Raw genomic sequence first — 55,602 nt, forward strand, 5'->3', positions numbered from 1 at the left:
GCCGATGGTAGTGTGGGGTTTCCCCATGTGAGAGTAGGTCATCGTCAAGATTAAATTCCAGAACCCCTGTTTGCTAACGCAGACAGGGGTTTTGTTTTGGGCGGTCGAAAAAACTAAAAAACCATCGCTCATGTCCTGAGTGCAAACGCCCTGCGTTTCTATGCAATGACCTTACGCATGGCTATTATGCGTGCCTCATTGTGAGGCGATATTTGCATGCTGATGTTGTTGAAACTACTGAAAGACGGTCGATTCCATTCTGGAGAAGCACTTGGCGCCGCCCTGGGCGTCAGTCGCAGCGCTGTGTGGAAGCAGCTTCAGCATCTTGAGGCAGAGTTAGGGCTGCCCATTCATAAGGTCCGAGGTCGTGGGTATCAATTGGCTGCGCCGTTGGTGTTCTTGAGTGCAGAGCAAATTTCCCTGAATGCGGCCTCTTTAACCTGGCCAGTTCATATTTTCGATTCCATCGACTCCACTAACGCCGAAGCTTTGCGTCTCGTTGACTCAGGGTGCGCAGCCCCCTTTGTCGTACTGTCGGAGCAGCAGACGGCTGGTAGGGGAAGGCGTGGTCGAAAATGGGTCAGTCCGTTTGCGCAAAATGTCTACTACAGCCTCGTGCTGCGCATTGAAGGTGGTCTGCGACAGTTGGAGGGGTTGAGTCTCGTAGTTGGCTTAGCCGTTATGCAGGCGTTGCGTGAGACCGGTGTACAGGGCGCGGCTTTGAAATGGCCAAACGACGTCTTGGTCGGGAGCAAGAAAATTTCTGGCATCTTGCTGGAGCTGGTGGGGGATCCTGCGGATATCTGTCACGTTGTCCTAGGGATAGGCATCAATGTGAATATGCAGAAAGCCGATGATGTGGATCAGCAATGGACTTCAATTCAGCTCGAGACCGGTTCTGCTATTGATCGCAACCAATTGGTGGCGCGTCTGGGGATGCAGTTGCAAGGCTATCTGGATCGACATAAGACTGCCGGTTTTGCCGGGCTGCAAGATGAGTGGGAGCGGCATCACTTGTGGCAGGGCAAGCCTGTGTCTCTCGTTGCTGGTGTTACCCAGATTGATGGGGTGGTGTTGGGCGTGGATCATCAGGGCGCGTTGCGCTTGAATGTCGATGGCGTCGAGAAAATATACAGCGGTGGTGAGTTAAGCCTGAGGTTGCGTGATGATTCTTGAGCTCGACTGTGGGAACAGCTTCATAAAGTGGCGCGTGCTTGAGGCGAGTGATGCAAGTGTCTCCGCCGAAGGCGTGGTGGGTTCGGATGATGCGTTGATTGAGAGCCTGATAGCGCTTCCTGGCCTTCTGCTCACGCGTTGTCGGTTAGTGAGTGTTCGAGCGCTTGAGGAAACCGACAAGCTGGTAGCGGCGTTGGTGAAGGCATTTGGCGTTACCGTTTCCTGTGCGGGTTCCGCGCGACAAATGGCCGGTGTGCACAATGGCTACGAAGAGTTCGAGCGGCTTGGGCTGGATCGTTGGTTGGCGATGCTGGGTGCATATAAGTTAGCGTCCGGCGCATGCGTAGTGCTCGATTTTGGTACGGCGGCGACCGCAGACTTTATTGATGTTGATGGTGAGCACTTGGGTGGGTTTATTTGCCCGGGCTTGCCACTTATGCGCAATCAGTTGCGAACCCATACGCGCAAGATACGTTATGACGATGCCGCGGCTGAGAGAGCTCTTGAGCGTCTCTCTCCTGGGCGGACGACCGTAGAGGCTGTCGAGCGCGGTTGTACGCTTATGCTAAGAGGGTTCGTGTTGACCCAGCTTGAATTGGCGAGAAGCTATTGGGGCGAGGATTTCACTGTCTTCCTGACGGGGGGGGATGCCGACCTGGTCAGGGATGCTGCACCTCAGGCTTGTTTGGTCCCGGACCTTGTGTTTGTTGGTTTGGCAATGGCGTGTCCTTTGTCTTGAGGTGATTATGCGCTGGCTGTTTTTGCTTTTACTTGTCCTCAATGTTTTCTACTACGTCTGGCATCAGCAAGAAGCTCCATTGCGTGCCAAGGACGTCACACCATTGAGTCTCTATCGTGGAACGCAGCAAGATATTCGGCTCCTGAGTGAGTCTGCCGACACGGTGGCGCGGCGTGATCGAGCAAGGGGGGCTGATGCACAAAGCACCTGTCTGTACATTGGTGGTTTCTCGGATCGTCACCAGGCGCTCTCTCTCGAGCAGCGGCTGACAAGCTTGGACATAAGGGTCAGGCTTCAATTGTTGAGCGCGCCTGAAGCCTCGGGTTACTGGTTGCGAGTAGCCCCTGAGAGTAGGCGCTTGGCTGACGATCTGCCCTTTGAAAGCCTTGCTAATGAATTCAATGAGTTAAAACATAAAATAATGCTGTGCGAAGGCATTGCAACTCTCGAATAGTTTGCATAGAATGGCGCCCGCTTCGCAGTGAAGACCTTTAAGGGCTTCAAGGTGAAACGAAGGTCAACGCAGCTAACCTCATATTTTTAATGAGAAAATGCTTGACAGAAGGCCGGCGTGATGTAGAATGCCGGCTCGCTTAGGAGGGGTTCCCGAGCGGCCAAAGGGATCAGACTGTAAATCTGACGTCTACGACTTCGAAGGTTCGAATCCTTCCCCCTCCACCATTTTTAGCGTGAGCTGCAAGCTCCGCGGGTATAGTTTAGTGGTAGAACCTCAGCCTTCCAAGCTGATGATGCGGGTTCGATTCCCGCTACCCGCTCCAAGTTTGCAGGTTGTGCAAGGTGTTTTGCTCTTGTAGCTCAGTTGGTAGAGCACACCCTTGGTAAGGGTGAGGTCAGCGGTTCAAATCCGCTCAAGAGCTCCATATAACAAGGCAGATATGAAAATATCTGCCTTTGTTTTAACGGCTGCCTCGGCTTGTATCGTGTTATGTCTGGCTGTGATTGTCAGGTGATTTCAAGTCTGTTGGGGTTGGTTGTTGTAAAGTCTTTTTCAGGCCTGCATAATGGTCGGCCTGATTTTGTTTTAGGTCAGTAGCTCAATTGGCAGAGCGACGGTCTCCAAAACCGTAGGTTGGGGGTTCGATTCCCTCCTGACCTGCCAGATTCACGTGGTGTGTCTGGCTTTCTTTTCACAGGATCTTCATAGATGACTCCTAAGGCTGAAGCTCAAAGCTCTCGTTTCGATCTGTTCAAGTGGCTCGCTGTAGTCGCCTTGGTGGTCGTAGGCGTTGTTGGCAATCAGTACTATTCTGCTTCGCCGATCCTGTACCGTGTCCTCGCATTGCTCGCCCTCGCTGCTGTAGCTGCCTTTGTAGGCCTGCAGACTGCTAAAGGCAAGTCTTTCGCGGTCCTGGTAAAGGAAGCTCGCACCGAAATTCGTAAAGTCGTTTGGCCGACTCGCCAAGAAACCACGCAGACCACATTGATTGTTGTGGCTGTTGTTCTGGTTATGGCGTTGCTGTTGTGGGGGCTCGATTCCCTGCTCGGCTGGCTTGTTTCCTTGATTGTTGGCTAAGGGTGTCCCGTGGCTAAGCGTTGGTACGTTGTGCATGCTTACTCGGGTTACGAGAAGCATGTTATGCGCTCTTTGCTGGAGCGCGTAAAGCTGGCAGGCATGGAAGATGGCTTCGGCGAAATTCTGGTTCCCACTGAAGAAGTGGTTGAAATGCGGAATGGCCAGAAGCGCAAGAGTGAGCGTAAGTTCTTCCCTGGCTACGTGCTGGTACAGATGGACATGAATGAAGGTACTTGGCACTTGGTCAAGGATACTCCTCGTGTCATGGGTTTCATTGGCGGTACTGCTGATAAGCCTGCTCCGATCACTGACAAGGAGGCAGAAGCAATTCTGCGTCGTGTTGCTGACGGTAGCGACAAGCCCAAGCCGAAGACATTGTTCGAGCCGGGTGAGGTTGTTCGTGTTACAGATGGTCCTTTCGCTGATTTCAATGGCACCGTCGAAGAAGTTAACTACGAAAAGAGCCGGATCCAAGTGGCAGTGCTCATTTTCGGTCGCTCTACTCCGGTAGAGTTGGAGTTCAGCCAGGTCGAGAAGGTCTAGCTGAAAAAGCATCCCAACCCCGCAGCCTTAGGCTGTGGGGTTTTGTCGTCACTGGGATAAACGCGCAAGTAGCCGGGGAGCCTTTCTAGGCGTTTGAACCCGTAATTGGAGTGCCTCATGGCCAAGAAGATTACCGCTTACATCAAGCTGCAAGTGAAGGCCGCTCAGGCCAACCCTAGCCCACCCGTCGGTCCAGCTCTGGGTCAGCACGGCGTGAACATCATGGAATTCTGCAAGGCCTTCAACGCCCGTACTCAGGGTCTTGAGCCAGGTCTGCCGACTCCAGTGATCATCACTGTATACAGCGACCGTAGCTTTACTTTCGAAACCAAGTCGACCCCGGCTTCGGTTTTGTTGAAGAAAGCTGCTGGTCTGACTAGCGGTTCCGCTCGTCCGAACACCGTTAAGGTTGGCACCGTAACTCGTGCTCAGCTGGAAGAAATCGCGAAAACCAAAAACGCGGATCTGACTGCAGCTGATATGGATGCAGCCGTGCGTACCATCGCCGGTTCTGCTCGTAGCATGGGCCTTAACGTGGAGGGTGTGTAATGGCTAAGCTGACCAAGCGCCAAAAGGCTATCGCCGGCAAAATCGAAGCAGGCAAGTCCTACAACTTCGTAGACGCTGCTGCTCTGCTGACCGAGCTGTCGACTGTCAAGTTCAGCGAGTCTGTTGACGTTGCTGTGAACCTGGGTGTTGACCCGCGTAAATCCGACCAGGTCGTTCGTAGCGCTACTGTGCTGCCACACGGTACTGGCAAGACTGTACGTGTTGCTGTCTTCACTCAGGGCCCGGCGGCTGAAGCTGCTCTGGCTGCCGGCGCTGATCGCGTTGGTATGGACGATCTGGCTGCCGAAATGAAAGGCGGCGATCTGAACTATGACGTCGTTATTGCTTCCCCGGATGCAATGCGCGTTGTAGGTCAGTTGGGTCAGATCCTGGGTCCACGTGGCCTGATGCCTAACCCTAAAGTCGGCACCGTAACGCCAGACGTAGCTACCGCGGTTAAAAACGCCAAGGCTGGTCAGGTTCGTTATCGCACCGACAAAAACGGCATCATTCACACCTCCGTTGGCAAGGTCGGCTTCGACGCCGTCAAGCTGAAGGAAAACGTTGAAGCCCTGATCGCTGATCTGAAGCGTATCAAGCCAGCTTCCTCGAAAGGCATCTACGTCAAGCGCGTTACCCTGAGCACCACTATGGGCCCAGGTCTGGTCATCGACCAAGGCTCGCTGGACGTATAAGACACAAATTGGCGCAAGCGATTGCGCCAATTGAAAGATTGGGGTCCCTGCCTGGCGGGGGCTATCCAAGACCGTAGGCGACGCAAGTCTTAAACCAACAAGCCTACGCAGATGGTGCTCCCGGTTCCTTACCGAATCAGACACCAAAACGACATCCGGCCTCGGCCAGATGAAACGGTAACAAGCAGGAGTTAAACCCGTGGCAATTAATCTCGAAGACAAGAAGGCCATCGTCGCTGAAGTCAACGAGGCTGCCAAAGCTGCTCTGTCCGCTGTCGTGGCTGATGCCCGTGGTGTGACAGTAGGCGCTATGACCGGACTCCGTAAAGAGGCTCGTGAAGCTGGCGTATACGTACGTGTTGTACGTAACACCCTGCTCAAGCGCGCTGTTGCTGACACTGAATACAGTGTTCTCAACGACGTGTTCACTGGCCCGACTCTGATCGCGTTCTCCAAGGACCATCCAGGCGCTGCTGCCCGTTTGTTCAAAGAGTTCGCCAAGAGTCAGGATAAGTTCGAGATCAAGGCAGCTGCGTTCGAGGGCAAGTTCCTCGCAGCTAACCAAATCGACGTACTGGCAACACTGCCGACCCGCGACGAAGCCATTTCGCAGCTGATGAGCGTGATTCAAGGCGCTACCAGCAAGCTGGCTCGTACTCTGGCTGCAGTTCGCGAGCAAAAAGAAGCTGCCGCAGCCTAAGGCTGAGCAACTTCTCTCGCGTATTTTTGTTTATTTCGATGGCCGCGTAGGCCGTCCCCCAATTCAGGAAATACAGCAATGTCTATCTCCCAAGACGATATCCTCAACGCCGTAGCTGAAATGTCGGTTCTGCAGGTTGTTGAGCTGATCAAAGCTTTCGAAGAAAAATTCGGCGTTTCCGCTGCCGCTGCTTCCGCTGGCCCAGCTGCTGCTGCTGCCGTTGTTGAAGAGCAAACCGAATTCAACGTCATGCTGACCGAAGCTGGCGAGAAGAAAGTAAACGTGATCAAGGCAGTACGTGAACTGACCGGTCTGGGCCTGAAAGAAGCCAAGGCTGTAGTTGACGGCGCTCCTGCCATGGTTCTGGAAGCTGTTGCCAAAGACGCAGCTGACAAAGCCAAAGCTACTCTGGAAGAAGCAGGCGCTAAAGTCGAGCTGAAGTAAGCATCGACCTTGCGTCTCCAGCCCAAGCGTTAAGCTGAAGGCTGATGGCTGGTGGCTCTTGCCACCGGCCTTTTTCCGTTCTTGGCTGTCGACTCGGTCGCCGCCATTAACGCGCTGTAGCCACCCGAAGCGGTGGTGCAAACCATGGGGTTTGCAAGATTTTCTGGCTGCTCCCGTCGGAGGGGCCAAACAAGCAGGTGACCAAGCTGGGGAACGCTGATGGCTTACTCATATACTGAGAAAAAACGTATCCGCAAGGACTTTAGCAAGTTGCCGGACGTCATGGATGTCCCGTACCTTCTGGCTATCCAGCTGGATTCGTATCGTGAATTCTTGCAGGCGGGAGCGACCAAAGATCAGTTCCGCGACGTGGGCCTGCATGCGGCCTTCAAATCCGTTTTCCCGATCATCAGCTACTCCGGCAATGCTGCGCTGGAGTACGTCGGTTATCGCCTGGGCGAACCGGCATTTGATGTCAAAGAATGCGTGTTGCGTGGCGTTACGTACGCCGTACCTTTGCGGGTAAAAGTCCGTCTGATCATTTTCGACAAAGAATCGTCGAACAAAGCGATCAAGGACATCAAAGAGCAAGAAGTCTACATGGGCGAAATCCCATTGATGACTGAAAACGGTACCTTCGTTATCAACGGTACCGAGCGTGTAATCGTTTCCCAGCTGCACCGTTCCCCGGGCGTGTTCTTCGACCACGACCGCGGCAAGACGCACAGCTCCGGCAAACTCCTGTACTCCGCGCGGATCATTCCGTACCGCGGTTCGTGGTTGGACTTCGAGTTCGACCCGAAAGACTGCGTGTTCGTGCGTATCGACCGTCGTCGCAAGCTGCCGGCCTCGGTACTGCTGCGCGCGCTCGGCTATACCACTGAGCAAGTGCTGGACGCTTTCTATACCACCAACGTATTCAGCCTGAAGGATGAAACCCTCAAGCTGGAGCTGATCGCTTCGCGTCTGCGTGGTGAAATTGCTGTCCTGGACATCCAGGATGAGAAAGGCAAGGTCATCGTTGAGGCTGGCCGTCGTATCACTGCGCGCCACATCAACCAGATCGAAAAGGCTGGTATCAAAGAGCTGGAAGTGCCTCTGGACTACGTTCTGGGTCGCACGACCGCCAAGGTCATCGTTCACCCGGCTACAGGCGAAATCCTGGCTGAGTGCAATACCGAGCTGAACACCGAGATCCTGGCGAAAATCGCCAAGGCCCAGGTTGTTCGCATCGAGACCCTGTACACCAACGACATCGACTGCGGTCCGTTCATCTCCGACACTCTGAAGATCGACTCCACCAGCAACCAATTGGAAGCGCTGGTCGAGATCTATCGCATGATGCGTCCTGGTGAGCCACCAACCAAAGACGCTGCCGAAACCCTGTTCAACAACCTGTTCTTCAGCCCTGAGCGCTATGACCTGTCTGCGGTCGGCCGGATGAAGTTCAACCGTCGTATCGGTCGTACCGAGATCGAAGGTTCGGGCGTGCTGTGCAAGGAAGACATCGTCGCGGTACTGAAGACGCTGGTCGACATCCGTAACGGCAAAGGCATCGTCGATGACATCGACCACCTGGGTAACCGTCGTGTTCGCTGCGTAGGCGAAATGGCCGAGAACCAGTTCCGCGTTGGCCTGGTGCGTGTTGAGCGTGCGGTCAAAGAGCGTCTGTCGATGGCTGAAAGCGAAGGCCTGATGCCGCAAGACCTGATCAACGCCAAGCCAGTGGCTGCGGCGGTGAAAGAGTTCTTCGGTTCCAGCCAGCTTTCCCAGTTCATGGACCAGAACAACCCGCTGTCCGAGATCACCCACAAGCGCCGTGTATCCGCACTGGGCCCGGGCGGTCTGACCCGTGAGCGTGCTGGCTTCGAAGTTCGTGACGTACACCCGACGCACTACGGTCGTGTTTGCCCGATCGAAACGCCGGAAGGTCCGAACATCGGTCTGATCAACTCCCTGGCCGCTTATGCGCGTACCAACCAGTATGGCTTCCTCGAGAGCCCGTACCGTGTGGTGAAAGACGCTCTGGTCACCGACGAGATCGTGTTCCTGTCCGCCATCGAAGAAGCTGATCACGTGATCGCTCAGGCTTCGGCCACGATGAACGACAAGAAAGTCCTGATCGACGAGCTGGTAGCTGTTCGTCACTTGAACGAGTTCACCGTCAAGGCGCCGGAAGACGTCACCTTGATGGACGTTTCTCCGAAGCAGGTAGTTTCGGTTGCAGCGTCGCTGATCCCGTTCCTGGAGCACGATGACGCCAACCGTGCATTGATGGGTTCCAACATGCAGCGTCAAGCTGTACCGACCCTGCGTGCTGACAAGCCGCTGGTAGGTACCGGCATGGAGCGTAACGTAGCCCGTGACTCCGGCGTTTGCGTCGTGGCTCGTCGTGGCGGCGTTATCGACTCTGTTGATGCCAGCCGTATCGTGGTTCGTGTTGCCGATGACGAAGTAGAAACTGGCGAAGCCGGTGTCGACATCTACAACCTGACCAAATACACCCGCTCGAACCAGAACACATGCATCAACCAGCGTCCGCTGGTGAGCAAGGGTGATCGCGTTCAGCGTAGCGACATCATGGCCGATGGCCCGTCCACCGATATGGGTGAACTGGCTCTGGGTCAGAACATGCGCATCGCGTTCATGGCATGGAACGGCTTCAACTTCGAAGACTCCATCTGCCTGTCCGAGCGTGTGGTTCAAGAAGACCGCTTCACCACGATCCACATTCAGGAACTGACCTGTGTGGCACGTGACACCAAGCTTGGGCCTGAGGAAATCACTGCAGACATCCCGAACGTGGGTGAAGCTGCACTGAACAAGCTGGACGAAGCCGGTATCGTTTACGTAGGTGCTGAAGTTGGCGCAGGCGACATCCTGGTGGGTAAGGTCACTCCGAAAGGCGAGACCCAACTGACTCCGGAAGAGAAGCTGCTGCGTGCCATCTTCGGTGAAAAAGCCAGCGACGTTAAAGACACCTCCCTGCGTGTACCTACCGGTACCAAAGGTACTGTCATCGACGTACAAGTCTTCACCCGTGATGGCGTTGAGCGTGATGCTCGTGCACTGTCCATCGAGAAGACCCAGCTCGACGAGATCCGTAAGGATCTGAACGAAGAGTTCCGTATCGTTGAAGGCGCGACCTTCGAACGTCTGCGCTCCGCTCTGGTAGGCCACAAGGCCGAAGGCGGCGCAGGTCTGAAGAAAGGTCAGGACATCACCGACGAAATTCTCGACGGTCTTGAGCACGGCCAGTGGTTCAAACTGCGCATGGCTGAAGACGCTCTGAACGAGCAGCTCGAGAAGGCCCAGGCCTACATCGTTGATCGCCGCCGTCTGCTGGACGACAAGTTCGAAGACAAGAAGCGCAAACTGCAGCAGGGCGATGACCTGGCTCCAGGCGTGCTGAAAATCGTCAAGGTTTACCTGGCAATCCGTCGCCGCATCCAGCCGGGCGACAAGATGGCCGGTCGTCACGGTAACAAAGGTGTGGTCTCCGTGATCATGCCGGTTGAAGACATGCCGCACGATGCCAATGGCACCCCGGTCGACGTCGTCCTCAACCCGTTGGGCGTACCTTCGCGTATGAACGTTGGTCAGATCCTTGAAACCCACCTGGGCCTCGCGGCCAAAGGTCTGGGCGAGAAGATCAACCGTATGATCGAAGAGCAGCGCAAGGTCGCAGACCTGCGCAAGTTCCTGCACGAGATCTACAACGAGATCGGCGGTCGCAACGAAGAGCTGGATACCTTCTCCGACCAGGAAATCCTGGATCTGGCGAAGAACCTGCGCGGCGGCGTTCCAATGGCTACCCCGGTGTTCGACGGTGCCAAGGAAAGCGAAATCAAGGCCATGCTGAAACTGGCAGACCTGCCGGAAAGCGGCCAGATGCAGCTGTTCGACGGTCGTACCGGCAACAAGTTCGAGCGCCCGGTTACTGTTGGCTACATGTACATGCTGAAGCTGAACCACTTGGTAGACGACAAGATGCACGCTCGTTCTACTGGTTCGTACAGCCTGGTTACCCAGCAGCCGCTGGGTGGTAAGGCTCAGTTCGGTGGTCAGCGTTTCGGGGAGATGGAGGTCTGGGCACTGGAAGCATACGGTGCTGCATACACTCTGCAAGAAATGCTCACAGTGAAGTCGGACGATGTGAACGGTCGTACCAAGATGTACAAAAACATCGTGGACGGCGATCACCGTATGGAGCCGGGCATGCCCGAGTCCTTCAACGTGTTGATCAAAGAAATTCGTTCCCTCGGCATCGATATCGATCTGGAAACCGAATAACACGTGACGCGAATCGAGAGCGTGGCCGTTTGGTCCGCTCTCTGCTCCGCCAGGAGGAAAGGCCTTGAAAGACCTACTGAATTTGCTGAAAAACCAGGGTCAAGTCGAAGAGTTCGACGCCATCCGTATTGGATTGGCATCGCCTGAGATGATCCGTTCGTGGTCGTTCGGTGAAGTTAAAAAGCCGGAAACCATCAACTACCGTACGTTCAAGCCTGAGCGTGACGGCCTGTTCTGCGCCAAGATCTTTGGCCCGGTAAAGGATTACGAGTGCCTGTGCGGTAAGTACAAGCGCTTGAAGCACCGTGGTGTGATCTGCGAGAAGTGCGGCGTTGAAGTCGCACTGGCCAAGGTTCGTCGTGAGCGTATGGCGCACATCGAACTGGCTTCGCCGGTTGCCCACATCTGGTTCCTGAAATCGCTGCCGTCCCGTATCGGCTTGCTGATGGACATGACTCTGCGTGATATCGAACGCGTTCTCTACTTCGAGAGCTATGTCGTTATCGATCCAGGCATGACCACCCTTGAAAAAGGTCAGCTGCTGAACGACGAGCAGTACTTCGAAGCGCTGGAAGAGTTCGGTGATGATTTCGATGCCCGTATGGGTGCCGAAGCTGTCCGCGAGCTGCTGCACGCTATCGACCTGGAGCACGAGATTGGCCGTCTGCGCGAAGAAATTCCGCAAACCAACTCCGAAACCAAGATCAAGAAGCTGTCCAAGCGTCTGAAGTTGATGGAAGCCTTCCAGGGTTCCGGCAACTTGCCAGAGTGGATGGTGCTGACCGTTCTGCCGGTTCTGCCGCCAGACCTGCGTCCGCTGGTACCGTTGGACGGTGGTCGTTTCGCGACGTCCGACCTCAACGACCTGTATCGCCGCGTGATCAACCGTAACAACCGCTTGAAGCGCCTGCTTGACCTGTCCGCTCCGGACATCATCGTGCGCAACGAAAAGCGTATGTTGCAGGAAGCTGTCGATGCCTTGCTCGACAACGGTCGTCGTGGCCGCGCTATCACCGGTTCCAACAAGCGTCCTCTGAAATCCTTGGCTGACATGATCAAGGGTAAGCAAGGTCGTTTCCGTCAGAACTTGCTCGGTAAGCGTGTTGACTACTCCGGTCGTTCGGTAATTACCGTAGGCCCGACCCTGCGTCTGCACCAGTGCGGTCTGCCCAAGAAGATGGCACTTGAGCTGTTCAAGCCATTCATCTTCGGCAAGCTGGAAATGCGCGGTCTCGCGACCACCATCAAAGCGGCCAAGAAAATGGTCGAGCGCGAACTGCCAGAGGTTTGGGACGTTCTCGCCGAGGTGATCCGCGAACACCCGGTTCTCCTCAACCGTGCACCGACCCTTCACCGTCTGGGTATCCAGGCGTTTGAACCAGTACTGATCGAAGGTAAGGCTATTCAGCTGCACCCTCTGGTCTGTGCCGCGTACAACGCCGACTTCGACGGCGACCAAATGGCCGTGCACGTACCGCTGACACTGGAAGCCCAGTTGGAGGCGCGCGCGTTGATGATGTCGACCAATAACATTCTGTCGCCAGCCAACGGTGAGCCAATCATCGTTCCGTCGCAGGACGTTGTATTGGGTCTGTACTACATGACCCGTGAAGCGATCAATGCCAAGGGCGAAGGTCGTGTGTTCGCTGACCTGCAGGAAGTTGACCGTGTGTTCCGTGCCGGCGAAGCCGCACTGCACGCCAAGGTCAAAGTGCGGATCAACGAAACCGTCAATGACCGTGACGGCGGCAGCGTGAGCAACACCCGTATCGTCGACACCACTGTCGGCCGTGCGCTGTTGTACCAGGTTGTGCCAAAAGGTCTGTCGTACGATGTCGTCAACCTGCCGATGAAGAAGAAGGCGATCTCCAAGCTGATCAACCAGTGCTACCGCGTGGTTGGTTTGAAAGAGACCGTTATCTTCGCTGACCAGTTGATGTACACAGGTTTCGCTTACTCCACTATCTCCGGCGTTTCCATCGGTGTTAACGACTTCGTTATCCCGGATGAAAAAGCTCGCATCATCAGTGCCGCCACTGACGAAGTGAAAGAGATCGAGAGCCAGTACGCCTCCGGCCTGGTAACCCAGGGCGAGAAGTACAACAAGGTGATCGACCTTTGGTCCAAGGCGAACGACGAAGTTTCCAAGGCGATGATGGCCAACCTCTCGAAAGAGAAAGTCATCGACCGTCACGGCGACGAAGTTGACCAGGAATCCTTCAACTCGATGTACATGATGGCCGACTCGGGCGCACGGGGTTCTGCTGCGCAGATCCGTCAGCTCGCCGGTATGCGTGGCCTGATGGCCAAGCCGGATGGCTCCATCATCGAAACGCCGATCACTGCGAACTTCCGTGAAGGTTTGAGCGTACTTCAGTACTTCATCTCCACTCACGGTGCTCGTAAGGGTCTTGCGGATACCGCGTTGAAAACCGCTAACTCCGGTTACCTGACTCGCCGTCTGGTAGACGTTGCACAAGATCTGGTTGTAACCGAGATCGATTGCGGCACCGAGCACGGCCTGCTGATGACTCCGCACATTGAAGGCGGTGACGTTGTAGAGCCGCTGGGTGAGCGCGTATTGGGTCGTGTAATTGCCCGTGACGTGTTCAAGCCAGGTACCGAGGAAGTTATCGTTCCTGCTGGCACCCTGGTTGACGAAAAGTGGGTCGAGTTCATCGAACTCAACAGCATCGACGAAGTGATCGTTCGCTCGCCGATCAGCTGCGAAACCCGCTATGGCATTTGCGCCAAGTGCTACGGCCGTGACTTGGCTCGTGGTCACCAGGTAAACATCGGTGAAGCGGTCGGCGTTATCGCTGCCCAGTCCATCGGTGAGCCGGGTACCCAGCTGACCATGCGTACGTTCCACATCGGTGGTGCGGCAAGCCGGACCTCCGCAGCCGACAGTGTTCAGGTGAAGAATGGCGGTACCGTCCGCCTGCACAACCTCAAGCACGTTGAGCGAGTGGATGGCCACCTGGTTGCTGTGTCCCGTTCCGGTGAGCTGGCAATCGCTGATGACTACGGTCGTGAGCGCGAGCGTTACAAGCTGCCGTACGGTGCTGTGATTTCGGTTAAAGAAGGTGACAAGGTCGACGCTGGCGCAATCGTGGCCAAGTGGGATCCGCACACTCACCCAATCGTTACCGAAATGAAAGGTACCGTGACCTACGTGGGCATGGAAGAAGGCATCACGATCAAGCGTCAGACTGACGAATTGACCGGTATGACCAACATTGAAGTACTCGACGCCAAAGATCGTCCAGCTGCCGGTAAAGACATCCGTCCTGCCGTGAAGATGGTTGATGACAACGGCAAGGATCTGTTGCTGCCAGGCACTGACGTAATCGCTCAGTACTTCCTGCCAGCCAACGCCCTGGTCGGTGTAGCGGATGGTGCGAAGATCGCGATCGGTGATGTTATCGCGCGTATCCCGCAAGAAACTTCGAAGACCCGTGACATCACCGGTGGTCTGCCGCGTGTTGCCGACTTGTTCGAAGCTCGTCGTCCGAAAGAAGCGTCGATTCTGGCTGAAGTCAGCGGCACCATCGCGTTCGGTAAAGAAACCAAAGGCAAGCGCCGTCTGGTCATTACTCCGAACGACGGTAGCGATCCGTATGAAGAGCTGATTCCGAAGTGGCGTCACCTGAACGTGTTCGAAGGCGAACAGGTAAACCGCGGCGAAGTTATCTCCGACGGCCCGAGCGATCCACACGACATCCTGCGTCTGCTGGGTGTGAGTGCTCTGGCCAAGTACATCGTTAACGAGATCCAGGACGTTTACCGTCTGCAAGGCGTGAAGATCAACGACAAGCACATCGAGACCATCCTGCGTCAGATGCTGCGTAAAGTTGAAATCGCTGAATCCGGCGATTCCAGTTTCATCAAGGGCGACCAGATGGAACTGACTCACGTACTGGTAGAAAACGAGCGCCTGGCGAACGAAGAGAAATTCGTTTCCAAGTTCACTCGCGTGCTGCTGGGTATCACCAAGGCGTCGTTGTCCACTGAGTCGTTCATCTCGGCGGCCTCCTTCCAGGAGACCACTCGCGTACTGACCGAAGCAGCGGTAACCGGCAAGCGCGATTACCTGCGCGGCCTGAAAGAAAACGTGGTCGTGGGTCGTCTGATCCCGGCGGGTACCGGTTTGGCTTACCACAGCGAGCGTAAGCGTCGCCGTGATGCTGACAAGCCGCTGCGCGTGAGCGCCAGTGAAGTGGAAGCTGCACTGACCGAAGCACTGAACTCAAGCGGTAACTGAGTTCTGCGATAGATGAGTCTGGGCCCTGACACTCCCGTTCGTCGGATCGAGGCATTTTTGCCCCGGTTCGGCGCGAGGGGAGGTCGGGGCCTTGCCTTGACTGGGGACAAGATCCTCTTTAGACTCTTGTACCCCTAAATTTGGCGGGAATTCGTTCCTGCCATTTTGCTTTTCTTGCAAGACAATAGCGTCGCAAGACAACAGTGGAGCTAGTAGATGGCAACTATCAACCAGCTGGTACGTCAGCCGCGTAAGCGTATCGTCGAGAAATCCGACGTACCTGCGCTGCAGAACTGCCCGCAACGTCGTGGCGTATGCACCCGTGTGTATACCACCACGCCGAAAAAACCTAACTCGGCACTGCGTAAAGTATGCCGTGTGCGTCTGACCAACGGTTTCGAGGTTTCCTCGTACATCGGCGGTGAAGGCCACAACCTGCAAGAGCACAGCGTGGTACTGATCCGCGGCGGTCGTGTAAAAGACTTGCCAGGTGTTCGTTATCACACCGTACGCGGCTCCTTGGATACTTCCGGCGTTAAAGGTCGTAACCAGGGTCGTTCGAAGTACGGTACCAAGAAGCCTAAGTAGTAGCGGCTTTTTGTAAACCTGAATCATCTTATTTTCTGAGTCGATAAGAGTAAGGTCGGAGGCGTCCCGAAAGGGCACCGATTCCGAGCGAACCTGAAGACCGTTTGAGGGCTTATCCATGCCAAGAAGACGCGTAGCAGCCAAGCGCGAAGTGCTTGACGATCCAAAATACGGAAGCCAAATTCTGGCCAAGTTCATGAACCACGTGATGGAAAGCGGCAAAAAAGCCGTTGCCGAGCGTATCGTTTATGGCGCGCTGGAAAAGGTTAAAGAACGCAAGAACAGCGACCCCCTGGAAATCTTCGAGAAAGCTCTCGACGCCATCGCTCCGCTGGTCGAAGTGAAGTCGCGCCGTGTAGGCGGTGCTACTTACCAGGTTCCGGTTGAAGTTCGCCCGTCCCGTCGTAACGCTCTGGCAATGCGCTGGTTGGTAGACTTCGCCCGTAAGCGCGGCGAGAAGTCTATGGCTCTGCGTTTGGCCGGCGAACTGTTGGACGCTGCTGAAGGTAAAGGTGCTGCTGTTAAGAAGCGTGAAGACGTGCACCGTATGGCTGAAGCTAACAAAGCTTTCTCGCACTACCGCTTCTAATTTTAGCTTCACTAATTTTGCGAGGGCTTTATGGCTCGTACTACTCCGATTAGCCGCTACCGTAACATCGGTATCGTCGCTCACGTGGATGCTGGTAAAACCACCACCACCGAGCGCGTACTGTTTTACACCGGCAAAAGTCACAAAATGGGCGAGGTGCATGACGGCGCCGCGACCACAGACTGGATGGTTCAGGAGCAGGAGCGTGGTATTACCATTACTTCTGCTGCTATTACCGCCTTCTGGAAAGGTTCCGAGAAGCAGTACAAAGACGAGCATCGCTTCAACGTAATCGATACCCCGGGCCACGTAGACTTCACTATTGAAGTTGAGCGTTCCCTGCGTGTACTCGACGGCGCTGTCGTTGTGTTCTGCGGCACCTCGGGTGTTGAGCCTCAGTCGGAAACCGTATGGCGTCAAGCCAACAAGTACGGTGTTCCACGTCTTGTTTATGTAAACAAGATGGACCGTGCTGGCGCCAACTTCCTGCGCGTGATCGGTCAGATCAAGCAGCGTCTGGGTCACACTCCGGTGCCTATCCAGTTGGCGATCGGTTCTGAAGATAACTTCCAGGGTCAGATTGATCTGATCAATATGGAAGCTGTCTACTGGAACGATTCCGATAAAGGTATGGTTCCTGTTCGCAAGCCTATCCCTGAAGAGCTTCAGGAACTGGCTGACGAGTGGCGCAACAACATGGTTGAGGCTGCGGCTGAAGCCAGCGAAGAGCTGATGAACAAGTACCTCGAAGGTGAAGAACTCACCAACGTGGAAATCAAGGCCGCTCTGCGTCAGCGTACTATCGCTGGTGAGATCGTCTTGGCTGTTTGCGGTTCTTCCTTCAAGAACAAGGGTGTTCCCCTGGTTCTCGACGCCGTTATCGACTACCTGCCTGCTCCAACCGACATTCCTGCTATCAAGGGTACCAACCCTGATAACGAGGAAGAAGAGATGGAGCGTCATGCTGACGACAACGAGCCGTTCTCGGCTCTGGCGTTCAAGATCGCTACAGACCCATTCGTGGGTACTTTGACCTTCGTTCGCGTTTACTCGGGCGTGTTGGCCTCCGGCGACGGCGTGATCAACTCGGTTAAAGGCAAGAAAGAGCGCGTGGGCCGTATGGTGCAAATGCACGCAAACGCTCGCGAAGAGATCAAGGAAGTACGCGCTGGTGACATCGCGGCCCTGATCGGCATGAAGGACGTCACCACTGGTGAGACTTTGTGCGACGCTGCCAAGCCAATCATCCTGGTTCGCATGGACTTCCCGGAGCCGGTTATCTCGGTTGCCGTAGAGCCTAAGACCAAGGATGACCAGGAAAAAATGGGTATCGCTCTGGGCAAGCTTGCTCAGGAAGATCCATCTTTCCGCGTCAAGACTGATGAAGAGACTGGTCAAACGATCATCTCTGGCATGGGCGAGCTGCACCTGGACATCCTGGTTGACCGGATGCGCCGTGAGTTCAACGTCGAAGCCAACATCGGTAAGCCTCAGGTTTCCTATCGTGAGCGCATCACGAAGAACTGTGAAATCGAAGGCAAGTTCGTTCGTCAATCCGGCGGTCGTGGTCAGTTCGGTCACTGCTGGATCCGTTTTGCTCCTGCTGACGAAGGTCAGGAAGGTCTGCAATTCGTGAACGAAGTAGTAGGTGGTGTGGTTCCTAAGGAATACATCCCTGCTATCCAGAAGGGTATCGAAGAGCAGATGAAGAACGGTGTTGTTGCCGGCTATCCGCTGATCGGCCTGAAAGCAACCGTTTTTGACGGTTCTTACCACGACGTCGACTCCAACGAGATGGCGTTTAAGGTGGCTGCTTCCATGGCAACCAAGCAACTGGCCCAGAAGGGCGGTGGTGAGTTGCTTGAGCCAATCATGGCGGTAGAAGTTGTTACACCTGAAGACTATATGGGTGATGTCATGGGCGACCTTAACCGTCGTCGCGGCATGATCTTGGGTATGGAAGACACGGTTTCCGGCAAAGTGATTCGCGCCGAGGTTCCGTTGGGTGAGATGTTCGGTTATGCGACCGACGTTCGCTCCATGTCCCAGGGTCGCGCAAGCTACTCTATGGAATTCAAAAAATACAACACAGCTCCGGCGCACATCGCTGAAACTGTATCCAAAAAACAAGGCTGATTCAGTCCTTTAGGCAAGGAGTTAATTGTCGTGGCTAAAGAAAAATTTGATCGTTCCCTACCGCACGTAAACGTTGGCACCATCGGCCACGTTGACCACGGTAAAACCACTCTGACCGCTGCTCTGACTCGCGTCTGCTCCGAAGTTTTCGGTTCGGCTCGTGTTGACTTCGACAAGATCGACAGCGCACCAGAAGAAAAAGCTCGTGGTATCACCATCAACACCGCGCACGTTGAGTACAACTCGACTATTCGTCACTACGCTCACGTTGACTGCCCAGGTCACGCTGACTATGTGAAGAACATGATCACTGGTGCTGCCCAGATGGACGGCGCGATCCTGGTTTGCTCGGCCGCTGATGGTCCGATGCCACAAACCCGTGAGCACATCCTGCTGTCCCGCCAGGTTGGCGTTCCGTACATCGTGGTTTTCCTGAACAAGGCTGACCTGGTAGACGACGCTGAGCTGCTGGAACTGGTTGAGATGGAAGTGCGCGATCTGCTGAGCACTTACGACTTCCCAGGTGACGACACTCCGATCATCATCGGTTCTGCTCGTATGGCTCTGGAAGGCAACGACGAAAACGAAATGGGCACCACTGCTGTTCGTAAACTGGTTGAAACTCTGGACAGCTACATCCCAGAACCAGTTCGTCTGACCGACAAGCCGTTCCTGATGCCAATCGAAGACGTATTCTCGATCTCCGGTCGCGGTACTGTTGTGACTGGTCGTATCGAGCGCGGTATCGTTCGCGTTCAGGATCCACTGGAAATCGTTGGTCTGCGTGACACTACCGTCACCACCTGCACCGGTGTTGAAATGTTCCGCAAGCTGCTCGACGAAGGTCGTGCTGGCGAGAACTGCGGCGTTCTGCTGCGTGGTACCAAGCGTGACGACGTTGAGCGTGGCCAGGTTCTGGTTAAGCCAGGTTCGGTCAAGCCGCACACCAAGTTCACCGCAGAAGTTTATGTTCTGAGCAAAGAAGAAGGCGGCCGTCATACTCCGTTCTTCAAAGGCTACCGTCCACAGTTCTACTTCCGTACTACTGACGTGACCGGTAACTGCGAATTGCCAGAAGGCGTTGAAATGGTAATGCCGGGTGACAACATTCAAATGACTGTTACCCTGATCAAAACCATCGCAATGGAAGACGGTCTGCGCTTCGCAATCCGTGAAGGCGGCCGTACCGTTGGTGCTGGCGTTGTAGCTAAAATCATCGAGTAATCTCTCTTTTGAGTGAGCTTTGATGTTTTGAGAAAGCCCCCGCTTAGCGGGGGCTTTTTTATTGGGTTGACACCTATCTAGGGCGTCTATAGAATTGCGCCTCCTTTTAACGGGCGTATTGCGCCCGGTGGGAATAGCAGCCGGAGTCTGAAATCCAATGCAAAATCAGCAAATCCGTATCAGGTTGAAGGCTTTTGACCATCGCCTGATCGACCAATCCACCCAGGAAATCGTGGAAACCGCGAAACGTACTGGTGCTCAAGTGCGTGGTCCAATTCCACTGCCTACCCGTAAAGAGCGGTTCACCGTTCTGGTCTCCCCGCACGTCAACAAAGACGCGCGTGACCAGTACGAGATCCGTACTCATAAGCGCGTACTGGACATCGTCCAGCCAACGGATAAAACCGTTGATGCACTTATGAAGCTCGATCTGGCGGCCGGTGTGGAAGTACAGATCAGCCTCGGCTAAGACTTGGGTCTTAGTCGTGTAACGCTCTGAAATGGGCGGCCATAGCGGGTGAAAGCCCCGTACACTCATGAGGTTTACAACATGACTATTGGTGTAGTCGGTCGTAAATGCGGTATGACCCGTATTTTCACCGAAGAAGGTGTCTCCATTCCGGTCACGGTCATTGAGATCGAACCGAATCGCGTCACCCAGTTCAAAACTGAAGAAACCGATGGCTATCGTGCAGTGCAAGTCACTGTCGGCGAGCGTCGTGCTTCGCGCGTGACTGCTGCTCAAGCAGGTCACTTCGCTAAAGCAAACGTTGCAGCTGGTCGTACTGTTATGGAGTTCCGTCTTGAAGACGGCGACTACCAGGCTGGCGATCTGATCAACGCTGAAATCTTCGCCGCTGGTCAACTGGTTGATGTAACCGGTCAGTCCAAAGGTAAAGGCTTCCAGGGTACGATCAAGCGTTGGAATTTCCGTGGTCAAGACAACACTCACGGTAACTCCGTTTCCCACCGCGTCCCGGGCTCTATTGGCCAGTGCCAGACTCCTGGTCGTGTATTCAAGGGCAAAAAAATGTCCGGTCATATGGGCGCTGAGCGCGTGACCGTGCAGTCCCTCGAAGTAGTGCGCGTCGACGCTGAACGCAATCTGTTGTTGGTCAAGGGTGCTGTTCCTGGCGCTACTGGCGGCAACCTGGTTGTACGTCCAGCGGCCAAGGCTCGCGGTTAAGGGGAAGCTGACATGCAATTAAATGTAAATGACGCTCAAGCGATCGAAGTTTCCGAACTGACATTTGGCGGCGAATTCAACGAGACGCTCGTTCACCAAGCAGTCGTGGCCTACATGGCCGGCGGCCGTCAAGGTAGCAAGCAGCAAAAGACCCGTTCCGACGTACGTGGTGGCGGTAAGCGCCCTTGGCGTCAGAAAGGCACTGGCCGTGCTCGTGCCGGTACTATCCGTAGCCCAATCTGGCGTGGCGGCGGTACCACTTTCGCAGCTCGTCCACAGGATCACTCTCAGAAGCTCAACAAGAAGATGTACCGCGCAGCTCTGCGCTCCATCCTTGCTGAACTCGTGCGTACTGATCGTCTGGTCGTGGTTCAGGACTTCGCTGTCGAAAGTCCAAAAACCAAAGATCTGCTGGGCAAACTGAACAACATGAGCCTGACCGACGTTTTGATCGTGTCCGAAGCTGTTGATCAGAACCTGTACCTGGCTGCTCGCAACCTGCCACACGTTGATGTACGTGACGTGCAAGGTTCCGATCCAGTTAGTCTGATCGCATACGACAAGGTGTTGATCACCGTGTCGGCCGTGAAGAAATTCGAGGAGCTGCTGGGATGAACCAGGAACGCGTATTTAAAGTTCTGCTTGGCCCGCACGTTTCCGAAAAGGCTACGGTTCTGGCTGACAAGAAAGGCCAGTTCGTTTTCAAGGTTGCAACTGACGCAACCAAGCTGGAAATCAAGAAGGCCGTCGAAAGCCTGTTCAGCGTGAAAGTAGAGCGTGTTACTACCCTGAATGTTCTGGGTAAGAGCAAGCGCACTGCTCGCGGTCTGGGCAAGCGTAATGACTGGAAGAAGGCAGTTATCTCCCTTCAGCCAGGCCAAGATCTCGATTTCAGCAGCAGTGCTGAGTAAGGAAGGGGTGCATCATGGCAATCGTTAAATGCAAACCGACTTCCCCTGGCCGCCGTTTTGTGGTCAAGGTGGTCAACCAGGAGCTGCATAAAGGCGCTCCTCACGCACCGCTGCTCGAGAAAAAATCGAAGTCTGGTGGTCGTAACAACAATGGTCGCATTACCACTCGTCACATCGGTGGTGGCCATAAGCAGCATTATCGTCTGGTCGATTTCCGTCGCAACGACAAAGATGGCATCGCTGCCACTGTCGAGCGTATTGAATACGATCCAAACCGTACTGCTCACATCGCTCTGCTGCTGTACGCAGATGGTGAGCGTCGCTACATCATCGCCCCTAAAGGCGTGAGTGCTGGTGACCAGCTGATCGCAGGTGCTCTGGCGCCGATCAAGCCGGGCAACGCTCTGCAACTGCGTAACATTCCAGTTGGTAGCACCGTACACGGCATCGAATTGAAGCCAGGTAAAGGCGCGCAAATCGCTCGTTCCGCTGGTGCTTCGGCTCAGCTGATCGCTCGTGAAGGTGTCTACGTGACCCTGCGTCTGCGTTCTGGTGAGATGCGTAAAGTACTGGCTGAATGCCGTGCGACCCTGGGCGAAGTCTCGAACTCCGAGCACAGCCTGCGTTCGTTGGGTAAAGCTGGTGCCAAACGCTGGCGTGGCGTTCGCCCAACCGTTCGTGGTGTTGCCATGAACCCGGTTGACCACCCACACGGTGGTGGTGAAGGTCGTACCTCTGGTGGTCGTCATCCGGTATCGCCATGGGGCTTCCCGACTAAGGGCGCGAAGACTCGTGGTAATAAGCGTACCGACAAAATGATCGTCCGTCGTCGCAAGTAAATAGAGGGATACGACAGTGCCACGTTCTCTGAAAAAAGGTCCTTTTATTGATCTTCACCTACTGAAGAAGATCGAAGTGGCGGCGGAAAAGAACGATCGCAAACCAGTTAAGACCTGGTCGCGTCGTTCGATGATCCTGCCACAAATGGTCGGTCTGACCATCGCAGTACACAACGGTCGTCAACACGTCCCAGTTCTCGTTAACGAAGACATGGTCGGCCACAAACTGGGCGAGTTTGCCGGTACCCGCACTTATCGTGGGCACGTGGCAGACAAGAAAGCCAAGCGTTAAGGGGTTAGGAAATGGAAGTAGCCGCTAAGTTGTCGGGCGCTCGAATCTCCGCCCAGAAAGCCCGCTTGGTCGCCGACCAGATCCGCGGGAAGAAGGTGGGCGAAGCGCTCAACCTGTTGGCTTTCAGCAGTAAGAAAGCCGCCGAGATCATGAAGAAAGTGCTGGAGTCGGCCGTAGCCAACGCCGAGCATAACGAAGGCGCAGACGTTGATGACCTGAAGGTCAGCACCGTTTTCGTCAACGAAGGGCGTTCGCTGAAGCGCATCATGCCACGTGCCAAAGGCCGTGCTGATCGCATCGTCAAGCGGTCTTGCCATATCACTGTCAAGGTTGCTGACAAGTAACGGAGTCGAAGAGATGGGTCAGAAAGTACATCCCATTGGCATTCGCCTGGGAATCGTCAAGGAGCACACCTCCGTCTGGTACGCAGACGGTCGGACTTATGCGGACTATTTGTTCGCTGATCTGAAGGTGCGTGAGTATCTCCAAGACAAACTAAAAAGCGCGTCCGTAAGCCGTATCGATATCCATCGTCCGGCCCAAACTGCACGTATCACCATCCACACCGCTCGTCCAGGTATCGTTATCGGGAAGAAAGGTGAAGATGTTGAGAAACTGCGTCAGGACCTGACCAAGCAAATGGGTGTGCCTGTGCACATCAATATCGAAGAGATCCGCAAGCCGGAGCTCGACGGTATGCTGGTTGCGCAGAGCGTAGCTCAGCAGCTGGAGCGTCGCGTAATGTTCCGTCGCGCTATGAAGCGCGCCGTACAGAACGCCATGCGCATTGGTGCCAAAGGCATCAAAATCCAAGTGAGCGGTCGTCTCGGCGGTGCTGAAATCGCACGTACTGAATGGTATCGCGAAGGTCGTGTGCCACTGCACACCCTGCGTGCCGACATCGACTATGCCAACTACGAAGCTCACACCACTTACGGTGTGATCGGTGTAAAGGTTTGGATCTTCAAAGGCGAAGTAATTGGTGGTCGCCAAGAAGAACTGAAACCACAAGCACCAGCGCCTCGTAAAAAAGCTGCTAAGTAAGGGGTACGCCAAATGTTGCAACCTAAGCGTACGAAGTTCCGCAAGCAGATGACAGGCCACAACCGTGGTCTGGCTCAGCGCGGTAGCAAAGTCAGCTTCGGCGAGTTCGCGCTGAAGTCTGTAGCTCGTGGTCGTCTCACCGCTCGTCAGATCGAGTCAGCGCGTCGTGCTCTGACCCGTCACGTAAAACGTGGCGGCAAGATCTGGATCCGTGTATTCCCGGACAAGCCGATCTCCAAAAAACCTCTCGAGGTTCGGATGGGTAAAGGTAAGGGTAACGTGGAATACTGGGTTGCCCAGATTCAGCCAGGCAAAGTCCTGTATGAAATCGAGGGTGTTTCTGAAGAGCTGGCGCGTGAGGCTTTCGCCCTGGCTGCTGCAAAGCTGCCGCTCGCCACCTCCTTTGTTAAACGGACGGTGATGTGATGAAAGCGAATGAACTTCGTGAAAAATCCGCACAGCAGCTGAACGAGCAACTGCTCGGCCTGCTGCGCGACCAGTTCAATCTGCGTATGCAGAAAGCAACTGGCCAGTTGGGGCAGTCTCATCTGCTCTCGCAAGTTAAGCGTGACATCGCTCGCGTGAAGACTGTGCTCAACCAGCAGGCAGGTAAGTGATCATGGCTGAAGCCGAAAAGACTGTCCGTACGCTGACTGGCCGTGTTGTCAGCGACAAGATGGACAAAACCATCACCGTTTTGATCGAGCGTCGCGTTAAGCACCCGATCTACGGTAAATATGTTAAGCGTTCGACTAAGCTGCACGCGCACGACGAAACCAATCAGTGCCACATCGGCGACAAAGTCACTATTCGTGAAACTCGTCCGCTGGCCAAGACCAAGTCTTGGGCACTGGTTGATGTTCTCGAACGCGCTGTGGAAGTCTAAGGACTAGGGGTCGGAGAAATTATATGATTCAGACTCAATCCATGCTCGATGTGGCCGATAACAGCGGCGCTCGCCGTGTTATGTGCATCAAGGTGCTGGGTGGCTCCCATCGTCGTTACGCTGGTATCGGTGACATCATCAAGGTTACCGTGAAGGAAGCAATTCCTCGCGGTAAAGTGAAAAAAGGCCAAGTGATGACTGCTGTTGTAGTCCGCACTCGTCACGGCGTACGTCGTGCTGATGGCTCCATTATCCGCTTTGATGGCAACGCTGCTGTTCTTCTGAACAACAAGCAAGAGCCGATCGGCACCCGTATCTTTGGGCCAGTGACCCGTGAACTTCGTACTGAGAAGTTCATGAAGATCGTCTCGCTCGCCCCAGAAGTGCTGTAAGGAGATCCGACATGCAAAAGATTCGTCGTGACGACGAGATCATCGTGATCGCCGGCAAAGACAAAGGTAAGCGCGGTAAGGTGCTTAAGGTTCTCGCTAATAACCGTCTGGTTATCGGTGGTCTGAACCTGGTCAAGCGTCATACCAAGCCTAACCCGATGTCGGGCGTGCAGGGCGGTATCGTCGAGAAAGAAGCTCCGCTGGACGCTTCTAACGTCGCCATCTTCAATGGCGAAACCAACAAGGCTGACCGCGTTGGTTTCAAAGTAGAAGACGGTAAGAAAATTCGTGTCTTCAAGTCGACCCAAAAAGCGGTTGATGCTTGAACACTGCTAGGTAGATTAGACCATGGCACGACTACAAGAGATTTACCGGAAGGAAATCGCCCCTAAGCTTAAGGAAGAACTTAAGCTCGGGAACGTGATGGAAGTTCCGCGCGTCACCAAAATCACCCTGAACATGGGTCTGGGCGAAGCGATCGGCGACAAAAAAGTCATCGAGCACGCTGTTGCCGACCTGGAAAAGATCACCGGTCAAAAAGTCGTTGTGACTTACGCTCGGAAATCCATCGCTGGCTTTAAAGTCCGTGAAGGTTGGCCGATCGGCGTCAAAGTGACTCTGCGCCGTGAGCGTATGTACGAATTCCTGGATCGTCTGCTGTCGATCTCCCTGCCTCGGGTCCGCGACTTCCGCGGCCTGAATGCCAAGTCCTTCGATGGTCGTGGTAACTACAGCATGGGCGTGAAAGAGCAGATCATCTTCCCGGAAATCGACTACGACAAGATCGATGCTCTCCGCGGTCTGGACATCACCCTGACCACCACTGCCAAGAACGATGATGAAGGTCGCGCCCTGTTGCGTGCTTTCAAATTCCCGTTCCGCAACTGATTGGAGTAGGACCATGGCCAAGATGAGCATGAAAAACCGCGAGCTGAAGCGTCAGCTCACGGTTGCCAAGTACGCCAAGAAGCGTGCAGCACTGAAAGCAATCATCGTTGATCTGAACGCAAGTCCAGAAGCGCGTTGGGAAGCTACAGTTGCTCTGCAGAAGCAGCCACGTGACGCAAGCGCTTCGCGCATGCGTAACCGCTGCCGCCTGACCGGTCGTCCACACGGCGTTTACCGCAAGTTCGGCCTCGGCCGTAACAAACTGCGTGAAGCGGCAATGCGTGGTGACGTACCAGGTCTGGTTAAAGCCAGCTGGTAAGTACTTTCAACGTCCAGGTGGTCGGAATCGCAAGATACTGACCGCCGGTGACCTTGAATCTGGATCAAGCCCCTTTTGGGGCTTGTTTCATTTCTGGAGTGTGTCTAAAATACGCGGCTCGCCTGAGCCCGTGTTTTTTGTGCTCGGAGATTCTCGGCGACATATGTAGCCGCAAGGCTAATTTTTTTGTATTAGGAGCGTCTAGCCCATGAGTATGCAGGACCCGTTAGCGGACATGCTAACTCGTATCCGTAATGCCCAGATGGCTGAAAAGTCCGTCGTAAGCATGCCATCTTCCAAGTTGAAGGTAGCTGTTGCCAAAGTCCTGAAAGACGAAGGCTACATTGCGGGTTATCAGATCAGCAGCGAAATCAAACCACTGCTGTCCATCGAGCTGAAGTACTTCGAAGGCCGTTCGGTCATCGAGGAAGTGAAGCGCGTTAGCCGTCCAGGCCTGCGTCAGTACAAGTCCGCTGAAGATCTGCCGAAAGTTCGTGGCGGTCTGGGCGTGTCTATCGTCTCCACCAACAAAGGTGTGATGACGGATCGTGCTGCGCGCGCTGCCGGTGTCGGCGGCGAAGTTCTTTGCACTGTGTTCTAAGGGGGGATAAGCATGTCTCGCGTCGCTAAGAACCCCGTTAAGCTGCCAGCCGGTGTCGAAGTCAAATTCGCAGGCCAACAGCTTTCGGTGAAGGGTGCCAAGGGTACTCTTGAACTGAACATCCATTCGTCCGTTGAGATCGTTGAAGAAGCTGGTGAGCTGCGTTTCGCTGCTCGCAATGGCGATCAACAAACTCGCGCAATGGCCGGTACCACGCGTGCGTTGGTAAACAACATGGTCCAAGGCGTAAGCCAAGGCTTCGAGCGCAAGCTCCAGCTGGTCGGTGTTGGTTACAAAGCGCAAGCAAAAGGCACGGTTTTGAACCTTGCCCTTGGCTTCTCGCACCCAGTGGATTACGAACTGCCAGCGGGCATCACTGCTGAGACTCCTAGCCAGACCGATATCCTGATCAAGGGCATCGACAAGCAGCTGGTAGGTCAAGTGGCCGCTGAGATCCGCGACTTCCGTCCACCAGAGCCGTACAAAGGCAAAGGTGTGCGCTACGCGGACGAAGTCGTCCGTCGTAAAGAAGCCAAGAAGAAGTAGGGCATAGCAAATGACCGACAAAAAAGTTACTCGACTGCGTCGCGCTCGCAAAGCACGCCTGAAAATGCACGAACTCGAAGTCGTGCGTCTCTGCGTGTTCCGCTCGTCGCAGCACATCTACGCCCAGGTCATCTCGGCCGACGGCAACAAAGTCCTGGCAAGCGCCTCGACTTTGGATAAAGAACTGCGTGATGGTGCCACTGGCAACATCGACGCGGCCACAAAGGTTGGCCAGCTGGTCGCTACGCGTGCTAAGGCCGCTGGCGTCTCGCAAGTGGCTTTCGACCGCTCTGGCTTCAAGTACCACGGTCGCGTGAAAGCGCTGGCTGATGCTGCTCGTGAAGCTGGGCTGGAGTTCTAAGTTATGTCAAATAACGACCAAAAGCGCGACGAAGGCTACATTGAGAAGCTGGTTCAAGTTAACCGCGTAGCCAAAACCGTTAAAGGCGGCCGTATCTTCACTTTCACCGCGTTGACCGTGGTGGGTGATGGTAAAGGGCGTGTTGGCTTCGGCCGTGGCAAGTCACGTGAAGTGCCTGCCGCGATCCAGAAGGCAATGGAAGCTGCTCGTCGCAACATGATCCAAGTTGATCTGAACGGCACCACTCTGCAGTACGCAATGAAGTCCGCTCACGGCGCTTCGAAGGTGTACATGCAGCCTGCTTCTGAAGGTACCGGTATCATCGCTGGCGGCGCTATGCGTGCTGTCCTCGAAGTTGCTGGCGTTCAGAACGTTCTGGCCAAGTGCTACGGCTCGACTAACCCGGTAAACGTGGTTCACGCCACTTTCAAGGGTCTGAAAGCTATGCAATCTCCTGAGTCCATCGCTGCCAAGCGTGGTCTGACTGTCAAGGAGATCTTCTGATCATGGCTACCGTTAAAGTAACGCTGATCAAAAGCATGACCGGCCGCATCCCTAACCACAAACTGTGTGTTAAAGGTTTGGGTCTGCGTCGCATCGGTCACACTGTAGAAGTCCAGGATACTCCCGAGAATCGCGGGATGATCAACAAGGCTTACTACATGCTGCGTGTAGAGGGTTAATCGATGAAACTCAATGATCTGAGTCCAGCGCCGGGTTCCCGTCGCGAAAAGCATCGTCCGGGCCGTGGTATCGGTAGCGGTTTGGGTAAGACTGGTGGCCGTGGCCACAAAGGTCAAACCTCCCGCTCCGGTGGCACCATCGCTCCAGGCTTTGAAGGCGGTCAACAGCCGCTGCATCGTCGCCTGCCTAAGTTCGGTTTCGTATCCCTGAAAGCCATGGACCGCGCAGAAGTGCGTCTGTCCGAGCTGGCTAAAGTGGAAGGCGACATCGTTACTGTGCAGACCCTGAAAGATGCCAACGTGATCAACGTCAACGTACAGCGTGTGAAAATCATGCTGTCCGGTGAAGTGACTCGCGCTGTCACTATCGGCAAGGGAATCGGCGCCACCAAAGGTGCGCGTTCGGCTATCGAAGCAGCTGGCGGCAAGTTCGAGGAATAAATGGCTAAGCAAGGTGCTCTCTCAGCGCTCGGCAAAGGCGGTATGTCTGAACTTTGGGCTCGTCTGCGTTTTCTGTTCCTGGCGATTATCGTCTACCGAATAGGCGCACACATCCCGGTTCCAGGTATCAACCCGGACCGACTCGCAGACCTGTTTCGACAGAATGAGGGGACCATTCTTAGCTTGTTCAACATGTTTTCCGGCGGTGCGCTGGAGCGGATGAGCATCTTTGCACTGGGGATCATGCCGTACATTTCGGCGTCGATCATCATGCAACTGATGACAGCCGTCAGCCCGCAGCTGGAGCAGTTGAAGAAGGAAGGTGAAGCTGGCCGTCGCAAGATTAGCCAGTACACCCGCTACGGCACTGTAGTCCTCGCCCTGGTTCAAGCTATCGGCATGTCCGTTGGCCTGGCAGGGCAGGGCGTTGCGTTCACTGGTGACTTTGGCTTCCATTTCGTCGCGGTATCCACGTTTGTGGCTGGTGCGATGTTCATGATGTGGCTGGGTGAGCAGATTACTGAGCGTGGTGTTGGTAACGGTATCTCGATGTTGATTTTCGCAGGTATCGTCGCCGGTCTTCCGAGAGCAATCGGGCAGTCTTTCGAGTCTGCGCGTCAGGGTGATATCAATATCTTCGCCCTGGTTGCTATCGGTTTGCTGGCAGTAGCGATTATCGGTTTTGTGGTGTTCATTGAGCGTGGCCAGCGTCGTATTGCTGTTCACTACGCCAAGCGTCAGCAGGGCCGCAAGGTTTTTGCTGCGCAGACCAGCCACTTGCCGCTGAAAGTGAATATGGCCGGTGTTATTCCGGCAATTTTCGCGAGCAGCATCTTGCTGTTTCCGGCTTCGTTGGGTACCTGGTTTGGTCAGTCTGAAAATATGGGCTGGCTGCAGGACCTCTCTCAGTCGATCGCTCCTGGTCAGCCGTTGAATATTCTGCTGTTTAGTGCAGGGATTATTTTCTTCTGCTTCTTCTATACGGCGTTGATGTTCAATCCGAAAGACGTAGCGGAAAACCTGAAGAAGTCCGGTGCCTTTATTCCGGGTATCCGTCCAGGTGAGCAGTCGGCACGCTACATTGATGGCGTTCTGACTCGTTTGACCCTGTTCGGTGCTCTATATATGACGGCCGTGTGTCTGTTGCCCCAGTTCCTGGTGGTTGCAGCAAACGTTCCGTTCTACCTTGGCGGGACCTCGTTGCTGATCGTGGTCGTGGTTGTGATGGACTTCATGTCCCAAGTACAATCGCACCTCGTTTCGCACCAGTACGAATCCCTGATGAAGAAAGCCAACCTGAAGGGCTACGGCAGCGGCATGTTGCGCTGAGTACCCCATAAGGTTCGAGGAGTTGGTGATGAAAGTTCGTGCATCGGTGAAAAAGCTGTGCCGTAACTGCAAGATTATTCGCCGCGAAGGTGTTGTTCGAGTAATTTGCAGCGCGGAACCGCGTCACAAACAGCGCCAAGGCTGAGTGTGATCCGCTTGAAGCCCGGCAGCTAGTGCGCTGCCGGGTTGATTATTTGTTATTACAGCGATATTATCTCGCGCCCTATTTCTTGGCTTCCGGGGCGTAGGTAGCTGTCAATTGGAGTCCCACTGAATGGCCCGTATTGCAGGCGTTAACATTCCAGATAACAAGCACACTGTTATCTCGCTGACCTACATCTATGGTGTTGGTCGCACTACTGCGCAGAAAATTTGCGCAGTTGCTGGGGTAAACCCAGCCGCTAAGATCAAGGATCTGAGCGACGAGCAGATTGAACAGCTGCGTGGCGAAGTGGCGAAGTTCACCACTGAAGGTGACCTGCGTCGCGAAATCAACATGAAAATCAAGCGTTTGATGGACCTCGGTTGCTATCGCGGTCTGCGTCATCGTCGTGGTCTTCCAGTACGCGGTCAGCGTACCAAGACTAACGCGCGTACCCGTAAAGGTCCGCGTAAGCCGATCCGCAAGTAATCGCCCCAGCGAATCGACAGGAAAATTATCATGGCAAAACCTGCTGCTCGTCCTCGTAAAAAAGTTAAAAAGACAGTGGTTGATGGCATCGCCCACATCCATGCATCTTTTAACAACACAATCGTGACCATCACCGACCGTCAAGGTAACGCGCTTTCTTGGGCTACCTCCGGTGGTTCGGGTTTCCGCGGTTCCCGCAAGTCCACCCCGTTTGCCGCTCAAGTAGCTGCTGAACGTGCTGGTCAAGCTGCGCTGGAATACGGCCTGAAAAACCTCGACGTTAACGTCAAAGGTCCAGGTCCAGGTCGTGAGTCTGCTGTCCGTGCTTTGAACGGCTGTGGCTATAAGATCGCCAGCATCACCGACGTGACGCCAATCCCGCACAACGGGTGCCGTCCGCCGAAGAAGCGCCGCGTGTAATCCAGGAGATTGTAAAGAATGGCTCGTTACATTGGTCCAAAATGCAAACTCGCTCGTCGCGAAGGCACCGATCTCTTCCTGAAGAGCGGCGTGCGCGCGATCGAATCGAAGTGCAACATTGAAGCAGCACCTGGTATCCACGGCCAACGCCGCGGTCGCCAGTCCGATTACGGCACCCAACTGCGTGAAAAGCAGAAGGTCCGTCGTATTTACGGCGTTCTCGAGCGTCAGTTCAGCGGCTACTACAAAGAAGCTGCTGGCAAGAAAGGTGCAACCGGTGAAAACCTGCTGCAACTGCTCGAATGCCGTCTGGACAACGTTGTATACCGTATGGGCTTTGGTTCGACTCGTGCCGAATCCCGTCAGCTGGTATCGCACAAGTCGATCAGCGTTAACGGTCAGACCGTAAACGTTCCGTCTTACCAGGTTCGTGCTGGTGACGTGGTCGCAGTTCGCGAGAAAGCTAAAAACCAACTTCGCATTGTCCAAGCTCTCGATCTGTGTGCCCAACGTGGCCGCGTAGAATGGGTAGAAGTAGACACTGAGAAGAAGTCGGGCGTTTTCAAGAACGTTCCTGCTCGCAGTGATCTGTCCGCCGACATCAACGAAAGCCTGATTGTCGAGCTCTACTCCAAGTAAGGGCTAGAAAATAGGTGCATCCATGCAGATTTCGGTAAATGAGTTCCTGACACCCCGCCACATTGATGTGCAGGTTGTCAGTCCAACCCGCGCCAAAATTACTCTCGAGCCTCTCGAGCGTGGTTTTGGCCACACCCTGGGCAACGCGCTGCGCCGCATCCTGTTGTCCTCAATGCCCGGCTGTGCAGTAGTCGAGGCCGAGATTGACGGTGTGCTCCACGAGTACAGCGCCATCGAAGGTGTACAGGAAGACGTAATTGAAATCCTGTTGAACCTTAAAGGTCTGGCTATCAAGCTGCACGGCCGTGACGAAGTTACGCTGACCTTGTCGAAGAAGGGTTCGGGGGTGGTTACCGCTGCCGATATTCAGCTGGATCATGATGTCGAGATCGTTAACCCCGATCACGTAATCGCTAACCTGGCGTCTAACGGCGCCCTGAACATGAAGCTCACTGTAGCTCGTGGTCGTGGTTATGAACCGGCCGACTCGCGTCAGAGCGATGAAGACGAAAGCCGCAGCATTGGTCGCTTGCAGCTTGACTCTTCGTTCAGCCCGGTTCGCCGTATCGCATACGTGGTGGAAAACGCCCGTGTCGAGCAGCGTACTAACCTGGACAAGCTGGTTATTGATCTGGAAACCAACGGTACCCTGGATCCTGAAGAGGCTATCCGCCGCGCTGCAACCATTCTGCAACAGCAGTTGGCTGCGTTCGTCGACCTCAAAGGTGACAGCGAACCAGTGGTAATCGAGCAGGAAGACGAGATCGATCCGATCCTGCTTCGCCCGGTTGACGATCTGGAACTGACTGTACGTTCGGCTAACTGCCTTAAGGCGGAAAACATTTACTACATCGGCGACCTGATTCAGCGTACCGAAGTAGAACTGTTGAAGACTCCGAACCTGGGCAAGAAATCCTTGACTGAAATCAAGGACGTTCTGGCCTCCCGCGGTCTGTCCCTCGGCATGCGCCTCGACAACTGGCCGCCTGCAAGTCTTAAGAAGGACGACAAGGCGACTGCCTGATCGTCGTAATCACCGAACGTGAGTTTGGTAAGGAATGAACCATGCGTCATCGTAAAAGTGGTCGTCACCTGAGCCGTACCAGCTCGCACCGCAAGGCCATGTTCCAAAACATGGCGGTGTCGCTGTTCGAGCACGAGCTGATCAAAACTACACTGCCGAAAGCTAAAGAACTGCGTCGCGTTGCTGAGCCGCTGATCACTTTGGCCAAGACAGACAGCCTGGCTAACCGCCGTCTGGCTTTCGACCGTACTCGTTCGAAAGCTATCGTTGGTAAGCTCTTCAACGACCTGGGCAAGCGTTACGCTACCCGTGAGGGTGGCTACCTGCGCATCCTCAAGTGCGGTTTCCGCGCTGGCGACAACGCGCCTATGGCGTACGTCGAGTTGGTTGATCGTGCTACTGCCGGCGAAGCTGTAAGCGCCGAGTAAGACGACAAGCTGCAACAAAAAACCGGGCCTCGCGCCCGGTTTTTTGTGCGCGTAACAAAAGCGCAACTTATACAAGCTTCCATAGACAGTGCGCTGCACTATAGCGAGCGGAGTCTTGTTAGTTATTTTCTATCGACGCATACGATTTAATGAATTTGTAGGCGTAGTGTTGATGATCAATACTCCCTCCAAGCCGCTTAGCCGGCAGTTCAAAGTCCGACCTGAGGAAGATTGCGCATGAGCCAGAATAAAGTCCTTACCACCGCCAGCGGGGCTCCTGTTGCGGATAACCAGAACTCCCGTTCCGCAGGCCCTCGTGGCCCGTTGTTGCTCGACGATTTCCATCTGATCGAGAAGCTCGCTCACTTCAACCGTGAAAACATTCCTGAGCGGCGCGTGCATGCCAAAGGATCGGGTGCCTACGGTACGTTCACCGTTACCCAAGACATCACCCAGTACACCAGTGCCAAGCTGTTCGAATCTGTTGGCAAGCAAACGCCTACATTCCTGCGATTCTCCACTGTGGGTGGTGAGCGCGGGTCTGCTGACACTGAGCGTGATCCACGTGGTTTTGCCCTGAAGTTCTATACCGAAGAGGGCAACTGGGACATCGTGGGCAACAACACCCCTGTGTTCTTCATCCGGGATCCGCTGAAATTCCCGGACTTTATCCACACCCAGAAACGCCTGCCGCAGAGCAACCTGAAAAGCGCGCAGATGATGTGGGACTTCTGGTCGCACTCTCCAGAGGCGCTGCATCAGGTCACCATTCTGTTTTCGGACCGTGGCATTCCAGACGGCTATCGCCACATGCACGGCTTCGGCAGTCACACGTACAGTCTGATCAACGCCAAGGGCGAACGCCACTGGGTGAAGTGGCACTACAAGACCAAGCAAGGCATCAAGAACCTGGCCCCGGCCGAGGCTGCACGCCTGGCGGGTACCGACCCTGACTATGCCCAGCGTGATCTGTTTGGTGCTATCGAGCGAGGTGATTTTCCGAAATGGCGCGTCTGCATCCAGATCATGACTGAGGCTCAAGCAAACGCTCATTATGAGAACCCGTTTGACGTGACCAAGACCTGGTCGCAAAAAGAGTTCCCGCTGATCGAAGTGGGCGAGCTTGAGCTCAACCGTAATCCGCAGAACTACTTCGCTGAAGTGGAGCAGGCTGCATTTGGTCCGAGCAACATGGTTCCAGGCGTTGGCCTGTCACCCGATCGTATGTTGCAAGGTCGAGTGTTTGCCTACGCAGATGCCCACCGCTACCGTGTCGGCACTAACCACCAGCAACTGCCCGTAAACGCGCCGCGCAACCCGGTTAACAGTTACCAGCGTGACGGTTCTATGGCCTTCGGCAGTAATGGCGGTGCGGCTCCCAACTACGAGCCAAACAGCTATGCCGATGCGCCCAAGCAAGCCCCGCAGTACGCAGAGCCGGCACTGGCCCTGAGCGGCGCTGCTGATCGTTACGATCACCGCGAAGATACGGACTACTACAGCCATGCGGGCGCGCTGTTCCGCTTGATGAATGATGAGCAGAAAGCCCTGCTGACCAATAACATTGCCGGTGCGATGGCTAGCGTTTCCAGCGATGTGGTCCAGCGTCAATTGCAGCACTTCTACAAGGCCGACCCGGCTTATGGAGAAGCAATCGCAAAGGCACTGGGTGTATCGCTTAACTGACTCTAAACGATAAGCAGAACCGCCCTCATTTGGGCGGTTTTTGCGTTATTTCAGCTACTTTTCTACGGAAATCTTCACTTTTCTGCCGTTGATCCCGTGACCTTCAAGTCATCATGGTTCAAACTACAGTCTTTCAAGCAGGGAGATGTAGGGCGATGCAAGGTCACCCCGACGTAATCGATTACCTCAACACGTTGCTGACGGGCGAACTGGCAGCTCGTGACCAATATTTCATCCATTCGCGCATGTACGAAGACTGGGGCTTTACCGAGCTCTACGAGCGTATCAACCACGAGATGGAAGAAGAGGCACAGCACGCCGACGCACTGATGCGCCGTATCCTGATGCTCGAAGGCACGCCGCGTATGCGTCCTGATGATCTCGATGTGGGGACCACGGTACCGGACATGCTCGCTGCCGACCTTCGCCTCGAGTACAAAGTTCGTGCTGCGCTCTGCAAGGGCATCGAACTTTGCGAGCTGCACAACGACTACGTCACCCGGGAAATTCTGCGCGTGCAGTTGGCCGACACCGAAGAAGATCACACCTATTGGTTGGAAAAACAGTTGGGCCTGATCAAGTTGATTGGCCTGGAGAATTACCTGCAATCGCAGTTCTGATTCCCAGCTGTAAAAAAGCCCCCGTCACCGCAAAGTGACAGGGGCTTTTTATTGGGCTAGAAAAAGTCAGGCCCGGTCGCGCGCCAGCAACGGTTTCAAGTAGTAACCGGTGTGCGACTGTGGCATTTCGCAAACTTGCTCCGGCGTACCCACTGCGATGATCTGGCCACCCTTGGAACCACCTTCCGGCCCAAGGTCCACCAGCCAGTCAGCGGTCTTGATCACATCAAGGTTGTGCTCGATTACCACCACGGTATTGCCGTGGTCTCGCAGGCGGTGCAGCACGTCCAGCAATTGCTGGATATCCGCGAAGTGCAGACCGGTGGTCGGTTCATCGAGGATGTACAAGGTTTTGCCGGTATCGCGCTTGGACAGCTCGCGAGACAGCTTGACCCGTTGTGCCTCGCCACCTGACAGCGTAGTCGCCGATTGCCCCAGCTTGATGTACGACAAGCCCACATCCATCAGCGTTTGCAGCTTGCGCGCCAACGCCGGCACCGCGTCGAAGAACTCGCGAGCTTCCTCGATGGTCATCTCCAGGGTTTCATGGATGCTCTTGCCCTTGTACTTGATCTCAAGGGTTTCGCGGTTGTAGCGCTTGCTTTTGCACACGTCGCACGGCACGTAGATGTCCGGCAGAAAATGCATCTCCACCTTGATCAAGCCATCGCCCTGGCAGGCCTCACAGCGCCCGCCCTTGACGTTGAACGAGAACCGCCCAGGTCCATAGCCGCGCGAGCGGGACTCGGGTACACCCGCGAACAGCTCGCGGATCGGCGTAAACAGCCCAGTGTAGGTGGCCGGGTTGGAGCGTGGGGTACGCCCAATCGGGCTTTGGTCGATATCGACCACCTTGTCCAGGTGCTCCAGGCCCTTGATGCTGTCGTGCGCCGCCGCTTCCAGGGTGGTCGCGCCGTTCAGCGCGGTGGCACTGAGTGGGAACAGCGTGTTGTTGATCAGCGTCGACTTGCCCGAACCGGAAACACCGGTCACACAGGTCAGCAGGCCCAGCGGAATCTCCAGGTCGACATTGCGCAGGTTGTTGCCGCGCGCGCCCTTGAGATGCAGTGCCATCTTTTTGTTACGCGGCGTACGCTTGGCGGGCACTTCGATCTTCACCCGGCCAGACAGGTACTTGCCGGTCAACGAATCAGGATGCGCCATCACTTCGGCAGGCGTGCCCTCGGCAACGATATGTCCGCCATGCACACCTGCACCCGGGCCGATATCGACCACGTAGTCCGCCAGGCGGATGGCATCTTCATCGTGCTCGACCACAATCACGGTATTGCCGATGTCCCGCAGGTGTTTCAACGTGCCGAGCAGGCGATCGTTATCCCGTTGGTGCAAGCCAATCGACGGTTCGTCGAGGATATACAGCACGCCAACAAGGCCCGCACCGATCTGGCTGGCCAGCCGGATCCGCTGTGCTTCACCGCCCGACAAGGTATCGGCGCTGCGGTCCAGTGACAGGTAGTCCAGGCCAACGTTGACCAGAAACTGCAGGCGCTCGCGAATTTCCTTGAGGATCTTGTCGGCAATTTCCCCACGACGCCCGGTGAGCTTGAGGACACCAAAATATTCACACGCATCGCCGATTGGCAGGTTAGTCACTGCCGGCAACGTTTTTTCGCCCACCCACACATGCCGCGCTTCACGGCGCAGGCGTGTGCCACGGCAATCCGGGCAAGGCTGTGTGCTGAGGAACTTTGCCAGTTCTTCACGCACACTTGCCGATTCGGTCTCGCGGTAGCGACGTTCCAGGTTCGGCACGATGCCTTCGAACGGGTGGGAGCGCTTGACGATGTCGCCACGGTCGTTCAGGTACTTGAAGTCGACATTCTGCGAGCCGCTGCCATGCAGAATGACCTTCTGCTGGTCTGCCGGCAGCTGGTTGAACGGCACTTCCAGGCTGAACTTGTAGTGCGAGGCCAATGACCCGAGCATCTGGAAATAGTAGACGTTACGCCGGTCCCAGCCGCGTATCGCCCCCTCGGCCAGGGTCAGGTCGCCATTGACCAGGCGCTTGATATCGAAGAACTGCTTCACGCCCAGGCCATCGCACGTCGGGCAGGCGCCGGCTGGGTTGTTGAAGGAAAACAGCTTGGGCTCCAGTTCGCTGATGGCGTGCCCACAGATTGGGCAGGCGAAGCGCGCGGAGAAGATGATCTCTTCGCCCGGCTCGTCATCCATCGGCGCCACCAGGGCAATGCCGTCGGCCAGCTTCAGCGCGGTCTCGAACGATTCCGCCAAACGCTGCTGCAGGTCGGCGCGTACCTTGAAGCGGTCGACCACCACATCAATGGAATGCTTTTTCTGCTTGTCGAGTTTGGGCGCTTCATCCAGCTCATAGAGCTTGCCGTTGATGCGCGCACGTACAAAACCCTGGGCGCGCAGCTCTTCGAAGACCGAAAGGTGCTCGCCCTTGCGCTCGCGGATGACGGGCGCCAGCAGCATCAGCTTGGCGCCTTCCGGCTGGGCCAGTACCAGGTCGACCATCTGGCTGACGGTCTGGGCTTCCAGGGGAATATCGTGGTCCGGGCAGCGCGGAATACCCACGCGCGCATACAGCAGGCGCAGGTAGTCGTAGATTTCGGTAATGGTGCCCACGGTGGAACGCGGGTTGTGGGAGGTCGACTTCTGCTCGATGGAAATGGCCGGCGACAAGCCTTCGATGGTGTCGACGTCGGGCTTTTCCATCATCGACAGGAATTGCCGGGCATAGGCCGACAGGGATTCCACATAGCGACGCTGACCTTCGGCATATAGCGTGTCGAACGCCAGGGACGACTTGCCGGAGCCGGACAAGCCGGTGATGACGATCAGTTTGTCCCGGGGCAGGGTCAGGTCGATGTTCTTCAGGTTGTGGGTTCTAGCCCCACGAATCAGGATCTTGTCCAAGATGGCCTCGCACGGCGGGCGTAAATAATGCCGGAGTATACGGCTAAAGACTGGATGAATATACACTGTCAAAAGGCCGCTTGCAGCCTTAGATGAAAGCTGCGCGGCAAAGCGCCGCATATACCCTCTCAATCGATGGGACTGGTAGAATCGCCGCCGGTTCACACGAGGTTTTTCCATGCACGATCCCCACAGCGAACGCATGAGTAGCGGCGAGACCCGAGCGGCAAGCGGTCTGGCCCTGGTGTTCGCCTTCCGTATGCTGGGCATGTTTATGGTGTTGCCGGTGCTGGCGACCTATGGAATGGATCTCGCAGGCGCTACCCCCGCGTTGATCGGCCTGGCGATTGGCGCCTATGGCCTGACCCAGGCGATTTTTCAGATCCCGTTCGGGATTATTTCCGACCGCATTGGCCGTCGCCCGGTGATTTATCTTGGCTTGATCGTGTTCGCCCTTGGCAGTGTGCTTGCGGCCCAGTCCGATTCAATCTGGGGCGTGATTGCCGGACGCATCCTGCAAGGCGCCGGGGCGATTTCCGCCGCGGTCATGGCCTTACTGTCGGACCTGACCCGAGAACAGCACCGCACCAAGGCCATGGCCATGATCGGCATGACTATCGGTCTGTCGTTTGCCGTGGCCATGGTGGTCGGCCCGTTGCTGACGAGCGCTTTTGGTCTGCACGGGTTGTTTCTGGCCACTGGCGGCCTGGCCCTGGTCGGGATTGTGATCGTAGCCTTTATGGTGCCGCGCTCTACCGGCACGCTGCAGCACCGAGAATCGGGCGTCGCACGTCAGGCGCTGCTGCCGACGCTCAAGCACCCGGACCTGCTGCGCCTGGATTTAGGTATCTTCGTATTACACGCAATGCTGATGTGCAGCTTCGTCGCCTTGCCCCTGGCCCTGGTGGAAAAAGCCGGCCTGCCCAAGGAGCAGCATTGGTGGGTCTACCTCACCGCGCTGCTGATTTCGTTCTTCGCCATGATCCCGTTCATCATCTATGGCGAGAAGAAACGCAAAATGAAACGAGTTTTACTCGGCGCCGTCGCGACATTGATGCTCACTGAACTATTCTTCTGGCAGTTCGGCGATAGCCTGCGGGCACTGGTCATCGGTACGGTGGTGTTTTTCACCGCGTTCAACCTGCTGGAAGCTTCGCTGCCGTCGCTGATCAGTAAAGTTTCACCGGCTGGCGGCAAGGGCACGGCGATGGGGGTGTACTCCACCAGCCAGTTCCTTGGCTCGGCGTTGGGCGGCATCATGGGTGGCTGGATGTTCCAGCATGGCGGTTTGTCGGTTGTCTTCCTCGGATGCGCCGGGCTGGCTGCACTTTGGCTGGTCTTTGCTGTTACCATGCGCGAACCTCCCTACGTCACAAGTCTGCGTTTGCCGCTATCGCCCGAGGCGATCCGCGAGGCTGGTCTGGTAGAGCGCCTGAAGGCCGTCGTAGGGGTAACGGATGCAGTCGTGGTCGCTGAAGAGGCGGCCATTTACATCAAATTGGACACCGAATTATTGGATCGCGCGACGCTCGAGCAACTGGTCAACCCAGTGCCGACAGCGCGCCCAGCCTAGGAGAACGTTATGGCCCGTGGGGTTAACAAAGTCATATTGGTCGGTACTTGCGGCCAGGATCCCGAAGTTCGCTACTTGCCTAACGGTAATGCCGTGACCAACCTGAGTCTGGCGACCAGCGAACAGTGGACCGACAAGCAGACCGGCCAGAAGGTCGAGAAAACCGAATGGCACCGCGTGTCGATGTTCGGCAAGGTCGCTGAGATTGCCGGCGAATATCTGCGCAAAGGTTCGCAGGTCTACATCGAAGGCAAACTGCAAACCCGCGAGTGGGAAAAAGACGGCATCAAGCGTTACACCACCGAAATCGTGGTCGACATGCAAGGCACCATGCAATTGCTGGGCGGCCGTCCACAGGGCGACCAACAGGGCCAGGGCGGCATGTCCAACTCGGCACCGCGTCCACAGCAGTCGCGTCCACAGCCAACCCAGCAGCCACAGCGTGAGTCGCGTCCAGCGCCACAACAGGCTGCGCCGCAACCGGCTCAGGATTTCGACAGCTTTGATGACGATATTCCGTTCTGATACTCAGCTTTTCAGAACGTAATCCAAAAAAGCGAAGCCATTGATTTGGCTTCGCTTTTTTTATGAGCGCAGATCTTGGTGGTGCAAAAAATACAGCGCCGGAACTCAGCTCGTCTGCTGCAGCAACGGATACAGCGATATCACCAGCAACGCCGCCATGCCGAAGTTGAACACGCGTAACCAGCGCGGGTTGCGCAGCACGTTGCGCAACACACTGCCGAATCCTGCCCAAACCCCCACGCTCGGCGCATTGATCAGGGCGAACACCGTAGCGATGATCACCACGTTCATGGTGTAGCCCTGCAACGGTGTGTAGGTGCTGATTGCACCGATTGCCATCACCCACGCCTTGGGATTGACCCATTGAAACGCCGCCGCGCCCCAGAACCCCAGAGGCTTGCCTTTACCTTCAGTGTCTTCGGATGCCGGGCCCGAACGGGCGATGTTCCACGCCAGGTACAGCAAGTAAGCCGCACCCGCGTAGCGCAGGATGGTGTAGAGCACCGGATAGGCGGTAAACGCCGCGCCCAGCCCAAGCCCCACCGCCAATACCAGCACCAGGAATCCGGAGCTGATGCCCAGGATATGCGGGATGGTGCGCTGGAAGCCGAAATTAACCCCTGAGGCCAGCAGCATGGCGTTATTGGGGCCCGGGGTGACGGACGTGACAAACGCAAATAAAGCAAACGCCAGCATCAAATCAAACGACAAGGACATGGTTTTTTCCTGGAACGGGCCTTAGCACGTCACCTGCCACTCGGGTTTCGCGGTTACAGGTGTACGGAGGCCACTTAAAGTTGGAGTCAGAGCAACGAACTGAGAAAGCCGATGGCAACCATCGAGTAGAACGCTGCGCAAATCAGCCCGAAGGACTTGCGGGTCCGGGCAAAAAAAGGTTCTGCCGAATGGGCGGAAAACGCCAGGGCGTAGGTGCAGAAAATCAGGAAACCCAACAACGCACAGGCCGCCACCAGCACAAAACTCGCCCATGCCGGTGCGTTGACGCTCAGCCCCACTGTGGTCACGGTGAACCAGGTCAAGGCCGCCTTGGGGTTGGTCAGGTGAATGCCCAACCCTTGTAGATAGAAGCCCAGGTTGCGCGTCTGTTTTGCTCGCGCTTTGGCCACCGTCGTGGCGTTATGCGCCAGCGCACTGCGCACCGACTTCCAGGCCAGGAAGAACAGGTAGCAGGCGCCGAACACCTTCAGCCACAGGATGATCTGGGTGTTGGACATTAACAGCGCCGACACGCCGGCAGCGGTCATCGCGCCCCAGCACAACGACCCGGAAATAACCCCCGCCGCCAGCGCCAGGCCCGGTGTGCGCCCGTAGTTCAAGGAGGTGTTGGCGATGGCCAGGTTGCCTGGGCCCGGGCTGGCGGTGCCGATCACGTAGACCCCCAGTGCCGCTGCAAAACTTGAAAACTCAAACATAGGTGCACTCATACCCGTGGCGCCAGCGCGCAGTGAGCACCCCAAGCCACCGCGGCTTGAAGTGATGGTCAAAAAAGCTACTTGAAGCAACGATGATCCGGCTCTTGGGCGCGAATCTTCTCCATCCAGGGCTTGAGTTCCGATTGCTTGTACAGGCGCTCGCCCCAATTTTCCGGCGAAACCGGCAATGGCCGCCCCTGCAGGATGTAGTCGGTGAGCAGGTGAATGAACTGCTGCAGGCAATAGGCGCCCACGTGCAGGCGCAGCGAGGAAGCCGTCTCGGCGGGCGCGACGTTGAAGCGCGCCACATCGATGATCTGCCCGCTGTCCACCGAAGGGGCCAGGTGATGGCAGGTCGAACCGTAGGTTTCATCGTTGTAGTAGATCGCGTAATGCTGGCTGCCCAGGCCCCTATATTTGGGGGGCGCCGGGTGCAGGTTGATCGCGCCTTTGCGGGCATTCTTGTAGATGCTCTGTGGGAAGATGAAGTCGCCACGGTAGGAGATGATCCAGTCGCCTTCCCAATCATCCAGGTGATAAGGGTAGGGATCGCCCGGGTCCCAGCAAAACACCTCGAGGTTGGAGAACACGGTCTTGGCGAATTCCACGCCGTGATCACACCAGTCCATAGTGCACACCGACAGCAGGACTTTGTCCTTGCATGGTTCGATCGTCTGCATCTTCATTTCTCCCTTTCCAGCTAATGTGGGTGACAACGACCGTCCCCCGGTAAGCCCGCTCGATCGCTAGTAGGCGACAGCCCTGACCACTGCATTGAAGCGCTCGACCATTTGCCCCAGTTCCCCTTCGCTGGTGATAAACGGCGGTGCGAACAGCACATGATTGCCTTGTGTGCCTTGCACTGTGCCGCTGCCGGGATAAATCAGCAGGCCGCGTTGCAGCGCCTCTTGCTTGAGGGCCGCGGCATAGGCGCCGCCGCCTCTGAATGGCGCCTTGGTGGAACGGCTCTCGACAAACTCGACGCCCACGAACAATCCGCGCCCGCGCACATCGCCAACGATATCCAGGTCAGCCAGGCTTTCCCTGAGCCAGGTGCGCAGTTGCTCACCCCGTTGGCGCACTTGCGTCAGCAGGTCTTCTTCGACGATGACTTGCTGTACCTCCAGGGCAATGGCGCAGGCCAGCGGGTGGTTGACATGGGTTTGGCCGTTGCCCAGTACACCCGAGCCACGGGCCATCACCGAATGCACCCGGTCACTGATCAACAGCGCCGAGATCGGCATGTAACCCGCCGCCAGGCCTTTGCCGACCGCGACCATGTCGGGCACGATGCCGTCGTCGGTATAGGCGAACAGCTGCCCGGTACGCCCCATGCCGGCCATCACCTCATCAAGGACCAGCAGCACATCGTGGCGCTCGCACACCGCCTTGATCTTGCGAAAATAACCGGGCACCGCAGGCACCGCGCCGTTGGTGGAGCCCACTACGGTCTCGGCAAAGAACGCCGCGACGTTCTCACTGCCCAGGCTACGAATCTTGGCGTCCAGTTCATCGGCCAGGCGCGTGGCGTACTGCTCCTGGCTTTCGTCGGGCCGTTGATCACGGTAGGCGTAGCAGGGGGAGACGAACTCGGCGGGTGCAAATAGTCGACCGAATACCGACTGGCGCTGCGGGTTGCCGGAGATGCTCAAGGTGCCCAGTGTGCTGCCGTGATAGCTCTGTTGGCGGGAAATGAACACTGATTTGTCGGGCAAGCCGCGCTCGCACTGGTACTGGTAAGCGATTTTCATCGCCAGCTCCATCACCTCCGAGCCGCCGGACAAGAACTGCGCACGCGCCAGGCCGCCACTGGCTGCCACCAGGCGCTCAGCGAGCTCCTCGGCGGCAGCGGTGGTGAAGCTGCCCGCATGGGCCCAGGCCAGTTTCTTCGCTTCGCGCTCGAATGCCGCGGCGATCCGCGGGTGCCCATGGCCCAGGCTCGACACTGCGACACCGCCGCAGGTGTCGAGGTAGCGTTTGCCCGTTGCATCCTCAAGCCAAACCCCACTCCCGCCGACCGCCAGGATCGGTGAGCTGTTGAGGTTCTTGTAGATCACTTTTGACATGGGCGCAGTTCCTCAGGCAATGGGCGTTACCGTTTACTCACAGCGTGATCCCAGGCTGTCGGCGCCTGGTGAAAGCGCCGGCCGAAACGGGAAGAGTGAAACACCGAACGCGTCAGCCCGATGGGCAGCAACACGACGATAAACATCAGAAACGCAAGAAATCTCAGCACGGTAAAAGCTCCATTGAGTTAAAGGTAAGGATCAATCCAGCGGGATCTCGCTGCGCCAGTCCACAGCCTCGACGAAGGCCGGTTGGCCGGGGCGTTCCAGCACGTAACGGCCCAAAACCAGTACGTCCATTTCGGTGCGCATGAAGCAGGCGTACGCTTCCTCGGGTTTGCACACGATGGGCTCACCGCGCACGTTGAACGAGGTATTGACCAGCACCGAGCACCCCGTGCGTTCCTTGAAACTGCGCAGCAGGTAGGTGAACGGTGCGTTGTTTTCCTCGGTCACCGTTTGCACCCGTGCCGACAGGTCGACGTGGGTCACCGCCGGCAATTGCGAGCGAATATTGTTGATACTGCCCAGCCCGCGCTCCGGGCCGCCTTCTTGTCGCGACTGCTGGGATTTGATCGAGTCGGTGACCGGCGCGACCATCAGCATGTAAGGGCTTTTTTCGCAGATATCGAAATAGTTGCCGGCGTCCTCGGCCAGCACGGCCGGGGCAAACGGGCGGAACGACTCGCGGTATTTGATCTTCAGGTTCATGGTGCGCTGCATCTCGGGGTTGCGTGCATCGCCGAGAATCGAACGCGCGCCCAAGGCTCGTGGGCCAAACTCCATGCGCCCCTGGAACCAGCCCACCACCGCGCCCTCGGCCAGGCGACTGGCAACCTGGTCATACAGCCCGGCGTCGTCATAGCGGGTGAAGGGGTAGTGGTTTTCCAGCAGGAAGCGGGCGATTTCTTCGTCGCCAAAGCCCGGCCCCAGCAGGCTGCCGCTCATGGCATCAGACTTGCCACCTTCCAGGTGCGGACGACCGCTGTGCTTGACGGCAAAGTCCAACGCCGCCCCCAGGGCGCAACCGGCATCACCGGCCGCCGGCTGGATCCAGATCGAATCAAAGCGCCCCGAGCGGCTGAGCACGCCGTTGGCCACGCAGTTCAAGGCTACGCCACCGGCCAGGCACAGATTGCGCTCTCCGGTCTGCTTGACCGCGGCAGTGGCCAGGCCAAGCACCACTTCCTCGGTGACTTTTTGAATCGACGCGGCCAGGTCGCACTCGCGCTGTGAGATCGGGCTTTCGGGTTGACGGATCGGCCCACCGAACAACTCTTCAAACGCTTCGCCGACCATGCGCTCACCGCGCAGGTACTCGAAGTACTTCATGTTCAGGGTGAACGAGCCGTCCTCGCGGATATTGATCAGCTCGTCGCGAATCTTGTCGGCGTAGATCGGCTGGCCATAGGGCGCCAGGCCCATCAGCTTGTATTCCCCTGAGTCGACCTTGAACCCGCAATAGTAGGTCATGGCCGAATACAGCAAACCCACCGAATGGGGGTAGGAAATCGAGTTTTTCAGTTCAAGATTGGTGCCCTGGCCGTGCCAGATCGTGGTCGAATGCCATTCGCCGATGCCGTCGATGCACAACACCGCCGCGTTCTTGAACGGTGACGGGTAAAACGCCGCCGCCGCGTGGGAGCGGTGATGCTGGGAAGCCTGGGTGCGCGGCGCCTTGCCCCGGCCCAGGATTTCGAGTTGCTCGTCGACGAACTTGAGCACGTTCCACTTCCAGCGAATCCATTCCGGCATCGCATTGATGAACGTACGTGCGCCGCCGATGCCGCCGCTGGCAAACGACGAAATCACCCGGGAGAATTTTTCCTGGGGGTCTTCGTAATAAACCACCGCCTCCAGGTCATCCAGGCTGATGCCCTCGGCGTCCAGGCAATAGGCAATCGCCTGGGCCGGGAACGCCGGGTCATGGCGCACGCGAGTGAAGCGCTCTTCCTGGGCGGCAGCGACGGGCACGCCGTCCTTGACCAGGGCGGCAGCACTGTCGTGGTAGAAGGCAGAAATCCCTAAAACATAATTAGCCATTTAACTGTGCATCCTCATCACATTCCGCCAATCCATGGAGTCGCCTGCGCCAATCGAACTGCTGGCGTGTAGGCAACCTTCTCTGCGTATCAAGACCACCATTGCGCGAATGGCAGGCTTCGTAGAACCGGGATCAAGGACACCACGAGCACCAGGCTCATGGTGATATTGAACGCCTTCAAACGTTGTGGCTGGGTCAGGAAGCGCCGCAGGTACTGCCCGAAAAACACCCAGACCATCGAACACGGTGAACCGAATACAAAAAACAACAGCGCAATCAGAAACACCTGCACCGTGTACGAGCCCAAGGGCGAGGTGTAGGCCAGCACTGCGCCCACCGCCATCACCCAGGCTTTCGGGTTGACCCACTGGAACAGCGCCGCAGCGGTGAACCCCAAAGGCTTGCCTGATTGGTCACCCAGATCGGTGGTGGGGGCACTGGCAATCTGATACGCCAGGAACAACAGGTACAACGCGCCGACCACCTGCAAGCCGTCATGCAACCACGGGTACTGGCGGAACACCGCCCCGGCCCCCAACCCGACCGCCACCAGCATCAGCGGAAAGCCGATGTTGATACCGGCCACATGGCGCAAGGTACGGCCGATGCCGAAATTGGCCCCGGACGACATCAACATCACGTTGTTCGGGCCTGGCGTGACACAGGTGGCAATCACGAACAGCACGATCGAGTAGTAATCCAGTGCCTGCATGGTCATGCCCTGCTCAACGGTAATCTTCCAGCGTGCCCTGTCGACGAATGTCCACGGACACACAATGGAAACCGCCGCTCAGACTGCGCGCGTGGCGCATCTTCAGCGGTGCCACATCGATGCCGTGTTTTTCCAGTGCGCGAATCAGCGGCACTTGCTGGTCATTGATCACCGCCAGCGACGGGTTGACCATGATGAAGTTCATGCCCTGCCAGATAGAGGCACGCGGGTACGACCAGCAGTAACCGGTGTCCACCATGTCGGGGGCCCAGATGATGTCCCAGTGCTTGAACACTTCGGGCACCTGATCCTTGCCGATGCGTTCGGGGTTCAACACCACCAGCCCTGGACGCACCAGGGTGATGGTGGTGTCCAGGTGCGTACCGTCGTAGAACCCGCTGAGGGCGTGCACGCGGTATTGGTCGCCGAGCACGCGCTTGAGCCACTCGTAGCCCATGCGGTTACCGCTGCGCGACACCAGGTAAAGAATGTCGCGGCCCATGCGCAGCACGTTGGCGGCATCGAAAATCGGCTCATCGTTGGCGATGATCGAGCCCTCGCGCGGGTTGACCCGGTAGGTACTGTCGGGCAGTTCCGGCTTGGGCGCGGAAATCCAGTTGGCGCCGCTGGCGAAGTACGCCTGCAGGTGTTCGCGGTAGGCAAAAGGTTCGAAGTAACGGCTGCGCAAGGCCATCGGCGCTTCAATGATGGTTTTGCCGATCGGCAGCAGAACGTCCCTTGGGCAGTAGTTGTATTCGCCGTCGGTCTTCCAGTCGCCGGTGCCGAACAGTGCCGCGTGATAAGTCTCTTTGGGCCGGCGCACGGTCACCCCATGGCCGACCAGGAAGGCGGCAAAGGCGTCCAGGTCTTCCTGTGCTTCTTCAACCAGTTGTTCGGGGTAAGGCCCTGACGGAATCTCATTGGGCGAGTCGTGGTGCTCGCTGTAGTCGAGGGCGAACAGGCCCTTGTCCGGCCGCGGCACGCGTGCGCCATGGGCAATACCCACGATCATTTCCTCGAGGGGGTCCCATTCGTTATGCACTTCTACCAAAGACATAATTGCTCCTCGTGGCGTTATTGTTCGTGGGTTTGCAGCAATACCTGCCGCGTGATCGGCAAGTGATGCAGATAGCCTTTTGAAGCCGCTGTGCGGGTTGGGCGCGGGAGTACATGGTCGGCCGATGAGAGGCGCAAGCGACGCAACATCGAGGCCCATTTGCCTGGCATCGGCGCCAGGGACTCATAGCCCACGCGCACGCGCTGCCATTGCGCGGCGACCTGCTCGGCACTGGTCAACGCACGCATGTACGCATCGATCGCATCGGCAGCCCAGGCCGAATGTCCGGTGGACACGTTATCAATGGTGTTGTGCAGGTCGACGAACGCCGTGCTGAACCCGTAGTGCCGTAAAAAGCGCCGCGCCGAACGATAGCTGCCGCCCACGCCGGACAGCTCCATCGCCAGGTTCATGCCGAGCACTTCGGGCATGAACGTCATCGGCAGTTTGCCCAGGCACAGCCAATACACGGGCAGGCGGAAGGAGTCTTCGTCCAGGCGCGGGTCTTCGGCGAATTCACGGCTACCGGTGGGGGCCAGTTCGAAATCCATGTCACGCAGGCCATCGCGATAAATTTTCGGATGATTGAGCGCCTCGATGCCGTTGCCCAATTCATCCCAATAGGTCTGGAACAGGGTGTAGCCCACGTGGGAAGACGCTAGCCCCAGGTCGGTAAAGCCTTGCAGCCACGCACCGTCGATCAGCGTCAGCGGCGCCAGTTGCAGGGTCGACTCGATGATTTCTTCACGGCTGGGCATTTGCGCCGGGTCGCTGTCATCGAACTGTTGGCCGTTCTGGTCATGCTTGTCCAGCAACCAGGCGCGCAGCACATTGGGGCCCCACTGGTCGGGCAATTGGCGCTCGGACGTCTTCAGCGACTGGCGCGAACGCTCAAGCCAACGGCTCACATAGGCATGGGCAAACTGGCGGGTGGCCGGCTGCAGCGCACGCCCCTGCAAGACAAAATAGGCTTCGCGCAGGCTCTTGGGCCAGTGTCCGGTGTCGGCAGGGCTGGCTGAGTCAGGGCGGGGCACCGTGGCGGCGCTGTCGACTGGCTGGCGTGGCAGTTGCGGCGTGGCGCCAGCCTGGGGCAACCAGTCGATCCACTGGCGAATTACGCTCAAGTCTGCCTCGCTGAAGATGCGGAACATGCGCCCGGTCGGCGCCACCAGGCTGGTGACCAGCAGGCTTTTTTTCGAGTTGCCCGGCACGATCAAACGGCTGCGCGACAGCACATCCAGCAGGGGCAACGGGTCGCGCTGCGCTTCTTCGATCCACAGCGCCAGGCTGCGCCCTTCAATCAGGTAACTCTGGTGATACACCGCGCCCACCCGCGCCAGACGCTGCATCAAATGCGCCATGGCCTGTTGGGGCGAAGTGGCGGTCAGCGAGGCGTTATACAGCCGCGCATTCCAGCGTTGCAGCGCGCCGAACAGCCAGTTGGCGCCGCGTAGCAGACGGGCCTGGCGCTCTTCGCCCTGCTCGATGATGCGGTGCGCGACCCATTGGCTGATATGGCGCAACGAAGCCGGTTCCAGGCCGGGGAATGACGCGCTCAGATCCAGCCGGCCGAGTTCCAGCGCCAGCCCTTCAAGCTGGCCCATGGCTGCCCAGCCCGGGCAAAGCCCGACGGCGCGCAAGGCCCAATCGACACCGCAGAGTTCATCACCGTAGGCATCGCTGCGTCGGCTGAGGGCAAGCAACAGCGCGGGCAGTTCGAACGCGTCGTCATGCAGGTCCGGCAGGGTCGCCAATTGCGCCGGCGCCAAGGCGTAGGTGGTCAGCTGTAGCTGGCCCAACAACGCGTTGAAGTGATGGCCGCGGGAGGCGTTCGGGTAGCCGACGCCGATGTCATGGGCAAACAGTTGCATCAGGCGCAGCTGCGCGGGGTCTTCAAATACCCCGGGTGCGCTCAGGCCCTGCAGCCAGCAGCCGAGCACCGAGGCCATCGGTGCCGAATAAACCGCCAATGCCTGGGCAAAAGCGCGAGCGTTGTGCTGTTCGACGGCGGCGGTGGCGGCGCCGGCATACGCCGACGCCTGTTCCGACTGCCACGCATCGATCCGCTGTGACAGCAGCGGCAACTGCACCGGCTCGACGTCTTTGCCCAGCAGGGTGTCGAGGTACTCCGTATCCAGGAAACATTCAGGCTCCAGCGCCAAACGATAGAGTTCGCGCCACCTGTCGTCTGCGGGGATGCGTGTTGGAATCGAGCCATCCATAGCCATTACCTTCCAGTGCCGCGTCAGAACATCGGATAAATGGAGGAGTCAGGTTTCTTCTTCTTTTTTCCAAACAGGCGCTGGAAAAACTTCTTGATGGATTTCATGTGCAAGTCCTTTTAGCGGGTGACATCGAGAATAAGTTTTGAAACCAGGTCGTTGCCGGCATCGGTGAAATGGATGCGGTCGACGAACTGCCAGTCTTGCGGGCCCAGTGCCTCGGCCAGCAATGGCGTGATGTCGACAAACTCCACCCCCATGGCCCGCGCCCCGTCGCGCAAGCGCTGGGCGTAGGCTTCGCGCACCGAGGTTTGCAGGATGTCGCCATACACCTCGGTGAAATTACCGAGTTGGTCGAGTTCGGCAAACAGTTGCTCTTCCTCATGGCTGCCGGTCTCGCGGACCCAGCCGGCGAGCGGTTGCAGGATGAACGTCAGCTTCGCACCCATGTCGGTGGCCAGGGCGCGCCAGATATCCAGGTGCTGCAAGGTCAGGTTGGCGGCGTAGTCGATCTGTTCCTGCATCGACGGCGGCGTGGGTTGCTCGGGCTCCTGAGGCTTGCCGAACAGATTCGACAGGCTCCAGTTGCTGGCGGTCGGCTGCTGTGGCGTCAAGGCATCGAAAAACTGATGGCAGTTGAAAAACGCGCCGTGCTCGCCCCGATAGGCGTGAGGCTGACGTGCCAGGCCAAGGTTGTTGAAACCGGAGAACAGCACGATTTCATCCACCTTGGGCAGGTGGTGCCGGTTGAGGGTGAACAGCACCAGCTCTTGGGTAGAGTTGAAGCTGCGGCCGCCGAAATTGATCCAGCGCTGGCCACGGGGATCGTTCTTCGTGAGGCGCGAAGCAAGGGTCCAGCTGTCGGCGCTGGCGCCAATGCCGAACACGGTGGAGCTGCCCGCCAACAGGCGTACCGGGCCATTACCCTTGATACCGTCGACCACCGAATAGCGGGTACCCAATGACTCGGAGTAGCGAAAGCCGGATGAATCGGTATTGACCACGGGGGAAGCATGGTCAGTGGGGTGGAAGTACATCAAATAGGGCAGCCATCGAACTTCACCGGCATCGGTGAATTTCTGTTCGTACTCGGCCATCTGCGGTGTGAGCGTCGTCCTTGTCGTCATAGCGCTTGATCCATTTGGTATTCGCTGGGCAGATTCAAACACCTGGTTGGTTTGTAAGGTGCTTGCTTTGTAGGGCATTTCTGAAAATTTGGTGCGTACAGTGCTGCTTTACTATTTTGTGACTACTTTGTACCAACCTTGTCAAAGGTCTCGTGCACTGTTATGGGACCTATCATCCCAAGGCGACGACGTGTATTGCAGATACAGCAGAACTCAATCTTTTGAATACAGATTGGGGTTTTATGCTGAAAATTTTTCAAAAAAAGGCCAATCTGTAACTTCTTAAGCGACAGATCAGAAGCTACAGTCGGGCCTATGACTCTTTACCTGAACCTCGCCGAATTCATCAGCAGCCGCATCGAGCAGGGCCTGTACGGGCCCGGTGAGCGGTTGCCATCTGTACGCACCCTCAGCCATGAGCACGGCGTCAGCCTGACGACCGTGCAACAGGCCTACCGTGTATTGGAATGTTCGGGGTTGGCGGTATCGCGTCCCAAGTCGGGCTATTTCGTGCCGTCGGACCGGCGCGTGGCACCTTTGCCACAGATGGGCCGACCCATCCTGCGGCCGGTGGACATTTCCCAGTGGGACATGGTCCAGGAACTGATACGCCTCGATCAAGGCGCCGGTATCGTGCAACTGGGGTGCGGTATGCCGGACATCAGCGTGCCGACCCTCAAGCCGCTGCTGACCGCCATGGCCCGTATCAGCCGGCGCAGCGACAACACCAGCCTGCAATACAGCCACATCCAGGGTGTATTGGCCTTGCGCGAACAGATCGCCCGGCTGTCCATCGATGCGGGTGTTCGCCTGACCCCGGCCGACCTGATTGTCACCAGTGGCTGTCAGGAAGCCCTGTCTACCGCAATCCGTGCGATTTGCGCGCCCGGCGATATCGTGGCGATCGCCTCGCCGAGCTATTACGGGATGATGCAGATCCTCAAGGCGGCCGGTCTCAAGGCGCTGGAGATCCCCAGCGACCCCGTGACCGGCATCAACCTGGAAGCCCTTGAGATGGCCCTGGAGCAGTGGCCGATCAAGGTCATCCAATTGACCGCCAACTGTAACAACCCCATGGGCTACATCATGCCCGACGAGCGCAAGCTCAAGCTGATCCGCATGGCCCAACGCTTTGACGTGCCAATCATCGAAGACGATATCTACGGTGATCTGTCGCATCGCTATCCGCGGCCACGCTCGCTCAAGTCCTTCGATGAAGACAACCGCGTGGTGTTGTGCAGTTCGTTTTCCAAGACCGTGGCCCCTGGCCTGCGCGTCGGCTGGATCGCTCCGGGGCGTTACCTGCCCCAGGTGCTGCATATGAAGTTCATCGGCTCTGGCGCCACCGTCACCCAACCGCAATTGGCCGTGGCCGAATTTATCGCCAAGGGTAATTACCAGTTGCACCTGCGGCGTATGCGCAAGCAATACAAGCGCAACGGCGATCTGATGAGTGAGTGGGTCAACCGCTATTTCCCGGTGGGGACCCGCGTCAGCCAGCCTCAGGGCGGCTTTACGCTGTGGGTCGAATTGCCCGGGGAGTTCGATACCTACGCCCTCAACCGGCTGTTGGAAGCGCAGGATGTGCAGGTGGCCAACGGCAATATTTTCTCGGCAGCGGGAAAATACCGTAATTGCATCCGGCTGAACTTCGCCAACCCACCCACCCGCAAGGTCGAGATGGCCGTGCAAAAGGTCGGGCAAACCGTTGGCCAGTTGATACAGATGGAGCTGGACAACCCCCTCACCGCGCAACAATGGCAGCCTCAGCCCTCTGCGTTTTGATCGGTTGCGTGCTCACTTGGCGGCATTTGTTCTCAAGGATCACAAGATTTAGGCTGTAGCCCTCTTTGACAAGAAGGAAAGCAGCGATGACCTGGTCTGCCAAGCAGTACACCCTGTTCGAACAACAGCGCACTCGCCCGGTCCGTGACCTGGTGGCGGCGATTCCCGAAACCGACGTGCGCACTGCCGTCGACTTGGGCTGCGGGCCGGGCAACTCCACAGCGGTACTGGCCGAGCGCTTTCCCCTAGCGCGAGTCACCGGCATGGACAGCTCCGACGACATGCTGGCCGACGCCCGCGAGCGCTTGCCGGCGTTGAGCTTCGAACTGGCAGATATCGGCGCCTGGAATCCAGCACAAAAATTCGATGTGATTCTGGCCAATGCCTCACTGCAATGGCTGCCCGACCACGCCGCGCTATACCCGCACTTGGTCAAACAACTGAACCCTGGCGGTACGCTGGCGGTGCAAACCCCGGACAATCTCGACGAGCCCGCCCACCGGTTGGCCCGCGAAGTGGCGGCCGACGGCCCATGGTCGGCGAAGATCGGCGCGGTCAAACACAATGAGCGGCACACCGCGAGTTACTACTACGAGTTGCTGAGTAAGCACTGCAGTACGGTGGATGTGTGGCGCACTACCTATCAGCACCCGTTGGCGGATCATGCGGCGGTGGTGGAGTGGTTCAAGGCGTCGGCATTGCGGCCCTTTCTTGCGCCGTTGACCGACGATGAAAAGGCCGCCTTCCTGCAGCAATACCAGGCGCGAATTGCCCAGGCTTATCCAGCCCTGGCCGATGGCACTGTGTTGCTGCCCTTTCCGCGTCTGTTCATCATCGCGACACGCTAAAGTGATCGGCGTAAGTGGCGGTCACGCGGCCGCCGTTTGCGCCTGCAGGTATTCCTGCGCCGACATGACGCCCGCATAGCCAAATGCCAGGGATGCCATGTACGCCCCATGCACCTGCGCCGCTGGAATCACCTGGCCGTTGAACTCCTGATCGCGAGTAGCGCAAGCGTCATGGATCACCGTGACCTTATAGCCCAGGTCCGCCGCCGCCCGCACCACGGCGTCCACACACATATGACTCATGCTGCCGACCACCACCAGATCGGTGATGCTGCGCTGCTCCAGCAATTCGCGCAGGTTGGTTTGGCGAAACGCATTCACAAAATGCTTGAGCACTACCGGTTCATCACCCTCGTTCAACACCTTGTCGTGCAAGCGGGCGCCGTCGGAGCCGGGCGTGAAGAACGGCGCGTCGTCGCCTTCAAACTCATGGCGTACATGAATCACCGCATCGCCTGCCTGTCGAAATGCCTGTAGCACCTGCGCCGCCCTGTCCGCCGCGGCTTCTACGCCGTCAAGCGGCCACTTGCCCTGAGGGAAGTAGTCGTTCTGGATATCGATTAGGATGAGCGCTTGCTTGGCCATGTATGTTGCCTCCTGATGGGTTGATGGGCCCAGTATCTTAGCTGGCGCCGAGGTTGAGAATTGGGCGCACCGACAATAACAGGGGGAAAACTGACAATGGCCGTGGAACGCGCGACGCTCGAACTGGGTGTATTGATCTATCAGGGCGCGCAACTGGCCGCCGTGCATGGCCTGACCGACCTGTTCGGGGTCGCCAATCGCATCGCCGCCGAGTACCAATCTGCGCAACTGCCGCTGCTGCGGGTCAGCCACTGGCAGGTAGACGCCCACGGCACGCCTGCGCGCGTGTTCGACAGCCACCCAGCGCCGGCCCAATCGATGATGGCTCTGCTGGTACCGCCGTCGATTGGCGAGTTCACCGAAGACCAGGCGCCGCCCGTACTGCTGGAGTGGATCCGCCAGCAGCATGCTGCCGGCACGGTGCTTGGCGGTGTGTGCATCGGCTCGATCATGTTGGCGCGTAGCGGTCTGTTGGATGGGCGCAGCGCCACCGCTCACTGGTCGTCCTCGGAGTCCTTCGCGGCCCGTTACCCGGCAGTGCGCCTGGAAGCGGATAAACCCATCGTCGATGACGGCGACCTGATCACCACCGCCGGGCTGATGGCTTGGTCCGAACTGGGCCTGCGCCTGGTCGACCGGCTGATGGGGCCCAGTGTCGCCGCCGACACTGCGCGTTTTCTGGTGATCGAACACAGCGACAGTGCCCGCCAGTGCGGAAGCAACTTTGCGCCGATCCTCAGGCATGGCGACAGTGCGATCCTGAAGGTCCAGCATTGGCTGCAAGCCAGTGGCGCAGTGGATGTTTCGGTGGCGGCGATGGCGCAGGCGGCAAACCTGGAAGAGCGCACGTTTTTGCGCCGTTTTCGCAGTGCGACGGGGCTTAAACCCACCGAGTACTGCCAGCATCTGCGGGTCGGCAAGGCGCGGCAGATGCTGGAGTTCACCAACGGCACGATCGACCACATCGCCTGGACCGTGGGTTATCAGGACCCCAGCGCTTTTCGTGCACTCTTCAAGAAGATTACTGGCTTGACCCCCAGCGACTACCGCACCCGGTTTGGCGTTTGAATCGTGCAGAACGCAG

Annotated in this window: 62 protein-coding genes and 4 tRNA genes; 54 read left to right on the forward strand and 12 right to left on the reverse strand. The window is 56.9% G+C overall.

Annotation, left to right across the window (positions count from 1 at the left end; translation table 11 throughout):
• Positions 1–216: 216 nt before the first annotated feature.
• The 49 genes from birA (at position 217) to bfr (ending at position 35,640) form a co-directional block, all read left to right on the forward strand.
• Positions 217–1,176 (forward strand): bifunctional biotin--[acetyl-CoA-carboxylase] ligase/biotin operon repressor BirA, encoded by a 960-nt coding sequence (gene birA, locus J1G33_RS12615; protein WP_032879211.1) that lies wholly within the window; start codon positions 217–219, stop codon positions 1,174–1,176.
• On the forward strand, positions 1,166–1,915 hold the full coding sequence (locus J1G33_RS12620; protein ID WP_078822464.1) for a pantothenate kinase: 750 nt from the start codon (positions 1,166–1,168) through the stop codon (positions 1,913–1,915). Before birA ends, J1G33_RS12620 begins: the two co-directional genes overlap by 11 nt.
• A gap of 7 nt (positions 1,916–1,922) precedes the next feature.
• Positions 1,923–2,369: a hypothetical protein gene (locus tag J1G33_RS12625; RefSeq protein WP_005791992.1), complete on the forward strand. Its 447-nt coding sequence runs from the start codon at positions 1,923–1,925 to the stop codon at positions 2,367–2,369.
• Positions 2,370–2,511: 142 nt separating this feature from the next.
• Positions 2,512–2,596: transfer RNA gene (locus J1G33_RS12630), tRNA-Tyr, on the forward strand.
• Between the two features lie 24 nt (positions 2,597–2,620).
• Positions 2,621–2,694: transfer RNA gene (locus tag J1G33_RS12635), tRNA-Gly, on the forward strand.
• A gap of 26 nt (positions 2,695–2,720) precedes the next feature.
• A tRNA-Thr gene (locus J1G33_RS12640) sits at positions 2,721–2,796 on the forward strand.
• Positions 2,797–2,959: 163 nt separating this feature from the next.
• Positions 2,960–3,035, forward strand: a tRNA-Trp gene (locus tag J1G33_RS12645).
• Positions 3,036–3,080: 45 nt separating this feature from the next.
• On the forward strand, positions 3,081–3,449 hold the full coding sequence (secE, locus tag J1G33_RS12650) for a preprotein translocase subunit SecE (protein WP_005791990.1): 369 nt from the start codon (positions 3,081–3,083) through the stop codon (positions 3,447–3,449).
• A gap of 9 nt (positions 3,450–3,458) precedes the next feature.
• Positions 3,459–3,992 carry a transcription termination/antitermination protein NusG gene (gene nusG, locus J1G33_RS12655; RefSeq protein WP_003176436.1) on the forward strand — a complete coding sequence of 178 codons (534 nt, stop codon included), beginning with the start codon at positions 3,459–3,461 and terminating at the stop codon, positions 3,990–3,992.
• 117 nt (positions 3,993–4,109) lie between these two features.
• Positions 4,110–4,541, forward strand: a complete 432-nt coding sequence (gene rplK / locus J1G33_RS12660) for a 50S ribosomal protein L11 (RefSeq protein WP_003176435.1) — start codon at positions 4,110–4,112, stop codon at positions 4,539–4,541.
• Positions 4,541–5,236, forward strand: a complete 696-nt coding sequence (gene rplA / locus J1G33_RS12665; protein ID WP_003176434.1) for a 50S ribosomal protein L1 — start codon at positions 4,541–4,543, stop codon at positions 5,234–5,236. Before rplK ends, rplA begins: the two co-directional genes overlap by 1 nt.
• Positions 5,237–5,435: 199 nt before the next feature.
• On the forward strand, positions 5,436–5,936 hold the full coding sequence (gene rplJ, locus J1G33_RS12670; protein ID WP_003232405.1) for a 50S ribosomal protein L10: 501 nt from the start codon (positions 5,436–5,438) through the stop codon (positions 5,934–5,936).
• 78 nt (positions 5,937–6,014) lie between these two features.
• Positions 6,015–6,380 (forward strand): 50S ribosomal protein L7/L12, encoded by a 366-nt coding sequence (gene rplL, locus J1G33_RS12675; protein ID WP_005791984.1) that lies wholly within the window; start codon positions 6,015–6,017, stop codon positions 6,378–6,380.
• A gap of 219 nt (positions 6,381–6,599) precedes the next feature.
• Entirely contained in the window at positions 6,600–10,673 is a 4,074-nt protein-coding gene (gene rpoB, locus J1G33_RS12680) for a DNA-directed RNA polymerase subunit beta (RefSeq protein WP_019819139.1), read from the forward strand.
• Between the two features lie 64 nt (positions 10,674–10,737).
• Positions 10,738–14,937 (forward strand): DNA-directed RNA polymerase subunit beta', encoded by a 4,200-nt coding sequence (gene rpoC, locus J1G33_RS12685; protein WP_005791982.1) that lies wholly within the window; start codon positions 10,738–10,740, stop codon positions 14,935–14,937.
• A gap of 216 nt (positions 14,938–15,153) precedes the next feature.
• Positions 15,154–15,525 carry a 30S ribosomal protein S12 gene (gene rpsL, locus J1G33_RS12690; RefSeq protein ID WP_002555494.1) on the forward strand — a complete coding sequence of 124 codons (372 nt, stop codon included), beginning with the start codon at positions 15,154–15,156 and terminating at the stop codon, positions 15,523–15,525.
• Positions 15,526–15,643: 118 nt separating this feature from the next.
• On the forward strand, positions 15,644–16,114 hold the full coding sequence (gene rpsG, locus J1G33_RS12695; RefSeq protein ID WP_002555493.1) for a 30S ribosomal protein S7: 471 nt from the start codon (positions 15,644–15,646) through the stop codon (positions 16,112–16,114).
• Positions 16,115–16,144: 30 nt separating this feature from the next.
• Positions 16,145–18,250 (forward strand): elongation factor G, encoded by a 2,106-nt coding sequence (fusA, locus tag J1G33_RS12700; protein ID WP_005791981.1) that lies wholly within the window; start codon positions 16,145–16,147, stop codon positions 18,248–18,250.
• Between the two features lie 30 nt (positions 18,251–18,280).
• Complete coding sequence (gene tuf, locus J1G33_RS12705) at positions 18,281–19,474, forward strand: elongation factor Tu (RefSeq protein WP_005791980.1); 1,194 nt, start codon at positions 18,281–18,283, stop codon at positions 19,472–19,474.
• A gap of 157 nt (positions 19,475–19,631) precedes the next feature.
• Positions 19,632–19,943 carry a 30S ribosomal protein S10 gene (gene rpsJ, locus J1G33_RS12710; protein ID WP_003186070.1) on the forward strand — a complete coding sequence of 104 codons (312 nt, stop codon included), beginning with the start codon at positions 19,632–19,634 and terminating at the stop codon, positions 19,941–19,943.
• A gap of 81 nt (positions 19,944–20,024) precedes the next feature.
• Complete coding sequence (gene rplC, locus J1G33_RS12715; RefSeq protein WP_003194649.1) at positions 20,025–20,660, forward strand: 50S ribosomal protein L3; 636 nt, start codon at positions 20,025–20,027, stop codon at positions 20,658–20,660.
• A 12-nt stretch (positions 20,661–20,672) separates the two neighbouring features.
• Entirely contained in the window at positions 20,673–21,275 is a 603-nt protein-coding gene (gene rplD, locus J1G33_RS12720; RefSeq protein ID WP_003176424.1) for a 50S ribosomal protein L4, read from the forward strand.
• Positions 21,272–21,571, forward strand: coding sequence for a 50S ribosomal protein L23 (rplW, locus tag J1G33_RS12725; protein WP_002555488.1), 300 nt, complete (start codon positions 21,272–21,274; stop codon positions 21,569–21,571). The genes rplD and rplW overlap by 4 nt, the downstream gene beginning before the upstream one ends.
• A gap of 14 nt (positions 21,572–21,585) precedes the next feature.
• Positions 21,586–22,410: a 50S ribosomal protein L2 gene (rplB, locus tag J1G33_RS12730; protein ID WP_003186055.1), complete on the forward strand. Its 825-nt coding sequence runs from the start codon at positions 21,586–21,588 to the stop codon at positions 22,408–22,410.
• A 16-nt stretch (positions 22,411–22,426) separates the two neighbouring features.
• Positions 22,427–22,702, forward strand: coding sequence for a 30S ribosomal protein S19 (gene rpsS / locus J1G33_RS12735; protein ID WP_002555486.1), 276 nt, complete (start codon positions 22,427–22,429; stop codon positions 22,700–22,702).
• A gap of 11 nt (positions 22,703–22,713) precedes the next feature.
• Entirely contained in the window at positions 22,714–23,046 is a 333-nt protein-coding gene (gene rplV / locus J1G33_RS12740; RefSeq protein WP_003103908.1) for a 50S ribosomal protein L22, read from the forward strand.
• A 13-nt stretch (positions 23,047–23,059) separates the two neighbouring features.
• Positions 23,060–23,746: a 30S ribosomal protein S3 gene (rpsC, locus tag J1G33_RS12745; RefSeq protein WP_003176422.1), complete on the forward strand. Its 687-nt coding sequence runs from the start codon at positions 23,060–23,062 to the stop codon at positions 23,744–23,746.
• Between the two features lie 12 nt (positions 23,747–23,758).
• Positions 23,759–24,172 (forward strand): 50S ribosomal protein L16, encoded by a 414-nt coding sequence (gene rplP / locus J1G33_RS12750; RefSeq protein ID WP_003176421.1) that lies wholly within the window; start codon positions 23,759–23,761, stop codon positions 24,170–24,172.
• Positions 24,172–24,363: a 50S ribosomal protein L29 gene (gene rpmC, locus J1G33_RS12755; protein ID WP_002555481.1), complete on the forward strand. Its 192-nt coding sequence runs from the start codon at positions 24,172–24,174 to the stop codon at positions 24,361–24,363. Before rplP ends, rpmC begins: the two co-directional genes overlap by 1 nt.
• A gap of 2 nt (positions 24,364–24,365) precedes the next feature.
• Positions 24,366–24,632, forward strand: a complete 267-nt coding sequence (gene rpsQ, locus J1G33_RS12760; RefSeq protein ID WP_003176419.1) for a 30S ribosomal protein S17 — start codon at positions 24,366–24,368, stop codon at positions 24,630–24,632.
• A 23-nt stretch (positions 24,633–24,655) separates the two neighbouring features.
• A complete protein-coding gene (rplN, locus tag J1G33_RS12765; RefSeq protein ID WP_002555479.1) occupies positions 24,656–25,024 on the forward strand; it encodes a 50S ribosomal protein L14 in 369 nt (122 codons plus the stop codon).
• Positions 25,025–25,035: 11 nt separating this feature from the next.
• Positions 25,036–25,350, forward strand: coding sequence for a 50S ribosomal protein L24 (gene rplX, locus J1G33_RS12770; RefSeq protein ID WP_003176416.1), 315 nt, complete (start codon positions 25,036–25,038; stop codon positions 25,348–25,350).
• A gap of 22 nt (positions 25,351–25,372) precedes the next feature.
• Positions 25,373–25,912: a 50S ribosomal protein L5 gene (gene rplE / locus J1G33_RS12775; protein ID WP_003194642.1), complete on the forward strand. Its 540-nt coding sequence runs from the start codon at positions 25,373–25,375 to the stop codon at positions 25,910–25,912.
• A 13-nt stretch (positions 25,913–25,925) separates the two neighbouring features.
• On the forward strand, positions 25,926–26,231 hold the full coding sequence (gene rpsN, locus J1G33_RS12780; protein ID WP_003176414.1) for a 30S ribosomal protein S14: 306 nt from the start codon (positions 25,926–25,928) through the stop codon (positions 26,229–26,231).
• Positions 26,232–26,439: 208 nt separating this feature from the next.
• The gene (gene rpsH / locus J1G33_RS12785) at positions 26,440–26,832 is read left to right on the forward strand and encodes a 30S ribosomal protein S8 (protein ID WP_003176413.1); all 393 of its coding nucleotides are present in this window, start codon (positions 26,440–26,442) and stop codon (positions 26,830–26,832) included.
• 12 nt (positions 26,833–26,844) lie between these two features.
• The gene (gene rplF, locus J1G33_RS12790; RefSeq protein WP_003194640.1) at positions 26,845–27,378 is read left to right on the forward strand and encodes a 50S ribosomal protein L6; all 534 of its coding nucleotides are present in this window, start codon (positions 26,845–26,847) and stop codon (positions 27,376–27,378) included.
• Positions 27,379–27,388: 10 nt separating this feature from the next.
• A complete protein-coding gene (gene rplR / locus J1G33_RS12795) occupies positions 27,389–27,739 on the forward strand; it encodes a 50S ribosomal protein L18 (RefSeq protein ID WP_003186037.1) in 351 nt (116 codons plus the stop codon).
• Between the two features lie 3 nt (positions 27,740–27,742).
• A complete protein-coding gene (gene rpsE, locus J1G33_RS12800) occupies positions 27,743–28,243 on the forward strand; it encodes a 30S ribosomal protein S5 (RefSeq protein WP_003176409.1) in 501 nt (166 codons plus the stop codon).
• A 2-nt stretch (positions 28,244–28,245) separates the two neighbouring features.
• On the forward strand, positions 28,246–28,422 hold the full coding sequence (gene rpmD, locus J1G33_RS12805) for a 50S ribosomal protein L30 (RefSeq protein ID WP_003176408.1): 177 nt from the start codon (positions 28,246–28,248) through the stop codon (positions 28,420–28,422).
• A gap of 3 nt (positions 28,423–28,425) precedes the next feature.
• Entirely contained in the window at positions 28,426–28,863 is a 438-nt protein-coding gene (rplO, locus tag J1G33_RS12810; RefSeq protein ID WP_003176407.1) for a 50S ribosomal protein L15, read from the forward strand.
• Positions 28,864–30,192: a preprotein translocase subunit SecY gene (gene secY, locus J1G33_RS12815; protein ID WP_003194637.1), complete on the forward strand. Its 1,329-nt coding sequence runs from the start codon at positions 28,864–28,866 to the stop codon at positions 30,190–30,192.
• A gap of 28 nt (positions 30,193–30,220) precedes the next feature.
• On the forward strand, positions 30,221–30,337 hold the full coding sequence (rpmJ, locus tag J1G33_RS12820; protein ID WP_002555468.1) for a 50S ribosomal protein L36: 117 nt from the start codon (positions 30,221–30,223) through the stop codon (positions 30,335–30,337).
• 129 nt (positions 30,338–30,466) lie between these two features.
• Positions 30,467–30,823, forward strand: coding sequence for a 30S ribosomal protein S13 (gene rpsM, locus J1G33_RS12825; protein ID WP_003194635.1), 357 nt, complete (start codon positions 30,467–30,469; stop codon positions 30,821–30,823).
• A gap of 30 nt (positions 30,824–30,853) precedes the next feature.
• Positions 30,854–31,243, forward strand: a complete 390-nt coding sequence (rpsK, locus tag J1G33_RS12830; protein WP_002555466.1) for a 30S ribosomal protein S11 — start codon at positions 30,854–30,856, stop codon at positions 31,241–31,243.
• Positions 31,244–31,261: 18 nt separating this feature from the next.
• Positions 31,262–31,882 (forward strand): 30S ribosomal protein S4, encoded by a 621-nt coding sequence (gene rpsD / locus J1G33_RS12835; RefSeq protein WP_003176404.1) that lies wholly within the window; start codon positions 31,262–31,264, stop codon positions 31,880–31,882.
• A 22-nt stretch (positions 31,883–31,904) separates the two neighbouring features.
• Positions 31,905–32,906 carry a DNA-directed RNA polymerase subunit alpha gene (rpoA, locus tag J1G33_RS12840; protein ID WP_003176403.1) on the forward strand — a complete coding sequence of 334 codons (1,002 nt, stop codon included), beginning with the start codon at positions 31,905–31,907 and terminating at the stop codon, positions 32,904–32,906.
• 41 nt (positions 32,907–32,947) lie between these two features.
• A complete protein-coding gene (gene rplQ / locus J1G33_RS12845) occupies positions 32,948–33,334 on the forward strand; it encodes a 50S ribosomal protein L17 (protein WP_003176402.1) in 387 nt (128 codons plus the stop codon).
• Positions 33,335–33,571: 237 nt separating this feature from the next.
• Complete coding sequence (locus J1G33_RS12850) at positions 33,572–35,020, forward strand: catalase (RefSeq protein WP_078822462.1); 1,449 nt, start codon at positions 33,572–33,574, stop codon at positions 35,018–35,020.
• A gap of 155 nt (positions 35,021–35,175) precedes the next feature.
• Positions 35,176–35,640: a bacterioferritin gene (bfr, locus tag J1G33_RS12855; protein WP_032879213.1), complete on the forward strand. Its 465-nt coding sequence runs from the start codon at positions 35,176–35,178 to the stop codon at positions 35,638–35,640.
• Between the two features lie 66 nt (positions 35,641–35,706).
• Here bfr and uvrA read toward each other — a convergent pair whose 3' ends face one another.
• Positions 35,707–38,541, reverse strand: coding sequence for an excinuclease ABC subunit UvrA (uvrA, locus tag J1G33_RS12860; protein WP_032879214.1), 2,835 nt, complete (start codon positions 38,539–38,541; stop codon positions 35,707–35,709).
• A 178-nt stretch (positions 38,542–38,719) separates the two neighbouring features.
• Here uvrA and J1G33_RS12865 point away from each other — a divergent pair, with 178 nt between their 5' ends.
• Both J1G33_RS12865 and J1G33_RS12870 read left to right on the forward strand, forming a co-directional pair.
• Complete coding sequence (locus J1G33_RS12865) at positions 38,720–40,114, forward strand: MFS transporter (RefSeq protein ID WP_005791905.1); 1,395 nt, start codon at positions 38,720–38,722, stop codon at positions 40,112–40,114.
• Between the two features lie 9 nt (positions 40,115–40,123).
• Positions 40,124–40,639: a single-stranded DNA-binding protein gene (locus tag J1G33_RS12870; RefSeq protein ID WP_005791904.1), complete on the forward strand. Its 516-nt coding sequence runs from the start codon at positions 40,124–40,126 to the stop codon at positions 40,637–40,639.
• A gap of 105 nt (positions 40,640–40,744) precedes the next feature.
• On the opposite strand, the gene J1G33_RS12875 is transcribed toward J1G33_RS12870, so the two are convergent.
• From J1G33_RS12875 to J1G33_RS12920, 10 genes are all read right to left on the reverse strand, one after another.
• Positions 40,745–41,356, reverse strand: a complete 612-nt coding sequence (locus J1G33_RS12875; protein ID WP_032879215.1) for a LysE family translocator — start codon at positions 41,354–41,356, stop codon at positions 40,745–40,747.
• An 86-nt stretch (positions 41,357–41,442) separates the two neighbouring features.
• Complete coding sequence (locus J1G33_RS12880; RefSeq protein ID WP_005791901.1) at positions 41,443–42,072, reverse strand: LysE family translocator; 630 nt, start codon at positions 42,070–42,072, stop codon at positions 41,443–41,445.
• Positions 42,073–42,149: 77 nt separating this feature from the next.
• Positions 42,150–42,752 carry a formyltransferase family protein gene (locus J1G33_RS12885; protein ID WP_005791900.1) on the reverse strand — a complete coding sequence of 201 codons (603 nt, stop codon included), beginning with the start codon at positions 42,750–42,752 and terminating at the stop codon, positions 42,150–42,152.
• Between the two features lie 66 nt (positions 42,753–42,818).
• Positions 42,819–44,138 (reverse strand): aspartate aminotransferase family protein, encoded by a 1,320-nt coding sequence (locus tag J1G33_RS12890; protein ID WP_078822461.1) that lies wholly within the window; start codon positions 44,136–44,138, stop codon positions 42,819–42,821.
• A gap of 26 nt (positions 44,139–44,164) precedes the next feature.
• Positions 44,165–44,308 carry a hypothetical protein gene (locus tag J1G33_RS12895; protein ID WP_005791897.1) on the reverse strand — a complete coding sequence of 48 codons (144 nt, stop codon included), beginning with the start codon at positions 44,306–44,308 and terminating at the stop codon, positions 44,165–44,167.
• A gap of 31 nt (positions 44,309–44,339) precedes the next feature.
• Positions 44,340–46,181 (reverse strand): carbamoyltransferase, encoded by a 1,842-nt coding sequence (locus J1G33_RS12900; RefSeq protein WP_005791895.1) that lies wholly within the window; start codon positions 46,179–46,181, stop codon positions 44,340–44,342.
• Between the two features lie 89 nt (positions 46,182–46,270).
• Positions 46,271–46,894 (reverse strand): LysE family translocator, encoded by a 624-nt coding sequence (locus J1G33_RS12905; protein WP_032881200.1) that lies wholly within the window; start codon positions 46,892–46,894, stop codon positions 46,271–46,273.
• 13 nt (positions 46,895–46,907) lie between these two features.
• Positions 46,908–47,951 carry a hypothetical protein gene (locus tag J1G33_RS12910; protein ID WP_005791891.1) on the reverse strand — a complete coding sequence of 348 codons (1,044 nt, stop codon included), beginning with the start codon at positions 47,949–47,951 and terminating at the stop codon, positions 46,908–46,910.
• 17 nt (positions 47,952–47,968) lie between these two features.
• Positions 47,969–50,173, reverse strand: coding sequence for an iron-containing redox enzyme family protein (locus J1G33_RS12915; RefSeq protein WP_223018186.1), 2,205 nt, complete (start codon positions 50,171–50,173; stop codon positions 47,969–47,971).
• 119 nt (positions 50,174–50,292) lie between these two features.
• Positions 50,293–51,300 (reverse strand): SGNH/GDSL hydrolase family protein, encoded by a 1,008-nt coding sequence (locus J1G33_RS12920; RefSeq protein WP_032879218.1) that lies wholly within the window; start codon positions 51,298–51,300, stop codon positions 50,293–50,295.
• A gap of 315 nt (positions 51,301–51,615) precedes the next feature.
• On the opposite strand from J1G33_RS12920, the gene J1G33_RS12925 reads away from it, so the two are divergent.
• Complete coding sequence (locus tag J1G33_RS12925) at positions 51,616–53,085, forward strand: PLP-dependent aminotransferase family protein (protein WP_148853977.1); 1,470 nt, start codon at positions 51,616–51,618, stop codon at positions 53,083–53,085.
• Between the two features lie 86 nt (positions 53,086–53,171).
• Positions 53,172–53,933, forward strand: coding sequence for a trans-aconitate 2-methyltransferase (gene tam / locus J1G33_RS12930; protein ID WP_223018187.1), 762 nt, complete (start codon positions 53,172–53,174; stop codon positions 53,931–53,933).
• Positions 53,934–53,954: 21 nt separating this feature from the next.
• Here the strand turns inward: tam and J1G33_RS12935 are convergent, their stop codons facing one another.
• Positions 53,955–54,518 carry a cysteine hydrolase family protein gene (locus J1G33_RS12935; protein WP_032879223.1) on the reverse strand — a complete coding sequence of 188 codons (564 nt, stop codon included), beginning with the start codon at positions 54,516–54,518 and terminating at the stop codon, positions 53,955–53,957.
• Between the two features lie 96 nt (positions 54,519–54,614).
• Between J1G33_RS12935 and J1G33_RS12940 the strand changes: the two genes are divergently transcribed.
• The gene (locus tag J1G33_RS12940) at positions 54,615–55,586 is read left to right on the forward strand and encodes a GlxA family transcriptional regulator (protein WP_078822455.1); all 972 of its coding nucleotides are present in this window, start codon (positions 54,615–54,617) and stop codon (positions 55,584–55,586) included.
• Positions 55,587–55,602 lie beyond the last annotated feature (16 nt).

Source organism: Pseudomonas sp. P867, assembly GCF_019891455.1.
Classification (GTDB): Bacteria; Pseudomonadota; Gammaproteobacteria; order Pseudomonadales; family Pseudomonadaceae; genus Aquipseudomonas; species Aquipseudomonas synxantha_A.

Coding starts and splice junctions, on each gene's coding strand:
- birA (WP_032879211.1), top strand. CDS start 217: ATGCTGATGTTGTTGAAACTACTGAAAGACGGTCGATTCCATTCTGGA.
- J1G33_RS12620 (WP_078822464.1), top strand. CDS start 1,166: ATGATTCTTGAGCTCGACTGTGGGAACAGCTTCATAAAGTGGCGCGTG.
- J1G33_RS12625 (WP_005791992.1), top strand. CDS start 1,923: ATGCGCTGGCTGTTTTTGCTTTTACTTGTCCTCAATGTTTTCTACTAC.
- secE (WP_005791990.1), top strand. CDS start 3,081: ATGACTCCTAAGGCTGAAGCTCAAAGCTCTCGTTTCGATCTGTTCAAG.
- rplK (WP_003176435.1), top strand. CDS start 4,110: ATGGCCAAGAAGATTACCGCTTACATCAAGCTGCAAGTGAAGGCCGCT.
- rplA (WP_003176434.1), top strand. CDS start 4,541: ATGGCTAAGCTGACCAAGCGCCAAAAGGCTATCGCCGGCAAAATCGAA.
- rplL (WP_005791984.1), top strand. CDS start 6,015: ATGTCTATCTCCCAAGACGATATCCTCAACGCCGTAGCTGAAATGTCG.
- rpoB (WP_019819139.1), top strand. CDS start 6,600: ATGGCTTACTCATATACTGAGAAAAAACGTATCCGCAAGGACTTTAGC.
- rpsL (WP_002555494.1), top strand. CDS start 15,154: ATGGCAACTATCAACCAGCTGGTACGTCAGCCGCGTAAGCGTATCGTC.
- rpsG (WP_002555493.1), top strand. CDS start 15,644: ATGCCAAGAAGACGCGTAGCAGCCAAGCGCGAAGTGCTTGACGATCCA.
- fusA (WP_005791981.1), top strand. CDS start 16,145: ATGGCTCGTACTACTCCGATTAGCCGCTACCGTAACATCGGTATCGTC.
- rpsJ (WP_003186070.1), top strand. CDS start 19,632: ATGCAAAATCAGCAAATCCGTATCAGGTTGAAGGCTTTTGACCATCGC.
- rplC (WP_003194649.1), top strand. CDS start 20,025: ATGACTATTGGTGTAGTCGGTCGTAAATGCGGTATGACCCGTATTTTC.
- rplD (WP_003176424.1), top strand. CDS start 20,673: ATGCAATTAAATGTAAATGACGCTCAAGCGATCGAAGTTTCCGAACTG.
- rplW (WP_002555488.1), top strand. CDS start 21,272: ATGAACCAGGAACGCGTATTTAAAGTTCTGCTTGGCCCGCACGTTTCC.
- rplB (WP_003186055.1), top strand. CDS start 21,586: ATGGCAATCGTTAAATGCAAACCGACTTCCCCTGGCCGCCGTTTTGTG.
- rplV (WP_003103908.1), top strand. CDS start 22,714: ATGGAAGTAGCCGCTAAGTTGTCGGGCGCTCGAATCTCCGCCCAGAAA.
- rpsC (WP_003176422.1), top strand. CDS start 23,060: ATGGGTCAGAAAGTACATCCCATTGGCATTCGCCTGGGAATCGTCAAG.
- rplP (WP_003176421.1), top strand. CDS start 23,759: ATGTTGCAACCTAAGCGTACGAAGTTCCGCAAGCAGATGACAGGCCAC.
- rpmC (WP_002555481.1), top strand. CDS start 24,172: ATGAAAGCGAATGAACTTCGTGAAAAATCCGCACAGCAGCTGAACGAG.
- rpsQ (WP_003176419.1), top strand. CDS start 24,366: ATGGCTGAAGCCGAAAAGACTGTCCGTACGCTGACTGGCCGTGTTGTC.
- rplN (WP_002555479.1), top strand. CDS start 24,656: ATGATTCAGACTCAATCCATGCTCGATGTGGCCGATAACAGCGGCGCT.
- rplX (WP_003176416.1), top strand. CDS start 25,036: ATGCAAAAGATTCGTCGTGACGACGAGATCATCGTGATCGCCGGCAAA.
- rplE (WP_003194642.1), top strand. CDS start 25,373: ATGGCACGACTACAAGAGATTTACCGGAAGGAAATCGCCCCTAAGCTT.
- rpsN (WP_003176414.1), top strand. CDS start 25,926: ATGGCCAAGATGAGCATGAAAAACCGCGAGCTGAAGCGTCAGCTCACG.
- rpsH (WP_003176413.1), top strand. CDS start 26,440: ATGAGTATGCAGGACCCGTTAGCGGACATGCTAACTCGTATCCGTAAT.
- rplF (WP_003194640.1), top strand. CDS start 26,845: ATGTCTCGCGTCGCTAAGAACCCCGTTAAGCTGCCAGCCGGTGTCGAA.
- rplR (WP_003186037.1), top strand. CDS start 27,389: ATGACCGACAAAAAAGTTACTCGACTGCGTCGCGCTCGCAAAGCACGC.
- rpsE (WP_003176409.1), top strand. CDS start 27,743: ATGTCAAATAACGACCAAAAGCGCGACGAAGGCTACATTGAGAAGCTG.
- rpmD (WP_003176408.1), top strand. CDS start 28,246: ATGGCTACCGTTAAAGTAACGCTGATCAAAAGCATGACCGGCCGCATC.
- rplO (WP_003176407.1), top strand. CDS start 28,426: ATGAAACTCAATGATCTGAGTCCAGCGCCGGGTTCCCGTCGCGAAAAG.
- secY (WP_003194637.1), top strand. CDS start 28,864: ATGGCTAAGCAAGGTGCTCTCTCAGCGCTCGGCAAAGGCGGTATGTCT.
- rpmJ (WP_002555468.1), top strand. CDS start 30,221: ATGAAAGTTCGTGCATCGGTGAAAAAGCTGTGCCGTAACTGCAAGATT.
- rpsM (WP_003194635.1), top strand. CDS start 30,467: ATGGCCCGTATTGCAGGCGTTAACATTCCAGATAACAAGCACACTGTT.
- rpsK (WP_002555466.1), top strand. CDS start 30,854: ATGGCAAAACCTGCTGCTCGTCCTCGTAAAAAAGTTAAAAAGACAGTG.
- rpsD (WP_003176404.1), top strand. CDS start 31,262: ATGGCTCGTTACATTGGTCCAAAATGCAAACTCGCTCGTCGCGAAGGC.
- rpoA (WP_003176403.1), top strand. CDS start 31,905: ATGCAGATTTCGGTAAATGAGTTCCTGACACCCCGCCACATTGATGTG.
- rplQ (WP_003176402.1), top strand. CDS start 32,948: ATGCGTCATCGTAAAAGTGGTCGTCACCTGAGCCGTACCAGCTCGCAC.
- J1G33_RS12850 (WP_078822462.1), top strand. CDS start 33,572: ATGAGCCAGAATAAAGTCCTTACCACCGCCAGCGGGGCTCCTGTTGCG.
- bfr (WP_032879213.1), top strand. CDS start 35,176: ATGCAAGGTCACCCCGACGTAATCGATTACCTCAACACGTTGCTGACG.
- J1G33_RS12865 (WP_005791905.1), top strand. CDS start 38,720: ATGCACGATCCCCACAGCGAACGCATGAGTAGCGGCGAGACCCGAGCG.
- J1G33_RS12870 (WP_005791904.1), top strand. CDS start 40,124: ATGGCCCGTGGGGTTAACAAAGTCATATTGGTCGGTACTTGCGGCCAG.
- J1G33_RS12875 (WP_032879215.1), bottom strand. CDS start 41,356: ATGTCCTTGTCGTTTGATTTGATGCTGGCGTTTGCTTTATTTGCGTTT.
- J1G33_RS12880 (WP_005791901.1), bottom strand. CDS start 42,072: ATGTTTGAGTTTTCAAGTTTTGCAGCGGCACTGGGGGTCTACGTGATC.
- J1G33_RS12885 (WP_005791900.1), bottom strand. CDS start 42,752: ATGCAGACGATCGAACCATGCAAGGACAAAGTCCTGCTGTCGGTGTGC.
- J1G33_RS12890 (WP_078822461.1), bottom strand. CDS start 44,138: ATGTCAAAAGTGATCTACAAGAACCTCAACAGCTCACCGATCCTGGCG.
- J1G33_RS12900 (WP_005791895.1), bottom strand. CDS start 46,181: ATGGCTAATTATGTTTTAGGGATTTCTGCCTTCTACCACGACAGTGCT.
- J1G33_RS12905 (WP_032881200.1), bottom strand. CDS start 46,894: ATGCAGGCACTGGATTACTACTCGATCGTGCTGTTCGTGATTGCCACC.
- J1G33_RS12910 (WP_005791891.1), bottom strand. CDS start 47,951: ATGTCTTTGGTAGAAGTGCATAACGAATGGGACCCCCTCGAGGAAATG.
- J1G33_RS12915 (WP_223018186.1), bottom strand. CDS start 50,173: ATGGATGGCTCGATTCCAACACGCATCCCCGCAGACGACAGGTGGCGC.
- J1G33_RS12920 (WP_032879218.1), bottom strand. CDS start 51,300: ATGACGACAAGGACGACGCTCACACCGCAGATGGCCGAGTACGAACAG.
- J1G33_RS12925 (WP_148853977.1), top strand. CDS start 51,616: ATGACTCTTTACCTGAACCTCGCCGAATTCATCAGCAGCCGCATCGAG.
- tam (WP_223018187.1), top strand. CDS start 53,172: ATGACCTGGTCTGCCAAGCAGTACACCCTGTTCGAACAACAGCGCACT.
- J1G33_RS12935 (WP_032879223.1), bottom strand. CDS start 54,518: ATGGCCAAGCAAGCGCTCATCCTAATCGATATCCAGAACGACTACTTC.
- J1G33_RS12940 (WP_078822455.1), top strand. CDS start 54,615: ATGGCCGTGGAACGCGCGACGCTCGAACTGGGTGTATTGATCTATCAG.